Origin of the sequence: Ralstonia sp. TCR112 (genome assembly GCF_007997035.1) — a bacterium.
Classification (GTDB): domain Bacteria; phylum Pseudomonadota; class Gammaproteobacteria; order Burkholderiales; family Burkholderiaceae; genus Ralstonia; species Ralstonia edaphi.
Genome location: NZ_VOSS01000052.1, coordinates 1 through 54349 on the forward strand (window position 1 = coordinate 1; position 54349 = coordinate 54349).

41 protein-coding genes, 3 pseudogenes and 1 riboswitch are annotated in these 54349 nt (G+C 66.3%); of the genes and pseudogenes, 19 read left to right on the forward strand and 25 right to left on the reverse strand.

Going from position 1 to position 54349, the window contains the following annotated elements:
* Together FUT88_RS14655 and FUT88_RS14660 are read left to right on the forward strand one after the other, a co-directional pair.
* A pseudogene (locus tag FUT88_RS14655) lies at positions 1–245 on the forward strand (signal peptide protein); the annotation flags it as partial.
* 79 nt (positions 246–324) lie between these two features.
* Entirely contained in the window at positions 325–2067 is a 1743-nt protein-coding gene (locus FUT88_RS14660; protein ID WP_147216179.1) for a SulP family inorganic anion transporter, read from the forward strand.
* A gap of 38 nt (positions 2068–2105) precedes the next feature.
* On the opposite strand, the gene FUT88_RS14665 is transcribed toward FUT88_RS14660, so the two are convergent.
* From FUT88_RS14665 to FUT88_RS14675, 3 genes are all read right to left on the reverse strand, one after another.
* Entirely contained in the window at positions 2106–3869 is a 1764-nt protein-coding gene (locus tag FUT88_RS14665) for a virulence factor (RefSeq protein WP_147216181.1), read from the reverse strand.
* Positions 3866–6499: a bifunctional lysylphosphatidylglycerol flippase/synthetase MprF gene (mprF, locus tag FUT88_RS14670; RefSeq protein WP_147216183.1), complete on the reverse strand. Its 2634-nt coding sequence runs from the start codon at positions 6497–6499 to the stop codon at positions 3866–3868. The genes FUT88_RS14665 and mprF overlap by 4 nt, the downstream gene beginning before the upstream one ends.
* 284 nt (positions 6500–6783) lie before the next feature.
* The gene (locus tag FUT88_RS14675) at positions 6784–6990 is read right to left on the reverse strand and encodes a hypothetical protein (protein ID WP_147216185.1); all 207 of its coding nucleotides are present in this window, start codon (positions 6988–6990) and stop codon (positions 6784–6786) included.
* A gap of 293 nt (positions 6991–7283) precedes the next feature.
* Here FUT88_RS14675 and FUT88_RS14680 point away from each other — a divergent pair, with 293 nt between their 5' ends.
* The 5 genes from FUT88_RS14680 to FUT88_RS14700 all read left to right on the forward strand — a co-directional run bounded on the left by FUT88_RS14680 (position 7284) and on the right by FUT88_RS14700 (position 14160).
* Complete coding sequence (locus tag FUT88_RS14680; protein ID WP_147216187.1) at positions 7284–8801, forward strand: sensor domain-containing diguanylate cyclase; 1518 nt, start codon at positions 7284–7286, stop codon at positions 8799–8801.
* A gap of 87 nt (positions 8802–8888) precedes the next feature.
* Positions 8889–9905 carry a helix-turn-helix domain-containing protein gene (locus FUT88_RS14685; RefSeq protein WP_147216189.1) on the forward strand — a complete coding sequence of 339 codons (1017 nt, stop codon included), beginning with the start codon at positions 8889–8891 and terminating at the stop codon, positions 9903–9905.
* 331 nt (positions 9906–10236) lie between these two features.
* Positions 10237–12147, forward strand: coding sequence for a S8 family serine peptidase (locus tag FUT88_RS14690; RefSeq protein WP_261797173.1), 1911 nt, complete (start codon positions 10237–10239; stop codon positions 12145–12147).
* Between the two features lie 22 nt (positions 12148–12169).
* Complete coding sequence (locus tag FUT88_RS14695) at positions 12170–12655, forward strand: hypothetical protein (protein ID WP_147216192.1); 486 nt, start codon at positions 12170–12172, stop codon at positions 12653–12655.
* Between the two features lie 98 nt (positions 12656–12753).
* Entirely contained in the window at positions 12754–14160 is a 1407-nt protein-coding gene (locus tag FUT88_RS14700; RefSeq protein ID WP_147216194.1) for an amino acid permease, read from the forward strand.
* Here the strand turns inward: FUT88_RS14700 and FUT88_RS14705 are convergent.
* The gene (locus FUT88_RS14705; RefSeq protein WP_147216196.1) at positions 14139–15338 is read right to left on the reverse strand and encodes a M20 aminoacylase family protein; all 1200 of its coding nucleotides are present in this window, start codon (positions 15336–15338) and stop codon (positions 14139–14141) included. The genes FUT88_RS14700 and FUT88_RS14705 overlap by 22 nt on opposite strands.
* A 53-nt stretch (positions 15339–15391) precedes the next feature.
* On the reverse strand, positions 15392–16687 hold the full coding sequence (locus tag FUT88_RS14710) for an MFS transporter (protein WP_147216198.1): 1296 nt from the start codon (positions 16685–16687) through the stop codon (positions 15392–15394).
* Positions 16688–16942: 255 nt separating this feature from the next.
* Here FUT88_RS14710 and FUT88_RS14715 point away from each other — a divergent pair, with 255 nt between their 5' ends.
* On the forward strand, positions 16943–17860 hold the full coding sequence (locus FUT88_RS14715; RefSeq protein WP_147216200.1) for a LysR family transcriptional regulator: 918 nt from the start codon (positions 16943–16945) through the stop codon (positions 17858–17860).
* A 20-nt stretch (positions 17861–17880) separates the two neighbouring features.
* Here the strand turns inward: FUT88_RS14715 and FUT88_RS14720 are convergent.
* From FUT88_RS14720 to FUT88_RS14750, 7 genes and pseudogenes are all read right to left on the reverse strand, one after another.
* Positions 17881–19184: pseudogene (locus tag FUT88_RS14720) on the reverse strand (O-acetylhomoserine aminocarboxypropyltransferase/cysteine synthase family protein).
* A gap of 236 nt (positions 19185–19420) precedes the next feature.
* The gene (locus FUT88_RS14725) at positions 19421–20350 is read right to left on the reverse strand and encodes an amidohydrolase family protein (RefSeq protein ID WP_147216201.1); all 930 of its coding nucleotides are present in this window, start codon (positions 20348–20350) and stop codon (positions 19421–19423) included.
* Between the two features lie 2 nt (positions 20351–20352).
* Entirely contained in the window at positions 20353–21678 is a 1326-nt protein-coding gene (locus tag FUT88_RS14730; protein WP_147216203.1) for an MFS transporter, read from the reverse strand.
* Positions 21679–21754: 76 nt separating this feature from the next.
* Entirely contained in the window at positions 21755–23125 is a 1371-nt protein-coding gene (locus tag FUT88_RS14735) for an MFS transporter (protein ID WP_410003883.1), read from the reverse strand.
* Between the two features lie 55 nt (positions 23126–23180).
* Positions 23181–24131 (reverse strand): SMP-30/gluconolactonase/LRE family protein, encoded by a 951-nt coding sequence (locus FUT88_RS14740; protein WP_147216248.1) that lies wholly within the window; start codon positions 24129–24131, stop codon positions 23181–23183.
* Between the two features lie 5 nt (positions 24132–24136).
* Positions 24137–25087, reverse strand: coding sequence for an NAD(P)-dependent oxidoreductase (locus FUT88_RS14745; protein ID WP_147216205.1), 951 nt, complete (start codon positions 25085–25087; stop codon positions 24137–24139).
* Positions 25087–25785, reverse strand: coding sequence for an RraA family protein (locus FUT88_RS14750; RefSeq protein ID WP_147216207.1), 699 nt, complete (start codon positions 25783–25785; stop codon positions 25087–25089). Before FUT88_RS14750 ends, FUT88_RS14745 begins: the two co-directional genes overlap by 1 nt.
* Before the next feature lie 170 nt (positions 25786–25955).
* Here FUT88_RS14750 and FUT88_RS14755 point away from each other — a divergent pair, with 170 nt between their 5' ends.
* Entirely contained in the window at positions 25956–26666 is a 711-nt protein-coding gene (locus tag FUT88_RS14755) for an IclR family transcriptional regulator (RefSeq protein WP_147216209.1), read from the forward strand.
* Here the strand turns inward: FUT88_RS14755 and FUT88_RS14760 are convergent.
* Entirely contained in the window at positions 26654–27913 is a 1260-nt protein-coding gene (locus FUT88_RS14760) for a voltage-gated chloride channel family protein (protein WP_147216211.1), read from the reverse strand. The two genes, FUT88_RS14755 and FUT88_RS14760, sit on opposite strands and share 13 nt — an antisense overlap.
* 77 nt (positions 27914–27990) lie before the next feature.
* A riboswitch (Fluoride riboswitch) is annotated at positions 27991–28068 on the reverse strand.
* A gap of 269 nt (positions 28069–28337) precedes the next feature.
* Here FUT88_RS14760 and FUT88_RS14765 point away from each other — a divergent pair.
* Entirely contained in the window at positions 28338–29831 is a 1494-nt protein-coding gene (locus FUT88_RS14765; protein ID WP_147216213.1) for an acyl-CoA synthetase, read from the forward strand.
* A 27-nt stretch (positions 29832–29858) separates the two neighbouring features.
* Here FUT88_RS14765 and FUT88_RS14770 read toward each other — a convergent pair whose 3' ends face one another.
* From FUT88_RS14770 to FUT88_RS14800, 7 genes are all read right to left on the reverse strand, one after another.
* Positions 29859–31628, reverse strand: a complete 1770-nt coding sequence (locus FUT88_RS14770; RefSeq protein WP_147216215.1) for a phospholipase D-like domain-containing protein — start codon at positions 31626–31628, stop codon at positions 29859–29861.
* Positions 31629–31835: 207 nt separating this feature from the next.
* Positions 31836–32987 (reverse strand): enoyl-CoA hydratase/isomerase family protein, encoded by a 1152-nt coding sequence (locus FUT88_RS14775; RefSeq protein ID WP_147216217.1) that lies wholly within the window; start codon positions 32985–32987, stop codon positions 31836–31838.
* Positions 32984–33781 (reverse strand): enoyl-CoA hydratase, encoded by a 798-nt coding sequence (locus FUT88_RS14780; protein ID WP_147216219.1) that lies wholly within the window; start codon positions 33779–33781, stop codon positions 32984–32986. Before FUT88_RS14780 ends, FUT88_RS14775 begins: the two co-directional genes overlap by 4 nt.
* The gene (mmsB, locus tag FUT88_RS14785) at positions 33781–34674 is read right to left on the reverse strand and encodes a 3-hydroxyisobutyrate dehydrogenase (protein ID WP_062738782.1); all 894 of its coding nucleotides are present in this window, start codon (positions 34672–34674) and stop codon (positions 33781–33783) included. Before mmsB ends, FUT88_RS14780 begins: the two co-directional genes overlap by 1 nt.
* A gap of 19 nt (positions 34675–34693) precedes the next feature.
* The gene (locus FUT88_RS14790) at positions 34694–36241 is read right to left on the reverse strand and encodes a CoA-acylating methylmalonate-semialdehyde dehydrogenase (protein WP_147216220.1); all 1548 of its coding nucleotides are present in this window, start codon (positions 36239–36241) and stop codon (positions 34694–34696) included.
* Between the two features lie 72 nt (positions 36242–36313).
* Positions 36314–38008 (reverse strand): AMP-binding protein, encoded by a 1695-nt coding sequence (locus tag FUT88_RS14795; protein ID WP_147216222.1) that lies wholly within the window; start codon positions 38006–38008, stop codon positions 36314–36316.
* 61 nt (positions 38009–38069) lie between these two features.
* A complete protein-coding gene (locus tag FUT88_RS14800; protein WP_147216224.1) occupies positions 38070–39203 on the reverse strand; it encodes an acyl-CoA dehydrogenase in 1134 nt (377 codons plus the stop codon).
* 171 nt (positions 39204–39374) lie between these two features.
* Here FUT88_RS14800 and FUT88_RS14805 point away from each other — a divergent pair, with 171 nt between their 5' ends.
* Positions 39375–40391 carry an AraC family transcriptional regulator gene (locus tag FUT88_RS14805; RefSeq protein WP_186829315.1) on the forward strand — a complete coding sequence of 339 codons (1017 nt, stop codon included), beginning with the start codon at positions 39375–39377 and terminating at the stop codon, positions 40389–40391.
* Here FUT88_RS14805 and FUT88_RS14810 read toward each other — a convergent pair.
* Genes FUT88_RS14810 through FUT88_RS14820 form a run of 3 tightly spaced genes read right to left on the reverse strand, consistent with a single transcriptional unit; the run spans position 40367 to position 43976 of the window.
* Complete coding sequence (locus tag FUT88_RS14810; RefSeq protein WP_147216226.1) at positions 40367–41296, reverse strand: LysR family transcriptional regulator; 930 nt, start codon at positions 41294–41296, stop codon at positions 40367–40369. The two genes, FUT88_RS14805 and FUT88_RS14810, sit on opposite strands and share 25 nt — an antisense overlap.
* 8 nt (positions 41297–41304) lie before the next feature.
* Positions 41305–43512, reverse strand: coding sequence for a xanthine dehydrogenase family protein molybdopterin-binding subunit (locus FUT88_RS14815; protein WP_147216228.1), 2208 nt, complete (start codon positions 43510–43512; stop codon positions 41305–41307).
* Positions 43509–43976, reverse strand: a complete 468-nt coding sequence (locus FUT88_RS14820; protein WP_147216230.1) for a (2Fe-2S)-binding protein — start codon at positions 43974–43976, stop codon at positions 43509–43511. Before FUT88_RS14820 ends, FUT88_RS14815 begins: the two co-directional genes overlap by 4 nt.
* 134 nt (positions 43977–44110) lie before the next feature.
* On the opposite strand from FUT88_RS14820, the pseudogene FUT88_RS14825 reads away from it, so the two are divergent.
* The 8 genes and pseudogenes from FUT88_RS14825 to FUT88_RS14860 all read left to right on the forward strand — a co-directional run bounded on the left by FUT88_RS14825 (position 44111) and on the right by FUT88_RS14860 (position 53133).
* Positions 44111–45005: pseudogene (locus tag FUT88_RS14825) on the forward strand (LysR family transcriptional regulator).
* Positions 45006–45245: 240 nt separating this feature from the next.
* Positions 45246–46157: an amidohydrolase family protein gene (locus tag FUT88_RS14830; protein WP_045202142.1), complete on the forward strand. Its 912-nt coding sequence runs from the start codon at positions 45246–45248 to the stop codon at positions 46155–46157.
* A gap of 29 nt (positions 46158–46186) precedes the next feature.
* Positions 46187–47110 (forward strand): amidohydrolase family protein, encoded by a 924-nt coding sequence (locus FUT88_RS14835; protein WP_147216232.1) that lies wholly within the window; start codon positions 46187–46189, stop codon positions 47108–47110.
* A 63-nt stretch (positions 47111–47173) separates the two neighbouring features.
* Positions 47174–48565 (forward strand): UbiD family decarboxylase, encoded by a 1392-nt coding sequence (locus FUT88_RS14840; protein WP_147216234.1) that lies wholly within the window; start codon positions 47174–47176, stop codon positions 48563–48565.
* On the forward strand, positions 48562–49164 hold the full coding sequence (locus FUT88_RS14845) for a UbiX family flavin prenyltransferase (protein ID WP_222614269.1): 603 nt from the start codon (positions 48562–48564) through the stop codon (positions 49162–49164). The genes FUT88_RS14840 and FUT88_RS14845 overlap by 4 nt, the downstream gene beginning before the upstream one ends.
* A gap of 35 nt (positions 49165–49199) precedes the next feature.
* Complete coding sequence (locus FUT88_RS14850) at positions 49200–50303, forward strand: CobW family GTP-binding protein (protein ID WP_147216236.1); 1104 nt, start codon at positions 49200–49202, stop codon at positions 50301–50303.
* 78 nt (positions 50304–50381) lie between these two features.
* Positions 50382–51725 (forward strand): nucleobase:cation symporter-2 family protein, encoded by a 1344-nt coding sequence (locus FUT88_RS14855; RefSeq protein WP_147216238.1) that lies wholly within the window; start codon positions 50382–50384, stop codon positions 51723–51725.
* Positions 51726–51744: 19 nt separating this feature from the next.
* Positions 51745–53133: an amidohydrolase family protein gene (locus FUT88_RS14860; RefSeq protein WP_222614270.1), complete on the forward strand. Its 1389-nt coding sequence runs from the start codon at positions 51745–51747 to the stop codon at positions 53131–53133.
* Between the two features lie 4 nt (positions 53134–53137).
* Here FUT88_RS14860 and FUT88_RS14865 read toward each other — a convergent pair whose 3' ends face one another.
* Entirely contained in the window at positions 53138–53650 is a 513-nt protein-coding gene (locus FUT88_RS14865; RefSeq protein WP_147216242.1) for a GNAT family N-acetyltransferase, read from the reverse strand.
* Complete coding sequence (locus tag FUT88_RS14870; protein WP_147216244.1) at positions 53647–54261, reverse strand: flavin reductase family protein; 615 nt, start codon at positions 54259–54261, stop codon at positions 53647–53649. The genes FUT88_RS14865 and FUT88_RS14870 overlap by 4 nt, the downstream gene beginning before the upstream one ends.
* Positions 54262–54349 lie beyond the last annotated feature (88 nt).

Here is a 54349-nt window from a genome sequence, read left to right on the forward strand (position 1 = left end):
CCGCACCGGCACCGGCGCCTACCCCCGCAGCCAAGCCTGCTGCTACAGCGCGGCCAAGCCGGCTCCGGGCCACCGCTGCTCCCGGCGGCGGCCCCGACAAGGTGTGGGCCAATGCCAGCACCAAGGTCTACCACTGCCCGGGCGATCGCTACTACGGCAAGACCAAGCAAGGCGAATACATGACCGAAGCCGATGCAAAGGCCGCCGGCATGCGCCCAAGCCGCAACAAGGCCTGTACCAAGTAAGACACGCCTGCAGCAAACCCGTACGCCGCGGCCCGCCCGGGTCGCGGCGTCGTCCATTTCAGCCGGACCACCGCGTCGCATGCCGCCAAGCAACGAACATCCCGCCGCCGCCCTGCAACACCCCGAGGGCTTCGCCCCGCTGGATGCGCCGCCACAGCCACCACAGCAGCGGGTGGTGCGCGACGTTATCGCCGGGTTCTCGATTGCGGGCCTGCTGCTGCCCGAAGCCGTTGCCTACGCGGGCATCGCCAGCCTGCCGCCGCAGGCCGGGTTGATCGCATTGCTGTGCGGGCTCGTGGTCTATTCGCTGGTCGGCACGAGCCGCTTTGCCATTGTTTCGGCCACGTCGTCGTCGGCTGCCGTGCTGTTTGCAACAGTGCTCTCAGAGCCGGGCGCCAGCGGTGCGACGGCGCTCACGATGGCCGCAGCGCTCATCATCGCGACGGGTGTGCTCTTCATCCTGGCCGGTGCGGCGCGGCTGGGCGGCATGTCGGATTTCATCGCGCGGCCGGTGCTGCGCGGCTTCACCTTCGGGCTGGCGCTGACGATTGCCGTCAAGCAGTTGCCCAAGATCCTCGACGTGACGGTGCACCACAGCGACACGCCCCGCGTTGCGCTGGATCTGATCACCAGCGCGGCCGGTGCCAACCTGTACAGCACCGCTTTGGGCGCCGTCGCACTCGCCCTGCTCTTCGGCCTGGGCCGGTGGGGGCGCATTCCCGCCACGCTGGTCGTCATCGTGCTGGCCATCGCGGCCGGCTACTGGGTCGACTGGCACGCGCACGCCATTGCCGTCGTCGGCCATATCGACCTGCAGAACATCAGCTTCGGCGTGCCCGACCTGGGTCGCGCGCAATGGATGCAAAGCGCTGAACTGGGCTTTGCGCTCATGCTGATCCTCTACGCCGAGTCCTACGGCTCGATCCGCAATTTCGCGCTCAAACACGGCGACAGCATCTCCGCCAACCGGGACCTCGTCGCACTGGGCTGCGCGAATCTGCTCTCCGGCCTGCTGCACGGCATGCCCGTCGGCGCCGGATACTCAGCCACGTCTGCCAACGAAGCCGCGGGCGCGCAATCGCGTCTGGCCGGGCTGTGCGCGGCAGCCGTGGTGGCGCTGATCGTGTGGCTGTTCCTGCCGCAGCTCGCGCGCATTCCCGAACCGGTGCTGGCGGCCATCGTGATCTTTGCGGTCAGCCACTCGCTGCATCCGGCCGTCTTCAAACCGTACTGGGCGTGGCGCCGCGATCGGCTGGTGGTGATTGCCGCGTTGCTCGCCGTGCTGGTCCTGGGCGTGCTGCACGGGCTGCTGGCCGCGATCGGCGTGAGCCTGCTGCTCACGCTGCGCCAGCTCTCCGAGCCGAACGTCAGCGTGCTCGGCCGCCTGCGCCAGAGCCACGATTTCGTCGATGTGTCTTTGCACCCGGAAGCCAAGCCGGTGCCTGGCGTGCTGATCGTCCGGCCCGAAGTGCCGCTGTTCTTTGCCAACACCGAACGCGTGCTCGGCAAGGTGCGGGCGATGCTGCAACAGCCGCACGAGCCCGCGCTGCGCGCCATCATGCTCAGCCTGGAAGAAACGCCGGACGTGGACGGCTCGGCCATCGAAGCGCTGCGCATCTTTGCCGCCGAATGCGCGGCGCGGGGCCTGCAACTGATGCTGGTGCGGCTCAAGCCCCGCGCACTGACGGGCTTGGAGCGCGCCACCGACAACACGTTGCGCGCCGAAATGCTGCATGAGCTGAGCGTGGACGAATGTGTGCAGTCGCTGGCGACAGTGCCCGGCACACCCGCCGGAACCCAGGTCGACAACGCCGGGGCATGACACGCTAGGCGCCGCGCGTCGGCCCCGGAACCGGTGGGTCAGCGCGGGGCGCTTCCCGCTACACGCGCGCCGTCGAGGATGATGCGCGCCAGCTTGGCGTAATCACCATCAAAGTGATGGCCGCCCGGCAGCTTCACGAGCTGCACCTGCTTCGGGTCCAGGCCTGGGCAGTTGGTGTCTTTCTCTTCCTTGCCGTAGATGCACATGCCAATGCCTGCCGGCAGCTTCTGCACCTCGGGCAGGATCAGCAGGCCCGACGCACTGCTCGACACCCAGTTGGTCATGTGGAACTCAAAATCGGCGCGCTTGCCCAGGCCCATCATCACGGCCAGGGCAACATGCTCGCGTGACGCCGCCGGCAACCGGTTGACGATAAAGGGCAGCACATCTGCGCCTTGCGAATAGCCGATCAGCAACGCCTTCTGCTTCTTCCAGCGCGCGGCGTAAAAGCGTACGAGGCGATCCATGTCGGCGGCGGCCGAGGCGGGCGTGCGCGGCGTCCAGAAGTAGCGCAGCGAATCGATGCCGACCACCGGCACGCCGGACTTGGACAGTGCAGCAGCAACCTCCTTGTCCAGCCCTGCCCAACCGCCGTCGCCCGACAGCAGCACCGCGAACAATTCGGACGATGTACCGGGCTGCGCCGGCACTTCGATGATCGGCAAATCGGACACCGCCGCAGGCGGCGGCGGGGGCGGCGGTTTGCGCTGGGCGACAAGCTTGGCGAAGGCCGACTTGAACGGCTCGACGGCGGTCACGGGCGGCGCATTGGGCGCCGATGCCGTGGCCGGCAACGCCACCGATTGCGCCCCGGAAATCGTATCGATAAAGGCTTGCGTGGCACGCGCTTCGCACAGCGGACCGGAGCGGCGCGCAAACGACGTCGGCGTGGCCGATTGCAGCGCCACCCACGGCGCAGACAACTTCGTGGCGGGCAGAAGCACGACCCCGGCGTTTTCAGGCGGCTTGACGCGCTTGGCCGTGGTGCGGCTCTCGCTCATGCGGCGGCTGAAGTGCACGCCCTCGCCCTTGCACAGCGGCTTGCGCAGCTCCAGCACGGGGCAGAACTCCATCGACATGGCGGCGGCAAAGATGTTCGGGCGCGCCTGGGCAATCATGGCGTAGGCCAGCGCGCCGCCTTCGTTGTCGCCAACCAGGATGGGCGGGTAGTAGCCCGGCACCTTCTCGTAGGCCTGCAGGAAGCGGCTGAAGTTTTCAAGATCGCCATCGGGGAACGCGCAATCGCCGGGGTCGGCCTCAAGGCTTGCGAACAGCGCAGGCGTCGACAGGCCTGCCACCAATGCGCCCTGCTGGGCGAGGCTTTCTGCCATGCGCGATGCGGCGGGCGTCCAGCCCAGGTCGCCCGAGAGCATCAGCACGACGGAGCGGATTTCGCCTTTCGGCTTGTAGACCGGCACATCGCGAAAACGCCCATGCGTGACGAACTCGACTGCGCCCGGTGCGGCGGCGGGTGTGGCGGGCGCCACCACCGGCAGCGACAGCACGCCGCCATTGGCGGCCTTGTTGGCCGTCACGGCGGCCGCGCTCATCTGCAGGCGAGGGGGCATGTCGCCGCGCGGCGGGACCGCCACGACACCGCTGGCGCCTGTCATGCCAACGGGCGGCACCAGAACCGGACCCTGCGCGGGCGTGGGCTTGGCTGCTGCCGGCGCATCGGCGGCGATGGCCCAAGACGCTGCCAGCATCATGCTGACCGCACTCAGACGCCCGGCCCAACGCAAGCCTGTGCGTAGCACCCCCCGATGCCGCGCCTCTTGCGTGCGCGGTGCTTGCCAACTCATTTGGAGATCACTCCCTTCAAGCCACCGCCGATCAGCGCAGCGACATCCGTCAATGTGAACAGCGGCGCAATCCCGCCACGCGCGAGCAGGTAGCGGGCTTCCCACACCGGCTCGAACTTGTCCTTGAAATTGCGCAGCCCTCTGAAATTGTAGAAGCGCGCGCCGTGCCGGAACATCATCCGTCCGAAGCGGTGCCAGCGCGGCGCAAGCTGATGCTCAACCATGCCCGACATCGGCGCCATGCCCAGCCCGAAACGCTGGTACCCCTGCGCCTGGAAGTGGAGGATGACCTTGCCGAACAGGAAATCCATCGTGCCGGGCGGCACATTGCTGCGATAGCGCATCAGGTCGACGCTCGCCTCGATGCGCAGCACGTCCGGGCACATCAGCGTGGCAAACGCCAGGATGACGCCCTCGCGGCGCACCACGGCCACGGGCTGGCTGCAGATGTAGCGGTCTTCAAATGCGCCGAGCGAAAAACCCTTCTCGCGCGCGTTCTGGTTGCGCAGCCATTCATCGGAGATGGCGCGCAATTCGTCGAGCACGGTCGGCACATCGGCCGTCTGGATGATCTCGAACGACAGCCCTTCGCGCTCGCCGCGCGTCACGCCATGGCGCAGGTTGGCGCGCCGCGAGCCCTTCAGGCTGAACTCCGGCAGCGACACATACGCCTCTTCGCCCAGCTTGTAGGCACGCAGGCCCGCATCGAGATAGAGCGACAGCGTCTGCGGCCGCGTCTTGTAGAACGCGGCGCGCCCACCATGCGCGTCGGCCATTTCGATAAAGCGCCAGATCAGCTCGGGCCATTCCTGCTGCGCGCCCACGGGGTCGGACAGCGCCACCCACGAGCGCCCCTGCTTGGCGTACATGATGAACGCGTTGCCCGACGGCGAGAACAGCAGGCTCTTGTCGCCCATCAGCGCGAGCGTGGCATCGGCGGCGGGCTGCTTGCGGACGATCTCGGCCGCGCGGGCGAGCTCTTCGTCGCTCGGGAAGGTCGTAACGCCGGGCTCCTTGCGAAAGAGCTGCCACATGCCGAAGCCGAGCCCCGTCACGGCCACGGCCATCAGCGCGCGGATGGAACGCGGCGCATCGCCGTCGAACGTGAATTGCCACCAGAGCTGGTTGGCGTAGGCCACCTCGCGGTAGGCGAAGAAGAGGATCCACACGCACGCCGCAAACACGCAGACCATGGCAAGCAGCCAACCGGCCTCCAGCCGCTGCGAGAACAGCGACGACGGCCGGTCAAACTGCCGGCGCGAGATGACGAGCAGCACCGCCAGCGTCACCAATACCGCCATCTCCGACACGGCAATGCCCTTGGGCAGCGCCAGCACGCCGGTCAGCAGCGACAGCACCAGCGCCGCCCACCACGCAGCGTCCAGCCGGTGCAGCAGCCCGCGCGCGACAAACAGCATGATCAGCCCCGCCACGCTGCCGATCATGTGCGAGGCTTCCACCACGAACAGCGGCACATGCATGCGCAGGAGGTCTTCCGCCTCGTCGCTGGCCGGGGTGACGCCCGAGATCAGCAGCATCACGCCTGCCACCATCGTCAGCGCGGCCAACAGCCCCGGCGACAGCTTGACCGCAGCGCGGCCGAACGGAGCCCCGGCGCCGGCACGCAGCTCGAACGCGCCGAGCATGGCGGCAGCCACGACGAGCGGCAGCAGGAAATAGATGACGCGATAGAACAGCAGCGCGGCCAGCACCTCGGCCGGCGGGGCCTGGCCACTGCAGCCCAGCAGGATGACTGCCTCGAACACGCCCAGGCCGCCGGGGCTCTGGCTCAGCACACCCAGCGTGACCGCCAGCGCGTAGAACGCCACGAACGTCGGCAGGTCGACCGCACCGGCCGGCATCAGTACCCACAGCGCGGCCGCCGCGGCGATCATGTCCGCCGCCGAGATCGCAAATTGACGCGCGGCCAGGCCCGGCGGCGGCAGGCGGATTTCCCACCGGCCGAACAGCGTCACATGGCGCTGACGCATGCACAGTACGAGCAACGCCACGACGCCGGCCAGCACCAGCAGTGCCACGACTTCGAGCAGCGCTGCCGGCAAATGCGTAATTGCAGCGATGTGCGGCGCGCCCCACAGCAGCCCGACCGCGCCAAAGGCCGTGGTGGACACGCCCAGGGCCCCTGCATCGAACGCGACCGCCTCCGTCACGCGGGCGGCATCGACCCCGGCCGCCGTGTACAGGCGCGAGCGCACCGCACCGGCCGTCAACGAACCGAGGCCGACGGTGTTGCCCAGTGCATAAGCAATGAACGAGGTGGTTGCCACCGTGGCGGGGGCCACGTGCGCGCCGGCATAGCGCAGGCCGGACGCGTCGTAGCCGGTCAGGGCGATGTAGCTCAGCGCGGTGGCAAGAACGGCCAGCAGCAGATGCGAGCGCGGGGTGGCCTGCAGCGCCGCGACCATGTCGGCGTAGTGCACATGGTCGAGCAGCGCATACAGGCTGTCGAACACCAGCGCGCCCAGCACCAGCACCACGCCGATCACGATCCAGCCGGCGAGGCCGAGGCCCGAATCGGGTCGGGCAGGCGTGGCGGGCGCGGCAGGTGCAGCTTGGGCCGATGGTCGGCGGGGTGTTGGACTGGCGTCGTTGGACGCGGCGTCAGGCATGGTGAAAAACGAAATCCTGCTGGCTGGGCGGAGTGCCGGGTCGAATCGATTTGCGAATCCGGACAGGCAGACGCGGGAAGCCGCGGCAAGCCAAACCGCCGAAGCCCTTGCTCCGCACGGTATCGACGTCTTGATTGGACCTTGGCCGACCGGCGCGGGCTTGTCGCGCGCGCCGGTGCTCGCTGGACCCGCGCTTCAGACGGCGCGTGTGCTGGATTCGCACGTTGTTTGCGGTCTACGTAATACGGCTGACGCCGCCGAAACGTTGACACGCAGTCCGCATTTTACGGTTTGGGCGCACTCCCCGGCGCCTTGGGCGGCACATCGGCCTTGCCGGCATCGACAGAAACCGGATCGCTGGCGGGAAAGGTTTCCTCGATGCCTTCGTCGAGCAGCGCTTCTTCGTGCGTGTCGGCCACGGGCGGATGCGGATTGGCAGGCGCCGGCGTGGGCCCGGGGGTGGACAAAACGCGATCGTCTGACTCTGGCATGGCGTTCTCCAAGGATGCTTACCCAGCATAGGCAAAGCCGGCTTGACAGGATGACATGGAGGGCGGCATGGGCATATGTCGGGCCGGTGGCGTGCTTGGCGCCACGGGTGCGGCACTCAGCCGATGCTCAGCAAATCGTGCGCCAGTGCCTCAGGAAGCGTTGCGCAAACGGCAGCGGATGCGCGCGCGCAAACGTTTTCTCTGCGGAAAACGTCTTAGATAGTATTGCGTAGGAAGGTGGAGTCCGGTACACAATCGGGGCTACCATTTTCAATATCTTCACAATTCTGCGCATGCCTTTACAGCGCGCCACCGGTGCATTCCTGCGGCGGCCTTCCCTGCTGATCATCGGCGCGTCGGTGCTGTCACTGATGCTGGCGGCACTCACCGCGCTCTCGCTCTGGGAAATGCGCACGGACGCGCTGGCCCGTGCGCGCGATGCTGCCGACAACCTCTCGCTGATCCTGCAGCGCGACATCGCCCGGAACATCGAGGTGTACGACCTCTCGCTGCAGGCCGTGATCGACGGGGTGCGCGACCCCGCCATGCTGGCGCTGCCGCCCAACGTCCGCCAGCTCGTGCTGTTCGACCGCTCGACCAACGCGCAGGATCTGGGCTCGCTGCTGGTCACGGACCAGACGGGTCAGGTGGTCATCGATTCGCGTTCGGTGCCGCCGCGGCATATCTATCTGGGCGACCGCGATTACTTCCAGGTGCATCGCGGTTCTGCAAACGTCGGGCTGTATATCAGCGAGCCGTTTACCCCGCGCGTGACCGGCCTGGACACGTCGCTTGGCCTCAGCCGGCGGCTGAATGGCCCTCACGGCGAATTCAACGGCATCGTGGTCGGTACGCTGCGCCTGAACTATTTCCGGCGACTGTTCGATGGCATCAATCTCGGACCGCACGCCACCGTCACGCTGGTACGCACCGACGGCACGCTGCTCATGCGGCGCCCGTATGACGCAAAGCTCATCGGCCGCAGCCTGGCCGATGCCGCTGCCTTCCAGAAGCGCCTGCTCGCGCCGCAAGGCTCCTATGTGGATGTCGCCGGCGTTGACGGCGTCGAGCGGCTGTTCAGTTTCCGCCATATCGGCGACCACCCGCTGATCGTGACCGTGGGCCTCGCCACCGAAGACATCTACGCCGAATGGCGGCAGCGCGCATGGGTCATCAGCGGCATCGTGCTGATGCTCGACGCGGTGTTCATGGGCCTGTCGTTCCTCTTTGCGCAGCAGCTGCGCAAGCGGCTCGAGATGGAGCAGCAATTGCATCTGCTGGCCAATACCGACAGCCTGACCGGACTCGGCACGCGCCGCGCACTGGACGCTGCGCTGGACGTGGAATGGCGCCGCACCAATCGGTATCACACCCCGATGTCGGTGCTGATGATCGACGTGGACGACTTCAAGCCCTACAACGACAGGTACGGCCACGCCGCAGGCGACACCGCGCTGCGCACGGTGGCACGCTGCATCAACGACTGCATCAAGCGCCCCGGCGACTTCGCCGGCCGCTATGGCGGCGAGGAATTCGTCGCCGTGTTGCCGAATACCGACCTGAGCGGCGCCGTGCGTGTTGCCGAAAGCATCCGCGTCGCCGTTCTGGCCGCCAACGAACCGAACGCGGGCAGCGCGTACGGCAAGCTGACGGTCAGCATCGGGGTGGCGTCCTACTCAGGCATCGCCGCGGCCGACGATACCGTCCAAGACCTGATCCACCTGGCAGACGGGCGCCTGTACGAAGCCAAGGCCGCCGGGCGCAACGTGGTCATGCCCAGGCAGGAAAGGCCGAAGCTGGCGGTCGTTTAGCCAGGCCCCGCCGGACACCCCACTTTGGGGGCATGCCATCATCTGCCACCGCTTCTGCACAATGCGCAGGGCTTTCAGGAAACCGCCGTGAGCAAACCTCCGCACTCCCACTTCGATACGTCTGCGCTGCCGCGCGAGCATCAATTTGCGGCGTGGCGGGATGCCATCAACGTGCTGTTCGACACGCGCTCCGCCGCGCCGCAGTCGCACGGCTTCCAGGCCAGCGTCGACGCCTATCTGTGCGGCGAGACGGGCGTGGGCATGATCAGCGCCCAGGCTCAGCACTATGACCGGTCCCGCTCCAAGCTGGGGCGCGACGGCATGGACGTCTACGTGCTCCAGTACTACCTGGAGGGCAGTTGCGGACAGCGCGACGGCGCAAGCGACAGTGCCACACGCCCGGGCGATCTTTTCATCGTTGACGCAGCCCAGCCGCTGGCCACCAGCACGAGCGACAGCCGCTTCCTGAGCCTGGCCGTGCCACGGCGCCTGCTGGCACCGCTGCTACGCGCACCCGACGAACTCAGCATGCGAGTGCTGCGTGGCGACGCCCCGATGGTCGGGCTGCTGCGCGATCACCTGTGTTCGCTCTATCAGTCCGTCGGGAAGTTGAGCGATGCCGAGGCACAGGCCGTCATCCCGGGCACCTTGCAACTGGCTGCGGCCGCCATCAACTGCCAGGTGACCGAAGCCAATGCGCCGTCCGTGAGGGAGAGCCTGTTTGCCTCGATCTGCCGGCATGTGCAGCACAACCTGTCGGACCTGGCGCTTTCGCCCGAAGGCGTGGCCGCGCAGTTCGGCATCTCGCGTGCCACGCTGTACCGGCTGTTCGAGCGCGAAGGCGGCTTCTTCAACTACCTGCGCATGCAGCGCCTGCGGCAGTGCCATGCGATCCTGGCCAACCGGTCGCAGACACACCGTTCGGTGGCCGAAATCGCGCAGACCTACGGCTTTTCCGACGCCTCGAACTTTACGCGTGCGTACCGGCGCGCGACCGGCATGTCGCCCCGCGAGACGCGCATGCTGGCCGTCGAAGGGCGCGCCGCCGCCATGCCGTTCGTGCAGCACAAGGACTGGCGCACCTGGGTCATGCAGATGCGCTGATGCGCGCGGCACCCTCTCTTCCCGCACCTCGTTTCCCTTCCCCCTCCCTTGCTTGCGGCGCCCAGGGCTGAGACGCGCTGACAGGTTCGCGCGACGGCCGAACCGGTTCGCAGCCACAGCGGCCATCTCCGTTGAATGCCGGCTGGCGTGCGTGCGAGCATCCGGCCCGACCTGACGAGTGCCCATGTACTCGCGGCGGGCACGCCGGACGTGCCCTCTCTTCGTCGAACAGGTCGGAGCGGTGCGGACATTCCGCACCTCGCACAACACACAACACACAACGACAAAAAACGGGGGTCTTGTGAAAGACATAACGGGAAAATCGCTTGCCTTGACGCTCTTCGCCACCGTGGCGCTGGCCGCGTGCGGCGGTGGCGACTCGGGAAGCAACACCGCCAGCAACGGCGGCAACACCGGCGGCAACACGCCGCCCGCATCCACGTGCGCGGAAACCGGCGTTGATGCCAAGTACGCCTGCCAGACCGGCAGCACCGAGCCGCTGTACGCCTACCAATGGGCGCTCAAGCAGGCGACGAGCTTCTTCGCGGCGTTCGGCCTGGTGGCCAACGGCACGACCGACATCGACGTGGAAGACGCACACAAGGCCGGCATCAAGGGCCAGGGCGTGAACGTGCTCGTGCTCGATGACGGCATCGACGTGCACAACGAAGACCTGTTCGCCAATGCCAACTCGGACATGACGCACAACTTCGACGATGGTTCGAACGATCCGACACCGGCAGACATTCCCGCGAACATCAAGGACGCGCATGGCACCAACGTGGCCGGCATCATCGCGGCGGCGCAGAACGGCAAGGGTGTGATGGGGATCGCGCCGCGCGCGACGCTGGGCGGGGCGCGCTTTATCGGCGCCGCGAATCCGGACACGACGGCAGCCTACGGCGGCGCGGACTGGTCGAAGAACGGCCACATCATCAACGCGTCGTACGGCGCGAACCCGCAGGCGCCGCTGGAGTACGACACGTCCACCTCGACACAGGCAGCGGTGCGCGCCTTCCCGAACCTGCGCGGGGGCCGCGGGCTCGTCATGCTCAAGGCATCGGGCAACGAATATGAGTCCATCAACGACGGCGTCAATGTTCCACCGCGCACGTGCCCGACCGTGGGTGCCAGCGCCGGCATGATCGGCTGCGAAACGCCGGCCAATGACCCCGAAGCGCTGGAGCCCGGGGTGATCGTGGTCGGCGCGGCAAACGCGCAGGGCATCAAGTCGAGCTACTCCAACGCCGGATCGGTGAACTGGATCACCGGCCTGGGCGGCGAATACGGCGACGGCGGCAAATACGGCGAAACCGGCAGCGGCCCCAAGATTTTCTCCACCGACCTCAGCGGCTGCGCACGCGGCTATAGCCGTGCCAATCCGGACGACACCAACGACTTTGCGATTGCTGGCACGGCCACCAACCTGAAAGACAACGCGAAGTGCGACTACTCGAGCATGAACGGCACGTCGGCGGCTACGCCTACGCTGTCGGGCGTGGTCGCGCTGATGCTGGCCGCCAACCCGAACCTGACGTGGCGCGACGTGCGCGAAATCCTGCGTGCGACAGCCCGCAAGATCGACGCCGACTACGGCAGCCGTAACGCTCGCAACGCGCGGATCGACTTGCTCACCGGTGCGGCCACCGGCGATACCAGCGCCGCGCTCACCGACGGCGCGACCACCGCACGCCTGGACTACGGCTGGCAGACCAATGCCGCCGGCTATGCGTATTCAACGTGGTACGGCTTCGGGCTGGTCGACGCATCGGCCGCCGTGAAGATGGCCAAGGCGACCGTCGCCTACAAGCCGGCAGCGCTGTCGGTGCCCGATTTCGCGCCCGCGTTTGCCAATGTCAACCAGCTGAATTACGGCGCGGTGCAGAAGCTCGGCCAGTTCAACGTGTCGGGCACCGACAAGGTCGACGCCCTGCAGTTGCGTGTGTCGGGCTCAGTCTGCGTTGGTAGTGTCGGCTTCTTCGTGAAGTCGCCGTCGGGCACGGTGTCGGCGTTGTCCCTGCCGTACAACGGCTATTACAACAACGGCGTCGATACGGTGAACAAGTACGGCCTGGGCAGCTACGCCTTCTACGGCGAGAACGCCGCCGGCACGTGGGAGGTCTATGCCGTAAGCGGCGTGCCGACCAATGCCTGCTCGACGTACCAGCCCCAGGGCGGCACCCACACCGTGACCCTCACCACGCCGCTGGCCGTGGAATATCGCGTGATTGCTGCCAAGTGAGCCCGTTCGGAGACCATTCAACATGATCAATGCAACTCTTATGAAGACCGTGGCGCTGGCGGCGCTGCTCTCGATGGCGTCGGCGTGCCAGGCGGCCGACCTGACGGTGGGCAAACACCTCAGCACGCAAGAGCTGGCCCAGTACGCGAGCGCGCCAACGGTGCAGATCGAATCGCAGTCGTTCAAGGTGCTCTCCAGCGGCACGCGAACCAAGGCGGCGGGTGCGACAGGATCCGCCGTCACGCAGGTCGTCAATGAACGCGGCGTGGTGGGCGAGAGCCGCAACGAGGTGGTCGTCTCGCAGGTGTCAGTCGACAGCGTGCGTCAGGCCGTGAGCAGCCTGCCCGCAACACCCGTATCGGCTGAGTACTACGGGCATCTGAACATCAGCACCCTGCGCTTTGCTTCGTTCCAGGATGCCGTGAACGCGCGGGCACAGCTCCGGAAGGCGCTGCCGCAGGCGCGGGTGGATGTTCCGATCCAGTACGCCAAGCCCGTGGCGCGCTGAGCGTCACCGCCCGGCTGCACAAGACGCCCCGCCGCCGCGCGGGGCGTTTTGCATGGAAGGCGTATCATCCCGGCCTCTTCCCAAGCCAGGACAACACCATGACCAAGGCCACCGGCAGCTTCGAAGCGCTGGCCGCACGCGAAGGCGGCCTGCAGCACCGCCTCTCCTCCGCGCAACTCACCATGATCGCCATCGGCAGCGCAATCGGCACAGGCTTGTTCCTGGGCAGCGGCGCGGCCATTCAACTGGCCGGCCCGGGCGTGATTGCCAGCTACGCCATCGGCGCATTCATTGCCCTGCTGCTCATGGGCTGCCTGGCAGAAATGGTGGTGGCGCATCCGACCACCGGGTCTTTCGGCGCCTATGCCGAGCACTACGTAAGCCCGCTTGCCGGCTTCCTCGTGCGCTATGCGTATTGGGCGGCCGTCGTCTTCGTGATCGGCGCCGAAGTGACCGCGGTGGCGGTGTACATGGCCTACTGGTTTCCGGGTGTGCCGGCGTGGGTGTGGATCGTGGGGTTCTCGTCCGTGCTGGTGTGGATCAATGCCAGCAGCGTCGACGTGTTTGGCGTGGCCGAATACTGGTGCTCGATGATCAAGGTGGTGGCCATCGTCGCGTTTCTGGCGGTAGCGAGCTACGCCATCCATCGCGCACCCGACGGCGGCCCGATCGGCTTTCACAACTACGTGAGCGCGGGCGGTTTTCTGCCGCACGGCTGGAACGGCGTGTGGTTCGGTGCGGTGGTCAGCATCTTCAGCTTCTTCGGCATCGAGCTGATTGCCGTGGCCGCCGGCGAGGCTCGCGAACCCGAAGCTGCCGCCACGAGCGCATTCCGCTCGACGCTGTTCCGTCTGGTGTTCTTCTACCTGTGCACGCTCGCGTTGATGCTCGCCGTGGTGCCGTGGCAGCAGGCCGGCACGGGCAAGAGCCCGTTCGTGCGCGTGATGGAAATCCTCGGTATTGCCGGGGGTGCGGGCGTGATGAACTTCGTGGTGCTGACTGCGGCGCTGTCGTCGATGAACGCGCAGTTGTATGTATCGACGCGCATGCTGTTCAGCCTCGCGCGCGGCGGCCAGGCGCCCAGGGCGCTTGGCGCGGTGAGCCAACGCGGCGTGCCGCTGCGCGCACTGGCGGTGTCCAGCTCCGGTGCGGCATTGGCCGCCGTGCTGAGCGTCGTGCTGCCGGGTCACTCGTTCCTGCTCATGATGTCGCTGGCGATGTTCGGCGCGCTGTTCACGTGGCTCGTCATCTTCATCACGCACCTGCGCTTTCGCCGCGCAGCAGAACGCGAAGGGCGCATGCTGCGGTTCCGCATGTGGGGGTTTCCGGCGCTGACCGTCATCGGTGCCGCCGCAATGGCAATCATCATCGTCAGTACGGCATGGATGGCGGACTTCCGCATGACGCTGGTGGTGGGTGTGCCGTTCCTGCTGCTGATGGCCTTGGTATTTCGGCAGGCGCGGCTGGGGGAGCCGCCTGCGCCTCAGCCCTCTGCGCGCAACTGATCCTCGACCAGCGCCACCCAGCATGCCGCGCCAATGGGGATGAGCTTGTCGTTGAAATCGTAGCCGTCGTTGTGCAGCGAGCAGCCGACCCACTGACCGCCCAAGCCGTTGCCCAGCGCGAAGTAGCAGCCCGGGCGCTTCTCCAGCATCCAGGCAAAGTCTTCGCTACCCATCTGCGAGGACGGCGGCACCTGGATGACGCGCTCGTCGCCGAGCACACTCGCCACGGCACGGCGTGCGATAGCGGTCTGCTCTGGTGTATTGCAGATGGCGGGCACCAACCGCTCATAGACGATCTCCGCGCGCACGCCATAGGATGCGGCCTGGTGCGTAATGACCTCGCGAATGCGCGTCTCCAGCAGCTCGCGCACCTCCGGCTTGGTCGCGCGCACGCTCAACTTGAGCATGGCCGTTTCCGGGATGATGTTATGCGTCGTCCCGGCCTGCATTTGCCCGACGCTGATGACGGCCGCATCCACTGGGGCAACGTTGCGCGAGACGATGCCCTGCAACGCCACAACCGTCGAGGCCAGGGCCAGCGTCGGGTCCACCGCCAGGTTAGGCATGGCGCCATGGCCGCCGCGCCCGCTGAAAGTCACCGTCACGCGATCTGACGAACCTCCCAGCGGGCCGCTCTGCACCACGGCCACGCCCAGCGGCAAGCCGGGCGCGTTGTGAAACGCGTAGATGCCATCGCAGGGAAAGCGCTCGAACAGGCCATCCTCCATCATGGCCACGGCACCGGCCAGGCCCTCCTCATCGGGCTGGAAGATGAGGTTAAGGGTGCCGTTGAAGTTGCGCGTGGCCGCCAGGTGCTCGGCGGCGGCAAGCAACGTGGCGGTATGGCCGTCGTGGCCACACGCATGCATGCGACCGGCCACCTGGCTGGCGTAAGGCAAGCCTGTGCGTTCCTGCATGGGCAGCGCGTCCATGTCGGCGCGCAGGCCGATCGTGCGCGTGCCGTTGCCCACTTTCAATTGCCCCACCAGGCCGTGGCCGCCGACGCTGTGCACGTCATAGCCCCATTCACGCAGCAGGCTGGCGACGAGCTGAGAGGTATGCGGCACGTCGGCACCCAATTCCGGATTGGCATGGATGCGATGACGCAGTTCGGCAAAGCGATCAGCGCCCGCGTGCAGGGCCTGGGGGATGCTGGGTGAATTGGGATCGAGGTACATGGTGCGAGGTCAGAGGCGAACTGGGTAAAGGCAGCGATGGCGCGGTATCGATGTCAATCGCGGCCGGGATACGTCGGGAACAGCGTGAGCGCGCCCAGGCTGATGGCGCTGCTGGCCAGCAGGTACCAGGCCGGTGCCATCGGGTTGCCGGTTACGCCCAGCAACCACGTAACGATGAGCGGCGCAAAGCCGCCGAACACGGTCACTCCCAGGCTGTACATCACCGACATGCCGGTTGCGCGATGCTGGCGTGGGAAGGCTTCCATCAGCAGCGCAGCGCCCGCGCCATTGCTGACCGACATGAAGGTCACGCCCAGCGCGATCAACCCCATGGTCAGTGCCAAGCCCGCGCCGGAAGACAGCAGCACGAAGCCTGGGTACGTGCACGACAGGCTGACCGCAGCCGCGACATACAGCATCGGCTTGCGCGTCGGCAGACGATCGGCCAACAAGCCAAACAACGGCGACATGACCAGCATGGTGAACCCCGCCACGCACGCCGTCAGAAATGCCGTGACAGGCGGCATGTGCAACGAGTGGATCAGGTACGTGGGCATGTAGAAGATCAGGATGTACATGGACGCAGTGGCCCCCGTCATCAGCAGCATGCCAAGCACGAGCGTGCGCGCATGCTGGCGAAGCACGCCGACCATGCTGCCGTGCGGGCCGCCCTCGTGCGTCTCCTTCAGATGCCGGCGGATGTACATGCCAACCGGCGCGATCAGCAAGCCCAGCAAGAACGGCAGCCGCCATCCCCAGCTCTGTAACGCCTCGGGGCTGAGCACGGCGCTCACCCCGGCCGCACTCAACGCGCCGATCAGTGCCGCCGCACCCTGCGTGGCAGCCTGCCAGCTCACCAGGAAGCAACGCCGGCCCTTGCTCGCCGATTCCAGCAGCAGTGCCGACGCCGCACCGATTTCCCCGCCGGCCGACAGCCCCTGGAGCAAGCGCCCGAGCACCACCAGCACCGTTGCCGTCACGCCGATCGTCGCGTGGCTGGGCGTGAAGGCGATCAGCGCGGTGCCTGCCGTCATCAAGGCAATCGTCAAGGTGAGTGCTGCCTTGCGGCCACGCCGATCGGCCATGTTGCCGATCAGCACCGCACCCAGCGGCCGCATGACAAAGCCCGCGCCAAACGTGGCGAATGACAACAGCAACGATGCCAGCGGGCTGCTCGATGGAAAGAACAATCGCCCGATGGTGGCGGCAAAGAAGCTGTAGACCGTGAAGTCGTACATTTCGAGGCCGTTGCCGATGGCGGCAGCAACGACTGCGCGCCTCGAATGCGGGGTGACGGTGGTGGTGCCTTGGCGCGGGGCGCCAGCGGGCACGGCGATCTGGGCATCCATCTTGATGTCTCCTCCAGTCGGGCGGGCTTCTATGAGCGTCCCGCAATGCGCTGGATTGAAGGGCAATAGTAGGAGCGGTCGGGCCGGTTCCGCCTCTCGCTTTTTTTCATGGCTATAGCTGTTGGCTATGGCGGGAGCCCGCATCCGGGCCTGCGCGGCTCGTCCAATGGCCGCCCCGGGAGGATTCCGCAGTACAGTTGCTGGCTGGCGGTTCGGCATGCCGGCTTTCCGCTGCGCCGTGTATCAAGGACACCTATGAAGCTCAACCAGCTACGCGCACTGGTCACCGTTGCCGAGACGGGCAGCATCCAGGAGGCTTCGCGCCTGCTTCACATCACGCAGCCCGCGCTCAGCAAGGCCATCAAGGAACTGGAAACCAGCGTGGGGGCCACGCTGTTCGTACGCTCCAGCAAGGGCATCCGGCTTACGCCGTATGGCCAGCGCCTGGTCGGGCATGCACGCTTGATCAACGAAAGCGTCAAGCGCGCACGAGAAGACCTGGAAGACATGAAAGGGGCGGTGACGAGCGAATTGACGGTGGGCGTCACGCCCGTCACCGCGCTCATCGGGCCGGTGGCTGACTGCCTCGTGACCTTCAGGCGCGAATTTCCCAATGCGCGGCTGCGCATCCTGGAGGCACGTCCGGGTCAATTGCTGGAACTGCTGCGCGAGGGCGCCATCGATTTTGCGCTGACGTCTCAGTTGCAGACGGGCGAACGCGGGTTCGACCACACCGTGGTGTGCCGCGCGCAGACGCTGATCGGCGTACGCAAGGGCCACGCGCTGCGGGGCCAGCAGCCCCTGCATGCCTTGCAGCAGGAAGAGTGGCTCGCCCCCGATTCGCTTACCGACGAACACTCGCCGCTGTACCGGCTGTTTGCCGATGCCGGTCTCGCACCGCCCGAACGCGTGGTCGAATGCAACTCCATGACGCTGCTGCTCGAGCTGTGCTGGAAATCGGACGCCCTGCTCCTGCTCTCGAGCGAATCGACACGCTCGCCCATCATCCGTCAGACAATCGAGTTTATCGAGACCGATCAGCCAATGCCCGAGCGCGTCATCTCGCTGCTCACGCGGGACCGCCATGTTCTGACAGCGCTGGGCGCGCGCTTGCATGACGCGCTGGCACAGGCGTTGCGGCAAGCCTATCCGGAGCGGCCGGCGCAGCCGTGAGCCAGCGCGGTTCTGCGCGATCAGGCCAGCGCCAGCGCCTGATCCAGATCGGCGAGCAGGTCGTCGATATGCTCGATGCCAATCGATAACCGGATCGTCTCCTGCCGCACGCCAGCCTTGGCAAGTTCGGCTTCCGACAGCTGCCGGTGCGTGGTCGAGGCCGGATGCGTTGCCAGCGATTTGGCGTCGCCAATGTTCACCAGCCGCGTGAACAACTGCAGCGCATCCTGAAAACGCGCGCCGCGGCAAAGCCGCCCTTCACCCCAAACGTAAGCAACCCCGGCGCCTTGCCGGAGAGGTATTTGCGCACGAGCGCGTAGTCCGGGTGGCCGTCCAGGCTGGCGTGGTTGACCCACTCCACCTTGGCGTGGCCGCGCAGATGCCGGGCGATGTGCGCCGCGTTCTGCGTGATGCGATCGATGCGCAGGCCCAGCGTTTCGATGCCCTGCAGGATCAGGAACGCGTTGAACGGCGACAGCGCAGCGCCGGTATTGCGCAGCGGCACCACGCGGGCGCGGCCGATATACGCCGCGTCGCCCAGCGCTTCCGTATAGACGACACCGTGGTAGCTGACATCCGGCTCGTTCAGCCGCTTGAAGCGCGCCTTGTGCTTGGCCCACGGAAACTTGCCCGAATCGACGATCGCGCCGCCCAGGCTCGTGCCGTGGCCGCCCAGGTACTTCGTCAGCGAATGCACGACGATGTCGGCGCCATGTTCGAAGGGCCGCGTCAGGTACGGGGTCGGCACCGTGTTGTCGACGATGAGCGGCACGCCGTGGCGGTGCGCGATCTCGGCCAGCGCGGCAATGTCGGTGATGTTGCCCAACGGGTTGCCGACCGTTTCGGCAAAGACCGCCTTGGTACGGTCGTCGATCAGCGCTTCGAACGAAGCGGGGTCGCGCGGATCGGCAAACCGCGTGGTGATGCCCGACAGCGGCAGCGTGTGCGCGAACAGGTTGTAGGTGCCGCCGTAGAGCGTGCTGGCCGAGACGATGTTGTCGCCCGCTTCCGCAATGGTCTGGATCGCATACGTCACAGCCGCTTGGCCCGACGCCAGCGCAAGCGCCCCGATGCCGCCCTCAAGCGCGGCGATGCGCTTTTCCAGCACGTCGTTGGTCGGGTTCATGATGCGCGAGTAGATGTTGCCCGGCACCTTCAGGTCGAACAGGTCGGCGCCGTGCTGCGTGTCGTCAAACGCGAACGCAACGGTCTGGTAGATCGGCACGGCCACCGCGCGGGTGGTCGGGTCCGCGCTGTAGCCGCCGTGGACGGCTACGGTGTCGAGTTTCCAGGCAGGGGCAGTGCTTAAGGACGGCTGCGTCATGGTGCGTCTCCGGAAGGTTGGTCCGGCGAGCATATGGGCAGCGCATCGACGGCGGAACGACCGTTTTTGTCTTTGGTTATGCGCTCAACCTTCTTAGACGCTCCCTTCAGCGCGCCCGTCTGCCTACGCGTGATCAACGTGCGCAGCGCTGTGTCTCCCGCCTCCAGCGATCGCAAATACCCCTAGGGCACCGAGCGCGAGGAGCACCTCGCTGGACTCGCATTGAGTTCTTGATCTCAAAAGCCGTAAAGCTTTACCGGATTGGCCACAAAGATCATCTGCTGCCAATCCGCACGGCTGATCCACGCGGCCATCGTATCGAGCAGCGCGGCATCGTCGGGCTTGTTGGCGCTCTGGGTCGGATGCGGCCAGTCGGTGCCCCAGAGCATCCGCTCGGGCGCCATGTTGATGAAGGCCTTGGCCACGGGTTCGACATCCGCATAAGCGGGCGCACCCGTCCTGGAATCGACGTAAGGACCAGACAGCGTGACCCACGTGTTGCCCTTGTCGACCAGGCGCTGCGCCGTGCGCATGGCGTCGGACTGCATGCCGCCCGGCTGTGGCACGTGCGCAATGTGATCGATGACAAGCGGACACGGCAGCGCAAGGAGATGCGACTCCAGCGCGGGCAACTTGGCGCCTTGCACGACAAGTTCGATGTGCCACCCAAGCGCGCCGATGCGTGACGCCAGCGGTGCGAGCATCTCGACGGTGGTGGCGCCCGGATAGCTGAGGTTGAAGCGGATGGCCCGCACACCCGCCGCATGCATTTCCGCAAGCTGGGCGTCCGTCACGGAGGTATCGACCACCGCAACACCGCGCGCATTGGGCCCGAAACGCCTGAGCGCATCCAGCGTGCAACGGTTGTCCGTTCCGTACGTCGACGGCGTGACCACCACGTTGCGCTGCACGCCCAGACGCGCCTGCACCTTGCGGTACTGCTCGATGCTCGCGTTGGGCGGCCGCAGCGTGGTGCCTGGGGCGCTGGGGAATCGGTCATCGTAGATGTGCATGTGGCAATCCACGGCGCCGGCCGGCAGCTTGAACGTCGGCGGGGCGCTGCCGGTGGACCACAACTCTTCTGCGTCGGCCAGCCCCGGAACAGCGGCCGCCACGGCACCGGCGCCGGCCATCTGCAGGAACCGCCTTCTGTTGAATGCGCGCATGGTCAGGCGGTCTCCGTCTTGCTCAGCACCTGCGCTTCCGGCGTGGAGCGGCTCAACAGCAGCAGCGTCGTCACGCTCACCAGCGTCAGCACGGCCAACGGCATCAGCGCCAGTGCATAGCTGCCGGTGGCTTGCTGGACCCAGCCGTACACATTCACCATCAGGCCGCCGCCGATGAGGTTGGCAATCGCGTTGATGGTAGCGAGCCCCGCAGCGGCTGCACTGTTCGAGAGCATGCCGGAGGCCAGCGCCCAGAACGGCCCCTTGAACGAATAGGCCCCGACCAGCACCGCGCACAGCATCACCATGGTCGGCACGAGCGACCCGCTGAGCGACGTGCCGAACAGGCCCAGACCGATCAGCAGCATGGGAATGGCGGTGTGCCAGCGGCGCTCCTTCAGGCGGTCGGAGCGGCGGCCCCACAGCACCATCAGCACCGATGCCACGGCATACGGCACGGAGTTCAGCAGCCCCGTCTGCATGACGGTCAACCCGAACGATTTGAGAAGCTGCGGCTGCCATACCGACAGCGTGCTACCGGCGGCCGATGCGCACACGTCCACCAGCGCGAGGCAGAGCACGTAGCGATTGCAGAACAGCTTGAGCAGCGGCATCTGCGCAACCTTCTTCGGCCCACGCGCTTCACCGGCCAACGTATTCGTGAGCCACTGGCGCTCTTCGTTCGACAGCCATTTGGCTTCCTCGGGCCGGTTGGTCAGCACGCGCAAGCAGGCAAAGCCCAGCAGCACCGTGGGGATGCCCTCGAGGATGAACAGCCAATGCCAGCCGCGCAGGCCGGCAAACCCATCCATCTGCAACAGCGCAGCGGAGAGGGGCGAACCGATAAAGCTTGCCGCCGGGATTGCAACCATGAACGTCGCCACAATGCGCGCACGGTGCGTTGCCGGAATCCAGTACGAGAGGTACAGCAGCACGCCGGGGAAGAACCCCGCTTCTGCAGCACCCAGCAGGAAGCGCAAGGCATAGAACGAGGCCGGGCCGCTCACCAGCGCGGTGGCGGCCGAGACCAGCCCCCACGTGATCATGATCCGCGCGATCCAGATGCGTGCGCCGTAGCGTTGCAGCGCCAGGTTGCTCGGCACCTCGAAGAAGAAGTACGACACGAAAAAGAGGCTGCTGCCGAAACCGAACACACGGGCCGTCAGCCCGAGGTCATGGTTCATCTGCAGCGAGGCCATGCCCACGTTGCCGCGGTCGATGAAGGCCAGCAGATAGCAGACCATGAGAAACGGCACGAGCCGCCAGACCACCTTGCGAAGGGTCCGCTGCTCGATCTCGGTGACGCCGGTACCGCCGGTCACTTGCATGTGTGTCTCCTGGCGCCGTCGGGTGCTGTGCGGCGCTGTTTGAATGTCTGGGTAGAAAGGTACTGCGATCGCACGATCAGCGTGTTGCGGCTTCACCGGCATCGGCGCCCGGGTCGCCCAGCCAGGCGATGGACAGTGCGCCGATGATGAGCACGGCCGACACCGCCAGCAGCGGCGCCGTAAAGCCCTGCGAGTACTGCTTGATGGCACCGACCATCGACGGGCCGACAAAGCCGCCGAGATTGCCGACGGAAACGATCAGGGCCAGGCCGCCCGCGGCCGCACGGCCCGTAAGGAAGGTGGACGGAATCGCCCAAAACGTGGCTTGGAACGCCAGGATGCCGCTCACCGTCACGCACAGCGCCACGAGCTTGAGCGCCGGTGCATCCAAGGCCGTGCTGGCCGCCAGCGCCACTGCTGCAACTACCAGCGCGGCAGCCACATACGGGACGCGGTTCTGCGCCCGGTTCGCCACACGGGCCCACCACAGCATGACCACCGCACCGAGGGCATACGGGATGGCCGTCAGCCACCCGACCACGGTGTGCTCGACGCCAAACTGCTTGATGATCTGCGGCATCCAGAGGCCCACGCCGATGGAGCCCACGATGCCGCAGAAGTTGATGAACGCCAGCACGAAGACGCGCCAGTTGGTCATGGCATCGCGCAGGGTCGCGCCGTGCTTGCTGGCGATGTCGCGTTGCTCCATGGCGAGGCGGCGCGCGAGTACGGTCTTCTCATCGTCGGTAAGCCATGTCGCCTTTTCCGGCCGATCCGCGAGCACGAACAGGCACGCGATGCCAAGCAGCACGGCCGGCAGCCCTTCGATCAGCAACAGCCATTGCCAGCTGCGCAACCCATGCAGGCCGCCGAGTTCGAGCAGCGCGCCGGAAATGGGTGAGCCGATCATGTTCGCCACCGGAATGCCCACCAGGAAGGCAGCCGTCACCTTGGCGCGCCACTTGCCCGGAAACCAGTGCGTGAAGTACAGGTAGATGCCCGGCGTGAAGCCCGCTTCGGCAAGACCCAGCAGAAAGCGCGCCGCCGCAAAACTCTTGGGGCCGACCACAAACGCCGTGGCCATCGAGAAGATGCCCCACGTGATCATGATCCGCGCGATCCAGATGCGCGCCCCCACCTTCTGCATGATGAGGTTGCTCGGGATCTCGAACAGGAAATAGCCGATGAAGAACAGCCCCGCGCCGAACCCGAACTGTTCGGCCGTCAGGCCAATGTCCTTGTTCATGGTGAGCGCGGCAAACCCCACGTTGGTGCGATCAAGATAGCTGATCACATAGCACGCGAAGATGAACGGCAGGATGCGGCGGAACGCCTTGGCCAGCGTGCGTTCGCTCGCCTGGTAATCCGCATCGGGCAGCGTGGTGGCGGGGCGCACATCCGCGCCATGCGCTGGCGTGGTGGCACTCAAGGTCTGGGACATTTGCATGGTCTCCTCCATCGCGCTTCTATGAGCGCTCAGGGTCGGGTATCGATGAGCTGGGCTAGGGCGTTGCTTGGGTCTGCCTTGCCCGATGCGGCAGCGGGCCGGCGATGTCCATCTCGCTCCTGAGCACCGTGCCGGACACCGATTCGGTCATGAAGAGCGTCTTCATTTCGGGGCCACCGAAGCACAGGTTCGTGAGCGATGCACCTTCGGGGCTGGTCAAGACCAGGTCCGGCTCCGCACGGTGGTTCAGCACCCATGCGCGGCCGAGTCCGGGGTTGGCCACGAACAGCCGCCCCGCCGTGTCGATCGTCAAACCATCCGGGCCGCTCGGGCCGTACGACGTAAAGAACTGGCCGACCTTGCTGACGGAGCCATCGGCCTGTAACGGCACACGCCACACGCAGTTGCCGCGCGTCATGGCGACGTAGAGCACCTTCTCGTCGGGCGACAGCACAAGCCCGTTGGGGCTGGGGCAATTGCCGAGCAGCATGTCGAGCCTGCCTTCCGGCGAGAGGCGATAGACGCGACCCGTCGGGTCTTGCAGCCCCGTCTGGCCCTGGTCGGTGAAGTACAGGTTGCCGCGCGAGTCGAACGTCAGGTCGTTCACGCCCTTGAAGCGCTCGGAGTTGCGGCGCTCAAGATACGGCGTGACTTCGCCACGCTTGATGTCGAGCAGCATCAGCCCGTTGCGGTAGTCGGTGATGAGCAGGTGCGCATCGTCGACGAACTTCATGCCGTTGGGCTCACCGTCGTATTCGGTCACCAGTTCCCAATCGCCCGCCTTCGAGATGCGGAAGACGCGGCCGTGCGGGATATCGGTCACGTACAGATGACCGTGGCCGCGGCCGTCCGGACACCACACCGGTCCTTCCAGAAACGAGTCGGTGGCTTGCCCGCCGCGATTGGCGCGCGCCCATTCCGTCTGGACATCGGGCTTGCGAAACCTGGCAGGCATGCGCGTGAAGACTTCGGCTTCACGCACCGCCGGTGGCGAGAGCAGGAACATGGACATCACGCCGCCGTGCGGGCACGTTCCTCGATCACTGCGAGCACATTGGCCGCCGCGCCCTTGCCCATGTTCACGTAGGCCGCGTCGCTCACGCCGCCGACGTGCGGCGACAGAATGATGTTCGCAATACCCTGGAACGGATGCGGCACCGTCATCGGCTCCACACCGAAGCTGTCGAGCCCTGCTGCACGGAGTTGGCCAGTGGCCAGCGCTTCCACCAGCGCGGCTTCGTCAATGAGGCCACCGCGCGCCGTGTTGACCAGGATCGCGCCGGGCTTGAAGCAGTTGAACGCGTCGCGGTTCAGCATCTTGCGGTTCTGGGCGGTCAACGGGCAGTGCAGCGACACCACATCGGACTGCGCGTACAACTCGCCAAGGCTCACCAGCTTGACGCCTGCCGGCGTCTCCTTGGCGTACGGGTCGAAGGCGATGACATTCATACCGAACGCCAGCCCGATCGTGGCAGCCCGGCGGCCGATCGCGCCCAGGCCGACCAGGCCCAGCGTGCGGCCATCCAGTTCGACTGACTTGTGCGTCGCCTTGTCCCAATGCCCCGCACGCATGCGCGCGTCGAGGTGCGGGACAGACTTGGCACACGCCAGGATCAGCGCCCACGCATGTTCGGCCACGGCCGCGGCATTGGCCCCCACTGCAGCGCGCACCGCGATGCCACGCGCCGCGGCGGCATCCTGATCGATGACGTCGATACCGCTGCCGTGCTTTGAGATCACCTGCAGGTTGCCGGCGGCGGCATCCATGATGCGGGCGTTGACCTTGCCGTAGCGCACGATGATCGCCACCGGCTTGTGCCGTGCGCAGAGCGCGAGGATGTCCTCTTCGGTGGGCTGCTTGCCGGCAAACACGACTTCGAAATCACCCAGCATCTCCATTGCTTGCGGCGCCAAGTCAGCTGCCGTGACGAGCAGGACGGGCTTGGTTGCAGTCGTGCTCATTACAGTGCCTCGCCTTCGGCCAGCATGCCCGCCGCGCGCAGTTCTTTCTCGAGCCAGCCGGGGCGCGTATCGCCCTTGCGGATCGCCGCAATGCGGGCCGCTTCGGCGTCCACCTTTTTCTGTGCGAGCACGAGAATGCGCTCGACATCGGCACGCGGGATCACGACCACGCCGTCTGCATCGCCCACCACCAAGTCACCGGGGTGCACCGTCGCGCCGGCGGCGGACACGGGGAGGTTCACGCGGCCGGCCACGCTCTTGGTGGGCCCGCACGGGTTCAAGCCGGCAGAGAAAACCGGGAACGTGCCGTGCGCCAGCTCGTGCGAATCGCGCACCGCGCCATCGATGACAAACCCGGCGATGCCGGTGGCCTGCGCCTGCGTGGCCATGATTTCGCCGATCAGCGCGCAACTTTGGTCGCCCTTGCCGTCCACCACGATCACATCGCCGGGCTTGGCGACCGCGAGGGCGGCATGGATGGCGAGGTTGTCGCCGGGGCGCACCTCCACCGTGACGGCCGGCCCGGCCACTTTCATGGTCGGTGCGAGCGGTTTGACGCGACAGTTCAGGGTGCCGCGGCGGCCGGCAACGTCAGCCAAGATGGCCGCCTGGAAGCGGGCAGCCGCCTCGACCAACGCGGGCGAAACGCGCTCGATATCGCGAACGATGGCGGAAGTGTTATGCGAAGGGATACTCATGAAAAAACCTGCCTCAGACGATGATGTTTTACTGGGTAAAACAATGGTGTACTCAGTGAAATCACTATAGCCACGGCAAGCGGGTCGATCTACTGGCGTTTACCCTTCCGACAGATACAACAGCGTTGTACATAGTACAATCGCGTCATTCGGAGTTCGGGGATTCGGAAATGGGGAATGACGGCGTTGCCGCAGTAGAAAAGGCGCTGGCTTTGCTGGATTGCTTCAAGCCGGGGGCGGAAGCCCTGTCGCTCGCGGCCTTGGCGCAAGCGTCGGGCATGCACAAGACTACGGTGTATCGGCTGATGAACTCGCTGGAGCGCATGAGCTATGTCATCCGCTCCGAATCCGGCGCGTACTCGCTCGGGCCACGCTTGCTGTATCTCGGCAAGCTCTACGAGCAGTCGTTCCACCTGTCGTCCGTGGTGGAACCGGTGCTGCACGCGCTGGCGGCGGCCACGCGAGAGAGCGCATCGTACTACGTCGTCGATCACGGCCGGCGGCTGTGCCTGTTCCGCGCCGAGCCGTCCGAAGGCCTGCGCGAGACCCGCCTGCCCGGCACGTCGCTGCCGCTGGACGACACCGCCATCAGCCACGTGCTGCGTTATTGGGGGCTGGGTGAAGCGCTGTATGACGGCACCCCCGAATTACCGCTGTTCACCTCTGGCGCGCGCGACCAGCATACGGCGGCGTTTGCCACGCCCATCTTCGGTTCCGGCGACAAGTTCATGGCCGCGCTGACGCTGTCAGGCGCAGCTTCACGGCTGGAAGCGGCGCGCACGTCAGGGGATGTCGTCACGAAGCAGTTGCAGGCGGCGTCCGAGCTGTCGCGCAAGCTCGGCGCAAGCGCGGCGTTGTGCGAACGCTTCTACGGTGTTTGATGTGAAGGCGCAGCTTCGGTAGGACGCTTCGCATGGCCGATGCGCTGCGCATGATAGATGCCGGTGTGGCCTGAGAAGAGATAGCTGACCACGCAGGCAATGCCGGCAAACGTGCCGACTTCGGGGCCGAAGAGTTCCATCGCCATCAAGGTCGACGCAATGGGCGTATTGGCTGCGCCCGCAAACACGGCAACAAACCCGAGGCCCGCCAGCAGCGGGAACGGCAGCGGCAACACGTAACCCAACGCATTGCCCAATGTGGCGCCGATGTAGAACAGCGGCGTGACCTCGCCGCCCTTGAAACCGGACGCCAGCGTCACGATGGTGAAAGCCGCCTTGCCGGCAAAGTCGTACGCCGGCAGCGGAGTGTGGAACGCATCCACGATGACGGGAATGCCAAGACCGAGGTATTTGTCCGTCCCGAGCGCCATGGCGGCGGCCACGACGACGCTGCCGCCCAACACCGGACGCAGCGGCCCGAAGGCGATGTGATGCTTGAACACGCGGCTGAGCCGGTGCGTGAGCGCCGCGAACGTCATGCCCGCCAAGCCGAAGACGATGCCCGCCACCACGACCAGGGCGATTGCGATGGGCGTGAGATGCGGCACAAACGGAATCGCATATGGCGTGTGGTGCACGCCCAGCAACGGCGGCACGAGGTCACCCACGATGGCCGCGATGAAGCACGGCAGGATCGCGTCATAGCGCAGACGGCCGATCGCGAGCACCTCCAGCCCGAACACGGCGCCGGCCAGCGGCGTGCCGAACACCGACGCGAAACCCGCACTGATGCCCGCCATCAGCAAGATGCGCCGGTCCGCCGGGGCCAGCGAGAACAACCGCGTCAGGTAGTCCGCAAAGCTGCCGCCCATCTGGACGGCCGTGCCTTCACGCCCCGCCGACCCACCAAAAATATGCGTGACAACCGTGCCCAGGAGGATCAGCGGCGCCATGCGTTTGGGCACGACGCGCTTCGGGTCGTGAATCTCGTCGATCAGCAGGTTGTTGCCCCCTTCCACCGAGCGCCCGGTGTAGTGATAGAGCAACCCGACGGCAAGCCCCGCCACGGGCAGGAACCACAGCAGCCAAGGATGGGCGGTGCGCGTGTCGGTGGCCCAGTCCAGCGCCAGCAGCAATACCGCGGAGCCCAAGCCCGCCAGCATGCCGACAAGCGCGCCCAATGAGAGCCAGCGCAGCAGATACCCGAACATGAGCAGCGGCTCGGAGCGTGTAACCATTTTCTTCATGATGACCAGATTCGAAGAACTCAAACCTGAGCGACAGAACGTCGTTTGGGCGTGTGCCTACAACTTCCTTCGTCCAGGAACTTGTAGGCATCATCAGCCGGACGCGTCATCCGCAGCCCGGCGGTTAAGGGAGGCATGCCATCTCCACAAGGTTGCGCATTGTGCCTGAAGGCCGTCGTGGTCACAACCGGGCACAATCGCGCACCACCCGGAAAAACGCCCGCCCTGCCATCACACCGGACGGTCTTTTCGGGCTCCGGCGTGCCGCATCATTCCGGTGGCTGGCTCCCGCTGCCAAGCGGTGCGTTGTCCAATGACATTCACCAGTGTGCGCAATTCACCGTGGATTGTTCAATACGGCTCGATCCGGCATGCTGCATGGATTCAGCAGCCGTCCACCAGAGACCCCGCGCAGGAGACACGCATGACCGCCCACCTGATCTTCGACGATCGCCCGACCGATGCCGATACGCTGCTCGCCCGCGGCGCCGCCCTTGCCGGCGGTCTGCGCCGCATGGGCGTGCAGGAGGGCGACGTGATCGGCGTGTTGCTGCGCAATGCGCCCGCCTACATCGATGTGATGCACGCCTGCCGCATCGCGGGGTGCTACTTCTGCCCGATCAACTGGCACTTCACGCCGGCCGAGGTGGAATTTCTCGTGCGCGATTCGGGCGCCAAGGTATTGATCGGCCATCGCGATCTCGTCGACGCGGCCGAACCGCTGCTGCCCGCTCATGTGCAGCTGCTGCGCGTGGACGCCGAAGGCACCGACCGTGCCGACGGCTATGCCAACTGGCTGGCGCTGCAGACGCCATACGACGGGCCGCTGGTATCGCCGCGCGGGCACATGGCCTATACCTCAGGCACCACGGGCCGGCCCAAGGGCGTGGTGCGCCAGGCCGTGCCGCTCGACCAGCTCGACGCGCATCTGCAGAAGGCGCGCGCCGTGGTGGCGGCCACGTTCGGTATCGTGCCGGGCTGCCGCGCGCTGGTGCCGGCGCCGCTCTATCACAGCGCGCCGAGTCTCTTCGCACAGCAGGCCGCGCAGATGGCAGAGCTGCTGGTGGTGAACGCGCGCTTTGATGCGCTGCGCGTGCTCGAGCAGATCGAGCGCTACCGCATCGACACCGTCTACCTCGTGCCGATCATGTATGTGCGCCTGCTCAAGTTGACGGACGAAGAACGCAGCCGCTACGACCTGTCTTCGCTGCGCTTCGTGGCGTCCACCGGCGCACCCTGCGCGCCCGAGATCAAGCGCAGGATGATCGACTGGCTTGGCCCCGTCATCTATGAAACGTATGCGTCGAGCGAGACCGGCATGATCACGGTGATGGACCCGCGCGACGCAGCCGCCCGCCCAGGGAGCGCCGGCCGCCCGGTGTGCGACGCGCGCGTGCGCATCCTGCGTGAAGACGGCACGCCGTGCGACACGGGCGAGATCGGTCTGATCTACAGCCACCAGCCCGCCTACCCCGATTTCACCTATCGCGGCAATGACGAGGCACGCCGCAAGGCCGAGCGCGATGGCCTCGTCACGCTCGGCGACATGGGCTACCTCGATGCGGACGGCTACTTGTACGTATGCGACCGCGCATCAGACATGGTCATCTCGGGCGGCGTGAACATCTACCCGGCCGAGATCGAACATGCGCTGCTGCGCCACCCCGATGTGGTCGACTGCGCCGTCTTTGGCGTACCCGACGACGAATACGGCGAGCGCCTCGTCGCGGTGGTACAGACCGAACGCGCAGACCTGCAGCCCGAGCCCGTGATCGAGTGGCTGCGCGGCCAGATAGCCGGCTTCAAGATCCCGCGCCACATCGAATTCACCACAGCACTGCCGCGCGACGACAACGGCAAGATCGCCAAGCGCCGGCTGCGCGACGCGTGGTGGGGCGACCGGCAGCGGCGCGTTTAAGGCTGCACGCACCGCCGCCGGCATCGGTCACGCGACCACCGCCTCCTGCGCTGTGCCCGACTTGGCGAACAGCGTGCGCTCCGTGAACTTGATGTTTTGCGGATCGTAGTACGGGTCGGCCCACGCGCCGGTCGGCTTGAGCACCAGCGGCTTGTCAGCCGTGGCCTTCGATTCCCCCGCGCGGAAGCGGTAGTGGTCGAACAGGCGGATGGCCTCGATCGCATAGGCCGTGACGATGACCGGATCGTAGATGGCGATCAGGCTGTCGCCGTTCTGCTCTTCCCCGCCCTTTGACAGGTTGGACGAGCCGCAGAACACGACCGGCTCATCGCCATTGAAATCGCACACGACAAACTTGTGGTGGATGTGCTGGCCGGTGCCGGCATCCACTTCCTGCTTGAACGGCGCAGGCGCTTCGTCCTTCAAATACGCGAACGACACGGTTTGCGACGGTACATCGCGGCCCGGCGCAAAGGCGTCGACACCACCCTGCTTGTCGATCACGCCCAGCGAGAGCAGCCCAGCCTTGTGCGGCACCACCTGTTCGAGCGTGGTCAGCATCTCGCCGCCGCCATCGGTGGCCATCACCGCAAACAGCACGGACGACAGCGCGCCCTTCACGCGGTCAGCCGCCTCCGTCAGCAACGCATCGGTCTGATGCGGCGAGAAGCCGAAGCGCGCACGCGGCGTGCTGCCTTGCGGCACCGCCTGCCAGCTGGCGGCCAGCGCATCGGCACGGAACGCTGCGGCCACCTTGCGGCTGCCGGCAGCGTTTTCGCCGTATTGGCCGATCCATCCCCACAGACGCTCGAACACCTGCGCATACAACTGCGCAACGTCTTGCTCGAATACGAGCACGCTGTTGGCCTGCACGTACAAGCCGCGCAGCGAGAAGTTCGCCGAACCGGCCAGCACGCGCACCGGCTTGCCAGCCGCGTCACGCAGCAAGATGGCCTTGTGGTGCTGGAACCGCGCCAGGTGGGTGCGGCGGACATCCGCGCCGGCTTGCCGGAAGTAGTCAGTCGCCTGCGTCTCAAACGCGTTGTCGGTGCCGTGGCCGGTCGGGCTGGCGCCGGTGCCGACGTAGTTGTCCTGAATCACGCGGACCTTGCGACCGTTTTGCGCAAGCCACGCAATCGCACGGATGATGTCGGGCTCGTCCAGGTCATAGGCCAGCACGTCGATGCCGTAACCGTCGGACGCGTGGCACTGATTCAGCAGATCGATGATGAGACGGCGGCCCGTGGCGCCCAGGTAGGCGTACTTGTTCTGATACGGCTGCGTGTCATACAGCAGCGGCGACTTTGTCTGCGCGCGCTTGTCCGGCGCCAAGGCCGTGTTGCCGCCGTAGTGATCGATGAACGCCTGCGACGACACATAGCCGCGCACCATGCCCACGGTGGCCCAATCGCTCATCGGCTGCTGCAGCGTGGCGGTGACGGTGCGCGTGGCGCGCGTCTCCAGTTGCACAGGGTTCGTCGACACAAAGTAGCGCGCGTGCACCGTGTAAGTCAGGTGCGCGGCGGCATGCGGCGGAAAGTGGACCCAGTGGAACGACTGAAACGGCGCGTCGATGGAATCGGCATAGTGGCCGGCCTTCAGCGGCGCATCTGCATGGATGGGCGTGTCGAAGGTGAGCCGGTTGGGCACCCAGTAAGGCGCCCCGCCCTGCGGCGTGCACTGGATGGCAAAACCGGCCAGATCGGCGCGATCGGCATCGGCCACATCAAAGGCGAACAGCACGGCGCTGTCACCCTGATACACCTTCACCTGAAATGAATCGACGGATGTCGCCATGGGAGCCTCCTGGGGAGTGGCAAAGCATCCGTCCAGTTAGCACCGCGATTGTGACAACCGTCTGACGCCGGGCACCGAAGCCGAGCTGCCATGCGGGTTGGCAGGCGGAGAATTCAACCAGGCTTCAATCCCATCTGCGTACGCGCCTGCAACTGAATGCGCCGCCTCCAGCGCAGCGCGTGTCGCCCATGCGCCGCTCCCCCCGACTCAACCAAGCCCCGCCAACGGGTGCGCCTCCGCCCGCCAGGGCGACGTCAGAAAATGCCGCACTCGCTCGGGCCGCACCTGCGGCAGCGTGGCCGGCGCCCAGCCGGGCCGGTGATCCTTATCCACCAGATGCGCGCGCACGCCTTCGCAGAAATCGCCTTCCTGGATTCCGCGCGCAACGATGCCCAGTTCCATTTGGAAGCATTCCGCCAGCGACAACTGCCGGCCCCGCAGCAACGCTTCGCGCGTGACGTGCAGCATCGTCGGCGAATGCGTGGTCATGGCGTCAAGCGTCGCCTGCAGCCACTGGCGCGGCTCGCGTGCCGATTCGCGCTCAAGGCTCTCTCGCAACGTGGCCACAATGCGATCGACCGAAGAACGCCGATCGAAATAGCGCAGCACCCATGGCATCGCCTGCGCGAGCGGCGCGTGCGGAACGACGTTGCACGGCGGCTCGAACACGCGGCGCAGCGCTTGCATGAGGTCGCCATCGTGCGGCATGCGCTGCAGCCGGTCTTCGAACGAGGCAAGCCATTCGGCAGGCACGCACACATCGGCCAGGTGGCAATGCAGCGCATCGGCACCGGTCAGCGTCACGCCTGTCAGACCGACATACAGCTCAAGCTCGGGCGACATCACGCTCAAAAAGCGCGTGGCGCCCACGTCGGGCAGAAAACCGATGCGCGTTTCGGGCATCGCCATCTTCGTCCGCTCGGTCACGACACGCAGCCTTGCGGCTTGCCCAAGGCCCATGCCGCCGCCCATGGTGATGCCATCCATCAGCGCAACGATGGGCTTCGGAAACTGGTGCAGCGCGTAGTCGAGCCGGTATTCGTCGACGAAGAATTGCAGCCAGCCGTCGTCGCCGTCCATGCGGCCCTGTTGGGCAAGCTGATAGAGCGCGCGGACATCACCGCCGGCGCAGAAGCCCTTCTGGCCCGCGCCGCGCAGCACCAGCGCGGCGATGCCGTCGTCATGGCGGCATTGCTCCAGCAGCGTCGCCAGTTGGCGCACCATGCCGTGCGACAGCGCATTCAGCGCAGACGGCCGGTTCAAGGTGATGACGGCCACGCGGTTCACCACGCGCATCAACACCTCGGGCTCGGCAGCGGCGGCCTCGGGCGGCGCCGCCTGCAGTTGGACGGCACTCATTGCAGCGTCTCCGATTCGTGTGTGGAATGCCAGCGCGGCGCGCGCTTCTCAAGGAAGGCGTTCACGCCTTCGCGCTGGTCCGGGTGGTCGAACAGATCGACAAAGCGCTCGCGCTCCACGGCCAGCGCCGCGCTGCGCGGCACGCCATTGCGCGCCTGATGGATCAGCTGCTTGCTGAAGGTGACGGCCTGCGGGCTCAACGTCGTCACCCGCAGCGCCATGGCGATGGCGGCTTCGCGAGCAGCGCCCGTTTCCACCACCTCTTCCACCAGGCCGATGCGCAGGGCGGTCTGCGCGTCGACGCGCTCGCCAGTCAGGATCATGCGCTTGGCCCAGCCTTCACCCACGAGCCATGGCAACGTCTGCGTGCCGCAACCGCAGCACAGCAGGCCGACAGCCGTCTCCGGCACGGCCAGCTTGGCATGGGGCTCGGCGATGCGGATGTCGCATGCCAGCGCGCACTCCAGGCCACCGCCCATCGCAAAGCCGTTGATGGCAGCGATCACCACCGGGCGCGCATTCTGCAGCGCCTCGAACGCGGCACCGAAACGTGCAGCGGCCTCGCGCGCCACATCGCGATTGCCATCGGCAAAGGTGTTGAGGTCGGCGCCCGCGCTGAAGAACTTCGGCCCGTGGCCCGTGACGACGATGGCGCGTACGCGTGCATCGGCGTTCAATCGCTCGACAGTGCCTTGCAGCTGCAGCAGACCTTCCGGGGTGAACGCGTTGGCCGGCGGACGCTTGAGCGTCAGCACCGCAACGGTGCCCTCATGCAGCGTTTCCAGTTCGATCATCACGCCGCTCCGTCTTTCCGATACAGCTTGATGACGGCGGAGAAATCCAGCTTGCCATCGCCCTTGCTGCTCACGGTTTGATAGAGCTGCTGCGCCAACGCGCCCAGGTAGACCGGCTGACGGACGGACTTTGCCGCATCGCCTGCCAGGCCCAGATCCTTGAGCATCAGGTCGGTACCGAATCCGCCCGTATAGCCGCGCGACGACGGCGCGGTCTCGATCACGCCCGGGAACGGGTTGTAGGTATCCGAACTCCAGCACCGGCCCGTCGACGTGTTGATGATGCCGCCCAGCACCTTCGGGTCGATGCCCAGCGCTTCGCCCAGCGACATGGCTTCGGCCACGCCGGCCATGGTGATGCCGAGCACGAGGTTGTTGCAGATCTTCGCGCCCTGGCCCGCGCCGGTGTCGCCGCAATGCACGAGGTTCTTGCCCATGGCGGACAGCACCGGACGCACCTGCTCGAACGCCTGTGCGGTGCCGCCCACCATGAACGTCAGCGTGCCGGCCGCCGCGCCGCCCGTGCCGCCCGAGACCGGCGCATCGACAAAGGTGTTGCCGTGCTCGGCCGCCAGCGCGGCAAACGCCTTCACGCTGGCCGGGTCGATGGTGCTCGAATCGATGATGGGCACGCCCTTGGCAATGCCCGCCAGCACGCCGTCTTCCGCCGTCAGCACGTGGCGTACATGCGCGGCGGCGGGCAGCATGGTGATCACGGTTTCCGCGCCTGTCGCAGCGTCTTTGGGAGACGCGGCGGCCATGGCACCGGCTTCCACCAGCGCGCCCACGGCCTGCGTATTCAGATCAAAGACGGTCAGCGCGTGGCCCGCCTTGAGCAGGTTGCGCGCCATCGGGGCGCCCATGTTGCCCAGGCCGATGAATGCGATTTTCATGACAACGCTCCCGGTGCGATCAGCGCAGGCTGATGGTGGTATTCACGCCGCCGGCATCGACCGCGTCGTCAAACCAGCGCGCCGTGACCGTCTTCGTTTGCGTATAGAACTGCACGACCTGCTTGCCGTACGGGCCCAGATCACCCAGCTTGGAGCCGCGCGAGCCGGTAAAGCTGAAGTACGGCACGGGCACCGGAATGGGAATGTTGATACCGACCTGCCCAACGTCGATCTCGCTTTGGAACTTGCGCGCCGCCGCACCGCTCTGCGTGAACAGGCCCACGCCGTTGCCGAACGGGTTGGCATTGACCAGCGCAATCGCATCGTCCAGCGTGGGCGCCGTCAGCACCAGCAGCACGGGCCCGAAGATTTCGTTGGTGTAGATGTCCATGTCGGTCTTCACGTCGGTAAAGACCGTGGGGCCGATGAAGTTGCCGTCTTCGTAACCGGCGACGCGCACATTGCGGCCGTCGAGTGCGAGCGTCGCGCCCTGCTGCACGCCCGATTCGATCAGGCCGAGAATGCGTTGCTTGGCGGCACGCGAGACAACGGGGCCGACATCGGTACCCGGCTCCACACCGGCATTCACCTTGAGCGTTTTTGCCTTGGCGATCAGGTCCGGCACCCACTGCTGCGCGGCGCCCACCAGCACGACGACTGAGGTCGCCATGCAGCGTTGCCCCGCCGCGCCGAAGGCCGCACCCACCAGCGCATTGATGGCCTGCTCGCGATTCGCATCGGGCAGCACCACGGCGTGGTTCTTCGCGCCCATCATCGATTGCACGCGCTTGCCGTGCTCGCTGCCGAGGCGATAGACATGCGTGCCGACCGCGGTGGACCCGACAAACGAAATCGCCTTCACATGTTCGTGCGTGCACAGCGCATCCACCACGTCCTTGCCGCCGTGCACGACGTTCAGCACGCCCGGCGGCACGCCGGCCTCGAGCGCCAGTTCAACCAGCTGCATGGTCGACAGCGGATCCTGCTCCGAAGGCTTGAGCACGAACGTGTTGCCGCACACGATCGCCATCGGAAACATCCACAGCGGAATCATGGCCGGGAAGTTGAACGGCGTGATGCCCGCGCACACGCCAATCGGCTGGCGCAGCGTGTAGGTGTCGACCGCGCCCGCCACGTTCTCCAGAAATTCGCCCTGCTGCAGCGAGCCCACCGAGCACGCGTGCTCCACCACCTCCAGCCCGCGGAAGATGTCGCCTTCGGCATCGGGCAGCGTCTTGCCCTGCTCGGCCGTCAGCGTGCGGGCGATGCGCGGCGAGTGCTCGCGAATCAGCGCCTGGAACTTCAGCATGATGCGCATGCGCGCGCCGACCGGCGTGTTCTTCCACGTGGCAAACGCCGCATGTGCGGAGCGGATGGCCGCGTCCACTTCGTCGGCCGTGGCAAACGGCACGCGCGCCAGCACTTCCTGCGTGGCGGGGTTCACGATGTCGCGCCATTCCTTCGACTGCGATTCGACAAACTCGCCGCCGATCAGCAGCTTGACGGTGGGCGGGGTGTCCTGCTGTGCAGCAGGCTTGGCGGAAGCGAGGGAAGCAACGGCGCTCATGGGAGTCTCCTGGCGATTCGGTATCGGTTGCGGTGGCGGTAGCGGTAATGAGTTCAATGCGGGACGGGCAAATCAGGCGAAGTCTTCTTCCCAGTACTCGCCGGGCAGGCGAGCCGGTTGCGGCGTGCGTTCAAGCTCCAGCCGACGCAGTTCCACGCGGCGGATCTTTCCAGAGATGGTCTTGGGCAGCTCGCTGAACTGCAGCCGGCGGATGCGCTTGTACGGCGCCAGCTTTTCGCGCGAGAAGAGGAACACGGCGCGCGCAAGCTCGGGGCCAGCCTCATAGCCCTGGCGCACCGTCACGAACGCCTTGGGCACGGACAGCCGCAGCGGATCGGAACTCGGCACCACGGCGGCCTCGGCAATGGCCTCGTGCTCGATCAGCACGCTTTCCAGTTCGAAGGGGCTCAGCCGATAGTCGGACGACTTGAACACGTCATCGGTGCGGCCCACGTAGACGAAGTAGCCGTCGTCGCGGCGCATCGCCACGTCGGACGTGTGGTAATAGCCGTTGCGCATGGCCTCGCTCGTGGCTTTGGCGTTGTTGGCGTAGCCCTGCATCAGGCCGAGCGGGCGGTGCGAAAGCGGCAGCACGATTTCGCCTTCGCTGGCGGGCTGATCGTCGTGGTCGACCAGCTCCACGCGGTAGCCGGGCAGCGGGCGCCCGACCGAGCCAGGCACGACCGGCTGGCCCGGCGTGTTGCCGATCTGGCAGGTGGTCTCGGTCTGGCCGAAGCCGTCGCGAATGGTCACGCCCCAGGCGCTGCGCACGCGCTCGATGATCTCGGGGTTCAGCGGCTCGCCCGCACCGACGATCTCGCGCAGCTTGACGGCGTATGAGGCCAGCGGCTCCTGCACCAGCATGCGCCACACGGTGGGCGGCGCACACAGCGTGGTCACGTTGAAGCGCACCAGCACGTCCAGCGTGTCCTTCGGCACGAAGCGGGCGTAGTTGTAAACGAACACGCAGGCCTGCGCATTCCACGGGGCAAAGAAACAGCTCCACGCGTGTTTGGCCCAGCCGGGTGAGCTGATGTTCCAGTGGATGTCGCCGGGTTGCAGGCCGATCCAGTACATCGTCGACAGGTGGCCGACCGGATAGCTCTGGTGCGTGTGCTCGACCAGCTTCGGCTTGGAGGTGGTGCCCGAGGTGAAGTACAGCAGCAACGGGTCGGTCGCCTTGGTCGGCCCGTCGGGCACGAACTGCGCGGGCGCATCGTAGGCTGCTGCCAGGTCGATCCAGCCTTCGCGCTGCGCACCCACGGCGATGCGCTTGACGCTTGCATCCACACTGTCGAACTTGTGCAACTCCGCCGCATCGACGACCACGCAGTTCGCGCCGCCCAGTTCAACGCGGTCGCGCACGTCATCCGGCGAAAGCTGCGTCGTGGCCGGCAGCACCACCGCACCGAGCTTCATCGCCGCGAGCATCACGTCCCACAGTTCGACGCGGTTCGGCAGCATCAGCAGCAGACGGTCACCCCGCACGATGCCAAGCCCACGCAGGAAGTTCGCCATGCGCGACGAGCGCTCCGACATCTGCGCAAACGAGAGCTTCAACCCTTCGCCCTGCGCGTCATCGACGATCCACAGCGCCGGGTTGTCGTTGCCGCGCGCCATCGCATCGAAGTAGTCGAGCGCCCAGTTGAACGTGTCCAGCGTGGGCCACGCAAACTCGCGATACGCCCGGTCGTAGTCGGTGCGATGGCGCAGCAGAAAATCGCGCGCTTCCACAAAACCCTGTGCTGCAGATACCGCTTCGTTCATCGTCGTCTCCTGGTCGGCGCGTTTGCGCTCTTTCGTATGCGGTCGATGTGCGCGGGGCGTGCTACACGTGCCGCGCGATCACCATCCGCTGGACTTCGCTGGTGCCTTCGTAGATCTGGGTGATGCGCGCATCGCGGTAGTGGCGCTCGACGGCGTAGTCGGCCAGGTAGCCATAGCCGCCGTGGATCTGGATGGCGTTGGAGCAGATTTCTTCCGCCAGTTCCGACGCGTAGAGCTTGGCCTGCGAGGCTTCCGACAGGCACGGCTTGTCTGCGCTGCGCAGGCGCGCCGCGTGGTGAACGAGCAGGCGCGCCGCATTCAGGCGCGTGGCCATGTCGGCCAGCATGTTGGCGATGGTCTGGTGCTCGCGCAGCGCCTTGCCGAACTGGATGCGCTCATTCGCATAGTTGCGTGCCGCATCGAACGCGGCGCGCGCAATGCCCACGGCCTGCGCGGCAATGCCGATGCGCCCGCCTTCCAGGTTCGACAATGCGATCTTCAAGCCCTCGCCACGTTCGCCCAGCAGGTTCTCTTCGGGCACGGCGCAGTCTTCCAGCGTGATCGGGCACGTGTCCGACGCGCGAATGCCGAGCTTGTGTTCGGGCCGCCCAACGTGAAAGCCCGGCGTGTCCGTCGGGACGATGAAGGCCGAGATGCCGCGCTTGCCCGCCTCAGGGTCCGTCACGGCAAAGACGATGGCGATGTTCGCGCGTGCGCCGTTGGTGACGAACTGCTTGTTGCCGTTGAGCACCCACTTGCCGTCGCGCAGCACCGCACGCGTGCGCAGGTTGTTGGCCTCGGAGCCGGCATGCGGCTCGGTCAGGCAGAACGCGCCAATCGCGCGGCCGGTGGCCAGGTCCGGCAGGTAGCGCGCCTTCTGTGCCTCGGTGCCGAACTTGAGGATCGGCCCGCAGCCGACCGAGTTGTGCACGCTCATCATCGTCGCGCTGGCAGCGCAACCGGCGGCCACCTCTTCCAATGCGAGCGCATAGGCCACGTAGTCGGTGTACGAACCGCCCCACTCTGCCGGCACGATCATGCCGAGCAGGCCCAGCTCGCCCATCTCGCGCACCACCTCGTCGGGCAAGGCGCCCTCACGGTCCCACTGCGCGGCGTTGGGCGCCAGGCGCTCGGTGGCAAAGTCGCGCGCAGCGTCGTGGATCATCCGCTGCTCTTCGGTATAGAAGTCGTCCATCGCTTGGCTCTTGCTTGTTTGCTGACCGGTGCCGCGTGACGCTGCCTGTGCAGGCGCCTTACACTGTGCAGCCCGCGGCGCTCGGGTTCGATGGGGAAAAAGTGTAGGCACGCGGCTGGACGGCTTCGATGCCCGTCACGATCAACTTGCGTGAGCGGATTTGCCATACCGATGAAAAACAACGAAAAAGGAACCGTCTCTGTCAGCCTCGTCAACGAGGCCGTCACGCGTGCGCGCGCGCATGGCGTGGACATGCAGCCCATCATGGCCGCCGCGGGCATCACGCCGCAGATGCTGGCGCAGCCGCGCAGCCGCGTGTCATCGGCGCAGTACGGCGCGCTGTGGGCCGGCATTGCGCAGGCCATGGACGACGAGTTCTTCGGGCAGGACGCGCACCCCATGCGCTGGGGCAGCTTCGTGGCGATGACGCAGGCGGCGCTGACCGCCCGCACGGGCAGGCAGGCGCTGGCCCGGGCCACGGGCTTTCTGCGGCTGGTGCTGGACGATCTGCATGTGCGCGTTGAAGAAGACGACCAGCGTGTGCGTCTTGTCTTTGTGCACCGCAAGGGCACGCGGGTGCCGCCCATGTTCACCTACGCCACGTGGCTCATCATGGTCTACGGCCTGGTGTGCTGGCTCGTGGGGCGGCGTATTCCGTTCATTGCCGCGCGCTTCCGTTGTGCGGCGCCACAGGACGCGCAGGAATACCGCCTGATGTTCTGCGACGACATGGCGTTCAAGCACGATGCGTCGTACGTCGACCTGTCGCCCGATTTTCTTGACCTGCCGGTCATTCAGACGGCGGCGTCCAGCAAGACGTTTCTGCGCGATGCGCCGGGCAACTTCATCGTCAAGTACCGCAACCCGGATTCCTTCGCCGCGCGCGTACGCAAGACGCTGCGCAATCTGCCCGTGGCGAGCTGGCCCGCGTCGGACGCAATGGCGCTCAAGCTGAACGTGGCCGAGGCCACCATGCGGCGGCGCCTGAAGCTGGAGGGCCACACGTATCAGTCGATCAAGGACGACCTGCGGCGCGACATTGCCATCGGCCATTTGCAGGACACGCGCCGCACCATCGCCGACATTGCCGTCGCCGTCGGCTTTGCGGAACCGAGCGCCTTTCACCGCGCCTTCCGCAAATGGACGGGCATGCGGCCAACGGACTATCGGCTGGCCAGCGCAGGCTGAGGCTGCGCGGCCACGGCGTCCCCGGCCGTGCCGCTGACTTCCCGCAGCGTCTCCAGAAACGCCTTGAGCACCGGCGAGTGATCGTCCACACGATAGTGGACGTACAGCGGCACAGCAGGCAGCGCCGGCTCCAGCGGGCGGAAGACCACACCGGGCGGCGCCAGGTTCGCCGTGGAGCCCGGCAGCAGCGCCACACCAAAGCCCGCGCTCACCAGCGCCAACAGCGTCTGCACTTCGGTCACCTGTTGGCGCACAAGCGGCGCAAAGCCAGCCTGGATGCACAGATGCAGCAGGTGATCGGCAAAGCGCGATCGCTTGGATTCGAACGCAACAAACGGCTCGCCGGCAAAGTCGCCGAGGGCCAGGCTGGTGTGCCCGGCCAGGCGGTGCGTGGCGGGTAACGCCATCACGATCGGCTCGTGCTGCAGCAGTTCGCTGCGCACGGCGGGGTCTTCCTGCCCCAGCCGGAAGATGCATGCATCGATGCGGCGCTCCTTGAGCGCGGCCACCTGCGCGGCGGGCGTCATCTCCTGCAGGCGCCATTCGACGCCGGGGTAGCGCTCGCGAAACTGGCGTAGCGCTTCGGGCAGCAGCCCCACCATCACTGAGCTGATCATGCCGATTTCCAACTCGCCCACCTGGCCGCGGCCCGCCTGCCGGGTGAGGTCCAGCGCGCGGTTGAGCTGGGCGAACACCAGCGGCGCCTGCTCCTTGAGCGTGCGTCCGGCGGCCGTCAGTTCGACGCGGTGGTGACTGCGCACAAACAGCGGCGTGCCGATCTCGTCTTCCAGCAGCCGGATCTGCTGGCTTAGCGGCGGCTGCGACATGAACAGGCGCGCCGCCGCCCGGCCGAAGTGCAGCTCGTCGGCCAGCACCGAGAAATAACGCAGCAGGCGGATGTCCACGGTATGCGCTACGCCTTCAGGTCGAAGTTGAACGGTGTCTCGCGCTGGCGCTTGCCGGTCAACCGGAAGATGGCATTGGCAATGGCGGGCGCCACGGGCGGGTTGGCCAGCTCGCCCACACCACCCGGCTTGTCGCGGTTGCCATCGATGATGACGATGTCGATGGCGGGCATGTCCGACATGCGCATCACGGGGTAGTCGTGGAAGTTGCTCTGCTGCACCGCGCCGCCCTGGATGTCGATGCGATCGAACAGCGCATGGCCGAGGCCCCACATCAGGCCGCCGTACAGCTGCTCCTCCACGCCGGTGCGCGAGACCGCCAGGCCAACGTCGGCCACGCAGGTGAGCTTTTGGACGACGACGCGGCCGTCCTTGCGCGCCACCTGCGCCACCACGGCGATGTAGCTGTCATACGCCTGATGCGTGGCCACGCCCAGTGCGTGGCCGTGCGCCATGTTTCCCCACCCCGCACGCTGTGCGGCGGCGCGCAGCACGTCGACATGCCGGGGCCGGTCGGCCATGTGAGCGACGCGGAAATCAACCGGATCGCGCCTGGCCGCCACAGCGAGTTCATCGATGAAGCTCTCGGTGGCGAAGACGTTGGGGATGAAGCTGACGGCGCGGTACCAGCCCGTCGGGATGCCCGTTTCGTGCCGCACCCAGCCGATGTCCATGTGGTTGGCGCGGTATGGAAAATCCCACTTCGAGAGGGCCTCGGTGGTGCTGTAGTCCATGCGATCGGGGCGATCGAAGTAGCCGGGCTCCCACTGTTCCGGCGATGCGGGCGACACCGCGCGGATGCGCAGCGCATCGAGCCGGCCTTGCGCATCAAGCGCGCCTTCGAGGCGGTGATACGTGGCGGGGTGGCCGTACAGCGCGCGCATCTCGTCTTCGCGGCTGTTCATCAGCTTGACGGGCACGCCCGTCTTTTTGGCAAGGTAGGTGACTTCGAACAGCCAGTATTTGCTCTCGCGCGCGCCAAAGCTGCCGCCCGACACCATCTCGTGCAGCACCACCTTGTCGCGCAGCACGCCGCAGATCACCTCGGCAGCTTCCATCGCGGTGGATGGCACCTGGATGCCGCCCCAGTATTGAATGGCGCCGTCGTTGAACCACGCGGTGATGTTGACGGGTTCCAGCGGATTCTGCTGCTTGTACGGCATGCGATACGCCGCGTCGATGCACTTGGCGCCATGGGCCATCGCCACGTCCGTGTTGCCGGTCTGCACGGTGTGCACCACGCGCGCCTTGCCGCTGGCAAGCCATGCGGCCTGGTGCTGCGCGACATGGCCGCTGTCGAAATCGGCGAAGGCGCTGTCGTCCCACTCGACCTTGAGGGCCGCGCGGCCCTTGTCGGCGGCCCAGTAGTCGTCGGCCAGCACGGCCACGCCTTCCTGGTTACCGCCCAGCACATCGACGCGCATCGGGATGGTCATGACCTGGCGCACGCCGCGCACCTTCAACGCCTCGGCGCTGTCGACGCGGCGCACACGTGCACCGGGCATGGGCGCACGCTGCACGACTGCCACCAGCATGCCGGGCAACGACACATCGATGCCGTACTGGAACCGGCCCGTCGTCTTGGCCAGCGCATCACGCTTATGCCTGAGCTTGCCGATGTACTTGAAGTCCGCTGGATTCTTCAACGCCACATTGGCAGGCGCAGGCAGACGGCCCGCCGCATCGGCCAGTTCGCCGTAGGTGGCCTTGCGGCCGTCGGCATTGCAGATGACGGTGCCGTCTGCGGTGCTGCATGCGGCCACGGGCACGCCCCAGCGTTGCGCCGCCGCGCTGATGAGCATCGCGCGCGCCGTGGCGCCGGCTTGCCGCAGGCGCGCATATTCGAGCGACACGCTGGTGCTGCCGCCGGTGGAATACACCTTCCAGACCGGATGGATGTAGTCCTGGAAGAACGGATCTTCCGGCGTGACGACGGCAATGCGCATCGGGTCCACATCCAGCTCTTCGGCCACGCAGGCGGCCAGCGCGGTTTGCGTGCCGGTGCCGGAATCGTGCTTGTGGACGACGATCTTGACGGTGTTGTCGGCCAACACGCGGACCCACGCATTGGGTTCGAATTCCCCCGCGGCGCCATCCTTGCCGGCGGCCAGTGCATCGGGCAAGCGAAAGCCGACCGCCAGCCCCGCCGTCAGCAGCGCGCTCTGCTGTAGGAAGCGGCGGCGCGACGGTGCATGCAAGTCACGCGGCGCGTTCATGCCTTGCCTCGCTCGTCGGCGGCGGCGCGCTTGATGGCCTGGCGGATGCGCCCGTAGGTGCCGCAGCGGCAGATGTTGCCGGCCATGGCATTCGTGATGGCCTCGTCGTTGACGGGCGTGCCTGCCGCCAACAAGGCAGCGGCCGACATGATCTGCCCCGATTGGCAGTAGCCGCATTGCGGCACGTCTTCGGCCACCCAGGCGCGTTGCAGCGGGTGCGTGCCGTCCTTCGACAGGCCTTCGATGGTGGTCACGCTGTGCCCGGCCGCGGCCGACGCCGGCGTGATGCACGCGCGGATCGGTGCGCCATCCAGATGGACGGTGCAGGCCCCGCAAAAGCCGCCGCCGCAGCCAAACTTGGTGCCGGTCAGTTTCAGCCGATCGCGCAGTACCCAGAGCAGCGGCATGTCGGCATCGGCGTCATCCAGCGCGTGGGGCGCGCCATTGACCATAATCTCGGTCATCATTGTCTCCTCCAGAATCGGGCCGTCTTGTGCGGCCGCGCGTGACTGCAATATGAAGCCGCGTACGGGCGCCCCGCCAGCGACGATTTCTGCCAGCCCGTGTAAGTCGAACTAACAGCTCACCCACCGCCGCCATGTACAAGCGTTATCCGTCGATCCAGTCGATGCATGCCTTCCTGCAGGCGGCGCGCACCGGCAGCTTTACCAAGGCCGCCCAGCAACTGGACCTGACGCACAGCGCGATCAGCCAGCAGATCCGTTCGCTGGAGGAGTTCATCGGCCAGCCGCTGTTTGTGCGCGAGGCGGGCGGCATCGTGCTGACCGATGCGGGCCAGCTCTTTGCCAGCATGCTGACCGACGGCTTCGGGCAGGTGGACCGGGCGCTGTCTTCGGTGCGCAACCGGCACGTGCCGCAAACGCTCATCGTCGATGTCGACAGCGAACTGGCGCAGGGCTGGCTCAATGCGAGGCTGCCGCAATTGCTCGCGGCCCTGCCCGGCTACCAGGTGATGTTCCTGTCCACCACGCGCGGCGAGCGGCCCTCGTTCGAACGCGTGGACGTTTCGCTGCGCTACGGCTATGGCGAATGGGATGACTGCGAGATGGCGCTCGTCTGTGGCGACCACGTCACCGCTGTGGCGGCGCCCGCGCTGCTGACGCGGCATGGCGTGCAGGCGCCGCTGGCGCCGTCGGCTGCGATGACGCTGCCGCTGCTGGGCTACACGCGGCGCTCGTGGATTCCGTGGCTGGACGCCGCCGCGCTGGAACCGCTCGAGCCCGCCGTGGTGGCCGCGTTCGACAACGCCGCCAACATGGTCGCGGCCGCCGCAAGCTGGCGTCGGCGTGGCGCTGGTGCGTGGGCTGCTGGCGGCCGATGCACTGCAACACGGGCGCCTCGTGCGGCTGACCGACGTGGCCATCCCGGCGCACTACAACCTGTATGCCGTCTGGCAGCGCGGCCATGGCGAGCGCGCACAGGCGGTGGTGAACGCAGTGCAGCAACTGGCGCGCGACACGCTCGGCGCCTGAGCGCCCGCCGCCTGCCGACCGACTTGCCGATATCGGCAACGTATCAAGACCGCCGCCAAATAGTATTGGCCGGCCCCCGGCCCTGACTCCGATACTGCGCCCCAAGCAGCACGCATCCGGCATCACGCGATCCGGCGAGGGGAAGGCACACGCCTAGCAAAGAGCGCCGCGCTGCAGGACGTGCCTGCCCTCACCGGGAAGCCATCACGCGCTTCCTCCCAGTCATCAGGAGATCCAACGATGATCATCGACATCAGCTGCTACCCCACCGACCTGGTGGACCTCGCGTGGTGGCACGACGGCGACCCCTTTACCGGCGAGCGCCTGCTCGAAATGATGGACGGCCCGTACATGATCAACGGCAAGCCGCGCCGTATCGACAAGGCCTTCATCCAGCCGCCGCAGGGCAACACCATCTACACGTGGACGGACGGCGAGCTTTCGGGCCGCGAGTCCATCGACGCCTACATGGCGTACACGCTCAAGATGGTGCAGACCTACCCCGACCGCTTCATCGGGTGCTTCGTCTACAACCCGCGCTGCGGCGTGCAGAACGGCGTGGAGGCCATCGAGCGCTACGTCAAGGAGCACGGCTTCAAGATGGTCCAGATGCAGGCCAACATGCACGCCTACCGTCCGGACCGCGCGCTGGACTGGGTGATGCCCGCATTCGAGAAATGTGCCGAGCTGGGCGTGCCCGTCAAGCTGCATACGGGCGACGGCCCCTACAGCATTCCGTCGGAATGGATTCCGATGATCAAGCGCTTCCCGAATGTCGATTTCATCATGGCGCACTTCGGCGTGCAGACCGGCGGCGTCTACGTGTTCGAGCCGATGCAGTGGGCGATGGAGCTGCCCAATGTGTATTGCGAATCGGGCTGGTGCCTGCAGTCGCGCATCGTCGAATTTGCCAAGGTGCTGCCCAAGCACAAGATCCTGTTCGGCACCGACACGCCGCCCAACGAGCCCGGCATGTGGCTGCGTCTGCTGGAAGTCTTGTGCATGGACCCGCCGCAGGGCCTGAACCTCGATGAAGACACGCTCGAGGATTACCTGGGCAACAACATCGCCCGCATGATCGGCCTGGAGCCGACCCGTCCGCCCAAGACCGTGGCCGAAGCCGAAGCGCAGCTCGCGCTGGCTGCCGCCTGAGCCACCGCAGACCGCACGGAGCGCAACACATGATTATCGATACCCATCTGCACCCGACCAACCTCGTCGACGAGGCCTGGCGCCACACCGGCACGCCGTTCAATGGCGAACGCATGATCCAGCTGATGGACGGCCCGTACATGATCAACGGCAAGCCGCGCCGCATCGACATGGGCTTCATCCAGCCGCCGCCGGGCAACACCGGCTACCGGGACGGCAACCGCCGCGGCCGCGAGGGCATTCGCGACTACATGGCGTACATCGCCGAACTCACGCAGAAGTACCCGGACCGCTTCATCGGCAACTTCACCTACAACCCGCGCTGGGGCCCGGAGAACGGCGCGGCGGAGCTGGAATTCCACATCAAGGAATACGGCTTCAAGATGGTCAAGCTGCACGCCAACATGCACGGCTACCGGCCCGATCGCGCGCTCGACTGGCTGCGCCCCGCGATGAAGGTCTGCGCCAAGTACAACATCGTGGTGCTGATCCACACCGGCGACGGCCCGTACACCATCCCGACGATGTTCTATCCGATCATCCGCGAGTTCCCGATGGTGAACTTCATCATCGGACACTTCGGCATCCAGACCGGCGGCAACTACTCGTTCGAAGCGTTCTGGATGGCGATGGATACGCCCAACGTGTACTGCGAATCCGGCTGGTGCTTCCAGTCGCGCATCGTCGAATTTGCGAAGCAGTTGCCGCGCGACAAGATCGTCTTCGGGACCGATTCGCCGCCCAACGAGCCCGGCATGTGGCTGCGCGAGCTGGAGGTGCTGTGCTCGGCGCCGCCGCAGGGGCTGGGCATCGATGAGGAGCACCTCGAAGACTATCTGGGCAACAACATTGCGCGACTGGTCGGCATCGAACCCACCAAGCCGCCCAAGGACCTGGCCGAGGCGGAGCTTCGCCTGAAGTCGACCTACGTCCAGACAGCAGAAGCGGCCTGAGCGCCGATCCCGCGGGCGCCGTGCCTCTGTGGTGTTCGGCGCCCGCCTCTAGCGAGGTGTGCCATGAGCATGACCCGGCTTGGCGAAGGCCAGGATTTCCACGTCTTCGCCAATCTCTATCGCGAGCTGTATCCCGAAGATGTGCTGACGGTGCGCCACGGCATCTCCGCCGACCAGGACGTCACCGCCGTCATCGATCAGCTCGCTGCGCGGAACCAGACCCCCATGCTGGTCTGCGAGCAGGTCAGCGGCCTGCAGGTGCCGCTGGTCACCAACGTCTTTGCCTCGCGGTCACGGCTGGCACGGTTGTTCGACGTGTTGCCGCATCAATTGCACGATGCCTTCCAGGCGCGCGCCAATGCGCCCATCGCACCGCGTGTCGTCTCGCACGGCCCCATCACCGACGAGGTGATCGAAGGCGACGCGGTCGACGTTGCGCTGCTGCCGATGATCAAGCACTTCGAGAGCGACCGCGCACCCTACATCACCAACGCCATCATCGTGGCCGAGGACCCGGTGACGGGCGTGGCCAACATGAGCTATCACCGCTCGATGCGCCACGCACGCAACGCACTGGCGACGAGCCTGCACTCGCGCGGCCACCTGTGGCGCATGCTGCAGACCGCGCGCGAACGCGGCGACGTGCTACGCGTGGCGATGGTGGTAGGCGCGCATCCGCTGTTCATGCTGGCCGCCGCCGCCCGCCTGCCCTTTGGCACTGACGAACGCGCCGTGGCGGGTGGCCTGCTCGGCGCGCCGCTCGATATCGTCCGCACGCCGCGCTACGGCATCGGCGTGCCGGCGGCAGCGGAGTTCGTACTCGAAGGCACCATCGACCCCGCCGCCTATGCAGAAGAAGGCCCGTTCGGTGAATTCACCGGCTATTCGTCCGACCGCTCCACCAACAATGTGCTGCGCATCGATGCCCTGATGCGGCGGCGCGATGCGTGGCTGGTCGACGTGGTGGGCGGCCCGTACGCCGAGCACCTGACGCTGGCCCGCCTGCCGCGCGAAGCCGAGATGAGCGAAAAGCTCAAGGCGCGCTTCCCATCGGTGACGGCGCTGCACTATCCGAACTCGGGCACGCACTTCCATTGCTACGTGGCGCTCAACCCGACGCGCGACGGCGAGGCGCGGCAGGTCATGCTGGCGCTGCTCGGCTGGGATCCGTACCTCAAGACTGTGATTGCCGTGGATTCCGATATCGACCTGCAGCAGGACGAGCAGGTGCTGTGGGCCATGGCCACGCACTTCCAGCCGCACCAGGATGTGTTCATGGTCGATGGCCTGCCCGGCAGCCCGCTCGATCCGTCATCGTCCGTGCACGGCACGACTTCGCGCATGGGCATCGACGCCACGCGCGGTGCCGGCTTCGAAGGCATCCGCGCACGCATCGATCCGCAGGCGATTGCCCGCGCGGGCGACATCCTGCGCCAGGCCGGAGTGCGTCCATGAGCGCGCGCCACCCTCGCGCTCCCGCCCGGCCGCGCATGGTGGTCGGCATCAGCGGTGCATCGGGCTTCGTCTACGGCGTGCGGCTGCTCGAACTGCTGCGCGCGCTCGATGTGGAAACGCACCTCGTCGTCACACGTTCTGCGCTGCTGACGATGGCGCACGAAACGCCGTTCAAGCTCGCCGACGTGATGGATCGCGCTACGCATTACCACCGCGCGGACGACATGGCCGCCGGCATTGCCAGCGGCTCGTTTCGCGCGCTGGGCATGATCGTGGCGCCGTGCTCGATGAAGTCTCTGGCGGAAATTGCCACGGGCGTTTCGTCGACGCTGCTGACACGCGCGGCAGACGTCACGCTCAAGGAGCGCCGTCCGCTCGTACTGATGGCGCGCGAGACGCCATTCACGCTCGCACACCTGCGCAACATGCAGGCCGTCACGGAGATGGGCGCCATCGTCGCGCCGCCCGTACCGGCCTTCTATGCGCGCCCGAATACGTTGGACGACATGATCGACCACACCCTCGGCCGCGTGCTCGACCTGTTCGGGCTCGATGCCGGCACCGCCCTGCGCTGGGGCGAAGAAGCCTTACCTGCCTGAGTCCGTACCCCACCCACGCTCGACAAGGAGACAACATGAAACCCCAAGCCACGGCCCACGCCACGCTTCCCGGCCCGAACACCAAGATTCCGGTCACCATCCTCACCGGCTTTCTCGGCGCCGGCAAAACCACGCTGCTGAACTTCATCCTGCGCGAAAACCACGGCCGCAAGATCGCCGTGATCGAAAACGAGTTTGGTGAAGTCGGCATCGACGGCGGCCTCGTCATGGCCTCGGAAAACGAAGAGATCTACGAGATGGTCAACGGCTGCGTGTGCTGCACGGCCGAGGTGCGCGAAGACCTCGTGCGCATCGTGCGCCAGCTCGTCGCACGGCCCGAACGGCTGGACCACATCCTGGTGGAAACCAGCGGCCTGGCCGATCCGTATCCGGTGGCGCAGTCGTTCTTCATCGACGACCCGATTGCCGAACATGTCGAGCTTGACGCCATCCTCACCATGGTCGACGCCAAGCACATCGCCGCGCATCTGGACGACCTGCACCTGGACGGTGTCGACAACCAGGCCGTCGACCAGATCGTCTGCGCGGACCGCATCGTCATCAACAAGGTGGACCTTGTGGGCCGCGACGATATCGACGCGCTGCGCGGGCGCATCCGCGGCTTGAACGCCACGGCCGACATCGTCACCTCCAGCTATGCCGAGGTCGATCTGAACAAGATCATCGGTGTCGGCGCGTTCGAGGCGACGCAGAAGCTGCTGGAGATCGGCGCAGACGCCGGCCACGGCGAGCATGACCACGAACATGAACATGTTCACGCCGACGCTCACGAGCATGACCATGAGCACGAACATGAGCATGAGCACGACCACCAGCACGATCCGAGCGTCTCATCAGTGGGTTTTGACGTGCCGGCCGACGTGGATCTCGTGCGTTTCCATACGTGGATCGACGCCCTGCGCACCGAGCAGGCGGAAACGCTGTTCCGCATGAAGGGCATCCTGGCCGTGAAGGGCCAGGCGCAGCGCTACGTGCTGCAGGGCGTGCACAGCCTCATCGACTTTCGCGCAACGCAGCCGTGGGGCAGCGAAGCGCGCAGCAGCAAGATCGTCTTCATCGGCCGCGACCTCGATCGTGCGGCCCTGCAGGACGGCTTCAACGCGTGTCTGGCGGCGTGAGCATGCCATGACATGACATCCCCTGACCCGAGGGCGGCTCCTGGCACGCCCCGGGCATGACAACGATAGGAGACAACCATGACAACAGCCGTACACCCGGTCGACCAGGTTCTGTCGACGCGACAGATGTTGACGTTGGGCTTGCAGCATATGGCGGTGTCGTACATCGGCGCCATCGCGGTACCGATGATCATCGCGTCGGCGCTCAAGATGTCGCAGGCGGACACCATTGTGCTCATCAGCACCACGTTGTTCTGCTCGGGCATCGCCACGCTGTTACAGACCATCGGGTTCTGGAAGTTCGGGGTGCGGTTGCCGATCCTGCAGGGGGTGGCGTTCAGCAGCGTGGGGCCGGTGATCGCCATCGGCACCAACCCTGCCGTAGGTTTCGCGGGCGTGTGCGGTGCGGTCATTGCGGCCGGACTGTTTACGCTGCTCGCCGCACCGCTGGTGGGGCGGCTGCGGCGATTTTTTCCACCGGTGGTCACGGGCTGCATCGTGACCGTCATCGGCCTGCAGCTCTTTCCCGTCGCCTATGACTGGGTGGGCGGCGGACGCAACGCTGCCAACTTCGGTGCACCATCGTTTCTGCTGGTGGCCGCGGTGGTGGTCGCCACCATCCTCCTCATCAACCGCTTCGGCAGCCCGCTGCTGCGCAACCTCGCGGTGCTGGTGGGCATGATCGTCGGCACGTTGCTGGGCTGCGCCATGGGTATGGGCGACTTTCACGGCGTGGCAGACGCGCCGTGGGTCACGCTCCCGGTGCCGTTCCACTTTGGCGTGCCCGTGTTCGCCGTGGTCCCCGCGCTGACCATGATCGTGGTGATGATCGTGCAGATGGTGGAGTCGATGGGCTTGTTCCTGGCCATCGGCGACATCGTCGAAAAGCCGATCGAAGAAGAGGAAGCCATCAACGGCCTGCGCGCCAACGGGCTGGCCAGCGCCATCGCCGGCATGTTCGCCGCATTCCCCTTCATCGCCTTCATGGAAAACGTCGGGCTGGTGGTACTCACCGGCGTGCGCAGCCGCTGGGTGGTGGCTGTGAGCGGCGTGCTGATGTGCCTCGTGGCGCTGGCGCCCAAGGCGGGCGCCGTGATTGCGGCCACGCCGACAGCCGCATTGGGCGGCGCGGGCATCGCCATGTTTGGCGTGGTGGCCGCGGCAGGCATCCAGACGCTGGCGCGCGTCGACTACGAGCACAACCGCTACAACGTGCTCATCGTCGGTTTCACGATTGCCGCCGCGCTGGTACCGGTGCTGGCGCCGACGTTGTTCAAGCAGTTGCCCGACTGGTCGCAACCGTTCCTGCACAGCGGCGTGGTCATCGCCTGCCTGGTGTCGGTGGCGCTGAACCTGCTGCTCAACGGTACCGAAGAAGCGCACGTGCCCGCGTCGGTCGTGCGCACGGCGGGCCGTGCCTGATTTTCCAATGGACCTCTCCATGCACAACACGCCTCAAGACATCCTCATCCGCCGCCCCTTGGCCGTCATGACCGGCCTGCGTGGTGACGCAGCACGCGCCGGTGCGGTCGACATCCGCATCGCCGGCGGCCGCATCGCCGAGATGGGCCCCGACCTCATGCCCCGCCCCGGCGAGCGCGTCATCGACGCCAGCGACTGCATCGTCTACCCGGGCTGGATCAACACGCACCACCATCTGTTCCAGAACCTGCTCAAGGCCGTGCCGGAAGGCATGAACCAGGACCTGCAAGGGTGGCTCGCCAGCGTGCCGTATCCGCGCCTGCCGCTTTTCACACCGGAACTGATGCGCACGGCTGCGCGGCTGGGTATGGCGGAACTGCTGCTGTCGGGCGCCACCACCTGCGCCGACCACCACTACCTCTATCACGCAGGCGGCGGCACCGAATCGGGCGACATGCTGTTCGATGTCGCCGACGAATTCGGCATGCGCTTCGTGCTCTGCCGCGGCGGCGCCATCGAGTCGGCCAGCAGCCACCCGGGCTTCTCCAAGACGGCGCTGCAGCCTGAAACGCTCGACCAGATGCTGGCCGACATCGAGCGGCTCAAACACCGCTATCACGACGACGCACCCGACGCGATGCGCCGCGTGGTGGTGGCGCCGACCACACCGACGTTCTCGTTGCCGCCGGCATTGCTGGTCGAGCTGGCACGTGCCGCGCGCGCGATGCACCTGCGCATGCATACGCATCTGTCGGAGACCGACAACTACGTGCGCTTCTGCCGTGAGAAATACAACTGCCTGCCCGTTGAGTTCGTGGCCGAGCACGAGTGGCTGGGCCCGGACGTCTGGTTTGCGCACCTCGTGCACCTGCAGCCGTCGGAGATCCGCATGCTGGCGCAGACGGGCAGCGGCATCGCGCACTGCCCGGTCAGCAACAGCCGGCTGGGCAGCGGCATCGCACCGGTGCCGCAACTGGCGGCGGCCGGCGTGCCGGTGTCATTGGGCGTGGACGGCGTGGCGTCCAACGAATCGGGCAGCATGACCGGCGAGGTCAACACCGCGTGGCTCATCCACCGTGCCACGCAAGGTGCCGGCGCCACCACCGCCGAAGACGTCATTCACTGGGCGACCGCAGGCGGTGCGCGCGTGCTCGGCTTGAGTGAGGTCGGCACGCTGCAGGTCGGGCAAGCCGCCGATCTGGTGCTCTACGACATCAACCACCCGCGCTTCTACGGCTTCCACGACCCCGCGCTCGCGCCCGTGGTCGCCGGGGAGCCCATCGCCGTGCGCACCAGCATCATCGGCGGGCGCGTTGTGGTGGACGAAGGTGTGGTGTGCGGCCTGGATGTGGCGAGCATCCGCGCCGAGGCCAGCCGGGGCGTGGCCGACCTGATGGCGTGTGCTTGACGGTTCAGACGTCCAGCCGCAGCGCCATGTGTTCTTCGTCGTAGAAACGGTCACCGACACGCATGGCGCGGCGCTCGACGCCGAAGGTTTCGAAACCCGCGTTGCGATACAGCGTTTGCGCACGCGGGTTCTCGGCATTGACACACAGGTGGATCTGCAACACGCGCGCCGCACGTGCATGCGCAATGGCGGCGTCGAGCAGACGGCCTGCAATACCGCCACGCCGATGTGCCGGGTCAACAAACACGCCCCAGAGCACGGCCTTGTGGGCAACCTGCGCCAGCGGCTCGCGACGCAGCCCGGCAATGCCGATCAGCTCCGGCCCGGCAAATGCACCGAACACGATCTGATACTCGGTCGCCCGGATGCGGTTGCGGGTTTCCTCCAGCGTGCGGCCCGACTCTTCATCGTGCGTCGGCCAGATGGCGGTCGGCGAATCCTCAATGGCCTTCAGGCGGAGCACCTTGAACGCTGCCGCATCCTCATCGATCAACGGGCGGATGGCGATGTCGCTCATGGCTGTTTGGGCTCCACGGTAAATGCATCGCCGGTTTCGAAGAACGCGCCGCCCGCCAGGTAATGCACGGTCTTGCTGCCCGCATCGGTAAAGTGCCAGCGGCCGTTGCTGAACAGCGCTGGGTCCGCCCAGGCGGCGGTCACTTCAGCAATGAAGAGGTCGTAGCGCTTCTCGTTGTGCGGTTCCGGAATGACGCGGCATTCCAGCCACCCTGCGCAGCCTTCGACGAGCGGCACGTCGATCGTGCGGGCTGGCACCGTGGCCAGGCCGAGCGCATCGAACTTGTCGCCGTCGCGGCCAGACAGCGTGCCCACCGTGAGCGTGGTCTCGGCAATTGCACGGGTGGGAATGTTGAGCGCAAACACGCCCGAGGCTTCGATCAGCTCGCGCGTCAGTGTGCGGCTGTCGACCACGACCAGCACTTTGGGCGGGTCAAAGTCGAGCGGCATCGCCCAGGCTGCTGCCATGACGTTGCGCACGCCGTTATGGGCGCTGGTGACCAGCGTGGTTGGGCCGTGGTTCAGCAGGCGGTAGGACTTTGCGAGTTCGACTGGGGCGAGTGTGATGGGGTTGGGCATGATGGCGCGGGACTCAGGGGGAGGCGTCATCATAGGGTAATGGTGTTGGAGGGGGTGGGCGGGGGTTTCTGCCTTGTTCTTTTGTTGTTGGTGCATCCCCCTTTCGTACCCTGCCGGGCAC

Excerpts from the sequence above, each read along its gene's own strand:
- FUT88_RS14660 (WP_147216179.1), top strand. The coding sequence starts at position 325 with ATGCCGCCAAGCAACGAACATCCCGCCGCCGCCCTGCAACACCCCGAG.
- FUT88_RS14665 (WP_147216181.1), bottom strand. The coding sequence starts at position 3,869 with ATGAGTTGGCAAGCACCGCGCACGCAAGAGGCGCGGCATCGGGGGGTG.
- mprF (WP_147216183.1), bottom strand. The coding sequence starts at position 6,499 with ATGCCTGACGCCGCGTCCAACGACGCCAGTCCAACACCCCGCCGACCA.
- FUT88_RS14675 (WP_147216185.1), bottom strand. The coding sequence starts at position 6,990 with ATGCCAGAGTCAGACGATCGCGTTTTGTCCACCCCCGGGCCCACGCCG.
- FUT88_RS14680 (WP_147216187.1), top strand. The coding sequence starts at position 7,284 with ATGCCTTTACAGCGCGCCACCGGTGCATTCCTGCGGCGGCCTTCCCTG.
- FUT88_RS14695 (WP_147216192.1), top strand. The coding sequence starts at position 12,170 with ATGATCAATGCAACTCTTATGAAGACCGTGGCGCTGGCGGCGCTGCTC.
- FUT88_RS14700 (WP_147216194.1), top strand. The coding sequence starts at position 12,754 with ATGACCAAGGCCACCGGCAGCTTCGAAGCGCTGGCCGCACGCGAAGGC.
- FUT88_RS14705 (WP_147216196.1), bottom strand. The coding sequence starts at position 15,338 with ATGTACCTCGATCCCAATTCACCCAGCATCCCCCAGGCCCTGCACGCG.
- FUT88_RS14710 (WP_147216198.1), bottom strand. The coding sequence starts at position 16,687 with ATGGATGCCCAGATCGCCGTGCCCGCTGGCGCCCCGCGCCAAGGCACC.
- FUT88_RS14715 (WP_147216200.1), top strand. The coding sequence starts at position 16,943 with ATGAAGCTCAACCAGCTACGCGCACTGGTCACCGTTGCCGAGACGGGC.
- FUT88_RS14725 (WP_147216201.1), bottom strand. The coding sequence starts at position 20,350 with ATGCGCGCATTCAACAGAAGGCGGTTCCTGCAGATGGCCGGCGCCGGT.
- FUT88_RS14730 (WP_147216203.1), bottom strand. The coding sequence starts at position 21,678 with ATGCAAGTGACCGGCGGTACCGGCGTCACCGAGATCGAGCAGCGGACC.
- FUT88_RS14735 (WP_410003883.1), bottom strand. The coding sequence starts at position 23,125 with ATGCAAATGTCCCAGACCTTGAGTGCCACCACGCCAGCGCATGGCGCG.
- FUT88_RS14740 (WP_147216248.1), bottom strand. The coding sequence starts at position 24,131 with ATGTTCCTGCTCTCGCCACCGGCGGTGCGTGAAGCCGAAGTCTTCACG.
- FUT88_RS14745 (WP_147216205.1), bottom strand. The coding sequence starts at position 25,087 with ATGAGCACGACTGCAACCAAGCCCGTCCTGCTCGTCACGGCAGCTGAC.
- FUT88_RS14750 (WP_147216207.1), bottom strand. The coding sequence starts at position 25,785 with ATGAGTATCCCTTCGCATAACACTTCCGCCATCGTTCGCGATATCGAG.
- FUT88_RS14755 (WP_147216209.1), top strand. The coding sequence starts at position 25,956 with ATGGGGAATGACGGCGTTGCCGCAGTAGAAAAGGCGCTGGCTTTGCTG.
- FUT88_RS14760 (WP_147216211.1), bottom strand. The coding sequence starts at position 27,913 with ATGAAGAAAATGGTTACACGCTCCGAGCCGCTGCTCATGTTCGGGTAT.
- FUT88_RS14765 (WP_147216213.1), top strand. The coding sequence starts at position 28,338 with ATGACCGCCCACCTGATCTTCGACGATCGCCCGACCGATGCCGATACG.
- FUT88_RS14770 (WP_147216215.1), bottom strand. The coding sequence starts at position 31,628 with ATGGCGACATCCGTCGATTCATTTCAGGTGAAGGTGTATCAGGGTGAC.
- FUT88_RS14775 (WP_147216217.1), bottom strand. The coding sequence starts at position 32,987 with ATGAGTGCCGTCCAACTGCAGGCGGCGCCGCCCGAGGCCGCCGCTGCC.
- FUT88_RS14780 (WP_147216219.1), bottom strand. The coding sequence starts at position 33,781 with ATGATCGAACTGGAAACGCTGCATGAGGGCACCGTTGCGGTGCTGACG.
- mmsB (WP_062738782.1), bottom strand. The coding sequence starts at position 34,674 with ATGAAAATCGCATTCATCGGCCTGGGCAACATGGGCGCCCCGATGGCG.
- FUT88_RS14790 (WP_147216220.1), bottom strand. The coding sequence starts at position 36,241 with ATGAGCGCCGTTGCTTCCCTCGCTTCCGCCAAGCCTGCTGCACAGCAG.
- FUT88_RS14795 (WP_147216222.1), bottom strand. The coding sequence starts at position 38,008 with ATGAACGAAGCGGTATCTGCAGCACAGGGTTTTGTGGAAGCGCGCGAT.
- FUT88_RS14800 (WP_147216224.1), bottom strand. The coding sequence starts at position 39,203 with ATGGACGACTTCTATACCGAAGAGCAGCGGATGATCCACGACGCTGCG.
- FUT88_RS14805 (WP_186829315.1), top strand. The coding sequence starts at position 39,375 with ATGAAAAACAACGAAAAAGGAACCGTCTCTGTCAGCCTCGTCAACGAG.
- FUT88_RS14815 (WP_147216228.1), bottom strand. The coding sequence starts at position 43,512 with ATGAACGCGCCGCGTGACTTGCATGCACCGTCGCGCCGCCGCTTCCTA.
- FUT88_RS14820 (WP_147216230.1), bottom strand. The coding sequence starts at position 43,976 with ATGACCGAGATTATGGTCAATGGCGCGCCCCACGCGCTGGATGACGCC.
- FUT88_RS14830 (WP_045202142.1), top strand. The coding sequence starts at position 45,246 with ATGATCATCGACATCAGCTGCTACCCCACCGACCTGGTGGACCTCGCG.
- FUT88_RS14835 (WP_147216232.1), top strand. The coding sequence starts at position 46,187 with ATGATTATCGATACCCATCTGCACCCGACCAACCTCGTCGACGAGGCC.
- FUT88_RS14840 (WP_147216234.1), top strand. The coding sequence starts at position 47,174 with ATGAGCATGACCCGGCTTGGCGAAGGCCAGGATTTCCACGTCTTCGCC.
- FUT88_RS14845 (WP_222614269.1), top strand. The coding sequence starts at position 48,562 with ATGAGCGCGCGCCACCCTCGCGCTCCCGCCCGGCCGCGCATGGTGGTC.
- FUT88_RS14850 (WP_147216236.1), top strand. The coding sequence starts at position 49,200 with ATGAAACCCCAAGCCACGGCCCACGCCACGCTTCCCGGCCCGAACACC.
- FUT88_RS14855 (WP_147216238.1), top strand. The coding sequence starts at position 50,382 with ATGACAACAGCCGTACACCCGGTCGACCAGGTTCTGTCGACGCGACAG.
- FUT88_RS14860 (WP_222614270.1), top strand. The coding sequence starts at position 51,745 with ATGCACAACACGCCTCAAGACATCCTCATCCGCCGCCCCTTGGCCGTC.
- FUT88_RS14865 (WP_147216242.1), bottom strand. The coding sequence starts at position 53,650 with ATGAGCGACATCGCCATCCGCCCGTTGATCGATGAGGATGCGGCAGCG.
- FUT88_RS14870 (WP_147216244.1), bottom strand. The coding sequence starts at position 54,261 with ATGATGACGCCTCCCCCTGAGTCCCGCGCCATCATGCCCAACCCCATC.